Raw genomic sequence first — 57,671 nt, 5'->3', positions numbered from 1 at the left:
GGCATAGAGCCAATGTAGGTTCTTCTATGACCACGGATTTCCGCCTCATCTCTGACGCCGCCTAACGCTACACGCACATACTTACGGCCGGTCGCTTTAGCTATTGACTGACCTAGCGAGGTTTTACCAACGCCTGGCGGGCCAACTAGGCACAAAATCGGCCCTTTAAGTTGTTTGACTCGGCTTTGAACTGCAAGATATTCCAAAATACGCTCTTTGACTTTCTCAAGTCCAAAGTGGTCTGTATCTAGCACATCTTCTGCTTTGCTCAGATCACGTTTAATCTTTGAGCGCTGGCGCCAAGGGACTGAGATCATCCAATCAACATAGCTACGTACGACGGTAGCCTCTGCCGACATTGGTGACATCATTTTTAGCTTATTGAGCTCAGAAGTGGCTTTCTCTTGTGCCTCTTCAGGCATGCCGGCTTCGGCAATTTTTTTCGCTAACGACTCAAATTCATCATGGGACTCGTCAATGTCTCCCAGCTCTTTTTGAATCGCTTTCATCTGTTCGTTGAGATAATACTCACGCTGACTCTTTTCCATCTGCTTCTTAACGCGAGAACGGATACGTTTCTCAACTTGCAACAGATCGATTTCAGCTTCCATCATCGCCATCAAGTACTCAAGGCGCTCGGCAACATCAACCATCTCTAGCACTGACTGCTTGTCATCAAGTTTCAGCGGCATATGCGCAGCCATGGTGTCAGCTAAGCGTGCAGCTTCATCGATACCCGAGAGTGACGTGAGAACTTCTGGAGGGATTTTCTTATTAAGCTTTATGTAACCTTCAAACTGACCCACGGCTGAGCGAACAAGGACCTCTTCTTCTTTGTCAGCCATTTGCGCAGATTCAAGATACTGCGCGGTAGCAACAAAGAACTCTTCTTCTTGAGTATACTTTTCAATGCGCGCACGCTGGCCGCCTTCAACCAATACCTTAACGGTACCGTCGGGTAACTTAAGCAGTTGTAAAATCGATGCGACAGTGCCGACTTCGAAAATATCGTCACTGGTGGGCTCATCTAAATCTGCATCACGTTGAGCCACTAAAATAATTTGCTTATCTTGCTCCATTGCCGTTTCTAAACAACGGATAGATTTTTCCCGTCCAACAAATAACGGAATAACCATATGGGGATAAACCACCACATCTCTCAGTGGTAGTACGGGGAGTTCGATTCGCGCTTCACGCTCTAAGGTCATAGCTCGATTCCGTTTGATAACAATACTTAGAAGTATATTGGGATGATTTACGCTGTTTCAATGGTAAAAATGAAAAAAGGAGTCACTAGGACTCCTTTTTATCTATCTGCTAATCAATTGGCGAAAGTTTACTCAGCGCCAGCAGCTTGATTATCGTTTGTTTCGTAGATCAGTATTGGCGATGACTCACCGTTAACCACGGACTCATCGATAACCACTTTGGCCACGTTATCCGTTGACGGTAGGTCATACATGATATCGAGCAAGATACCCTCAACAATTGAACGTAAACCACGTGCACCTGTTTTACGGGTCATGGCTTTTTGAGCAATCGCTTTAAGCGCATCTTCTCTAAACTCTAGTTCAACGTCTTCCATCTCAAACAACGCCGCAAACTGTTTAGTCAGTGCATTTTTAGGTTGAGACAAAATTTGAATTAATGCATCGGCATCAAGTTCTGCTAAGGTGGCTAATACAGGTAGTCGGCCAATAAACTCTGGGATCAATCCATACTTAACCAAATCTTCAGGTTCAACCTGTAGCAAGGTATCTGAAATGGTCGCCTTGTCATCTTCGCCTTTCACTTCGGCACCAAATCCGATACCGGTACCAACATGAGAGCGTTGTTCAATCACTTTCTCTAAGCCCGCAAATGCGCCGCCACACACGAAAAGTATCTTAGAGGTATCAACCTGTAAAAACTCTTGCTGTGGATGCTTACGGCCACCCTGTGGTGGTACTGCAGCCACTGTGCCTTCAATAAGCTTAAGCAGTGCTTGTTGGACGCCTTCACCGGAAACATCGCGAGTGATCGAAGGATTGTCAGACTTACGGCTGATTTTATCAATCTCATCGATATAGACGATACCACGCTGTGCTTTCTCGACATCGTAGTCGCATTTTTGCAGCAGCTTTTGAATGATGTTTTCTACGTCTTCACCCACATAGCCTGCTTCGGTTAACGTCGTCGCATCAGCCATAGTAAAGGGAACATTCAAGAACCGGGCTAGCGTTTCAGCAAGCAGCGTTTTACCACTACCCGTTGGACCAATCAGCAAAATATTACTTTTACCGAGTTCTACCCCGTCTTTAGGTGAGGCATTCTTTAATCGCTTGTAGTGATTGTACACTGCAACCGATAACACCTTCTTGGCTTTCTCTTGACCTATGACGTAATCATCTAGGTGCGCTCTTAGCTCGTGTGGTGTTGGTAACTTATCTTGCTCTTGCTTAGGTGAGATCTCTTTAATCTCTTCCCTAATGATATCGTTACACAATTCGACACATTCATCACAAACGTACACTGAAGGACCAGCAATCAGCTTTCTTACTTCGTGTTGACTCTTTCCACAAAAAGAGCAATACAGCAGCTTCCCACCATCACCCGTACTTTTGTTGTCACCCATTACACTACCTCTTGCGCAGTCACCGAAACTGCTTAAATCATTTCTATTGCTTATTACTGAATCATAGCCCAGCTATAAACAAATATCAGCCTCGTTTGCTCAATACAGAGTCAACAAGACCATATTCAGCCGCTTCATCAGCACTCATAAAGTTATCGCGGTCGGTATCGCGCTCAATCACTTCTAGAGGTTGGCCTGTATGTTCAGCAAGCATTTTATTAAGCTTGTTCTTAATGCCCAAGATTTCTTGTGCATGGATAGCAATATCCGATGCCTGTCCTTGGAAACCACCTAGCGGTTGGTGAATCATCACTCGAGAGTTAGGTAAGCAATGACGCTTGCCCTCTGCACCACCCGCTAATAAGAATGCGCCCATACTTGCCGCTTGACCAATGCACACTGTGCTGACATTGGGTTTAATAAACTGCATGGTGTCGTAAATTGCCATACCTGCTGTCACAGAGCCGCCTGGCGAGTTGATATATAAATAAATATCTTTATCTGGGCTCTCTGATTCCAAAAACAGTAACTGAGCGACAATAAGGTTCGCCATATGCTCTTCAACTTGACCAACTAAAAAGATAACGCGCTCTTTTAATAGTCGTGAATAAATATCATATGAACGTTCACCTTTAGCTGTTTGTTCAACAACCATAGGAACAAGTGCATTTAGTACTGACTCTGGTGCATTTTGCATTATTGACTTCCCTAAATAAAAACGGCTCGCATGAGGAACCTCATACGAGCCATTATAAATGGCTAACTGCCATTTAAGTCAAGCGAAGCTTACGCGCTAGCGGTAGCCTTGTTCATAAATTCTTCGAAATTGACTTCTTTTTCGGTCAATTTAGCAGATTTTAGGATTTCTTCTACAGCTTGCTCTTCAAGCGCTACGTTACGCATGTTCTGCATTAGCTCTTGGTTGTTGTTGTAATACTCAACAACTTCACTTGGATCTTCGTAAGCAGAAGCCATAGAAGCGATCAATGCTTGAACACGCTCATCTTCAGCTTTTAGCTCGTTAGTCTTGATGACTTCGCCAAGAAGTAGACCGACTTTAACGCGACGCTCTGCTTGCTCAGTGAACAGGTCAGCTGGCAGCTCAGGCATGTTAGCAGCTTGGTCACCAAAACGTTGCATAGCTTGCTGACGAAGCACGTTCACTTCACCATCAATCAATGATTTTGGTAATTCAATTTCGTTGTTAGCAAGTAGACCATTTAGTACTTGCTCTTTCACGTTTGCTTTTAGTGCTTGCTCTAGTTCACGACCCATGTTCTTACGGATCTCAGCTTTAAGCGCCTCTAGGCCGCCTTCAGTCACACCAAATAGAGAAGCAAACTCATCGTTAACTTCTGGTAGGTTAGCAGCTTGAACTTCGTTTAGGGTAATAACGAACTTAGCCGCTTTACCTTTTAGGTTTTCTGCATGGTAATCTTCAGGGAAAGTTACGTCGATTTCGAACTCTTCACCTGCTTTGTGGCCTTCAACACCAGATTCGAAACCTGGGATCATACGACCGCTACCTAGCTCAAGTTCGAAGTCATCAGCTTTGCCGCCTTCAAACTCTTCACCGTCTACAGAACCAACGAAGTTGATTTTTGCTTTGTCGCCTTCTGCAGCTTCGCGCTCAACAGCTTCAAACGTTGCATGTTGCTTACGCAGTGTTTCGATCATCGCATCAACGTCAGCTTCAGTCACTTCAGCAGTTGGTTGCTCAACTTCAATAGTGTCTAGGCCACTTAGTTCTACTTCTGGGTAGATTTCAAAAGTCGCTACAAACTTAAAGTCTTCGCCTTCAGTTTCGCCTGGTGCGAAAGTTGGTGTACCAGCTGGGTTTAGTTTTTCAGCAATGATTGCTTCAACGAAATTACGCTGCATCACTTCACCAGTGATGTCTTGACGAATTGCCTTGCCATAACGCTTGTTGATAACGCTAACAGGTACCTTGCCTGGACGGAAACCAGGAAGACGCGCACGCTTTGCTTCGTTTTTAAGACTATCGCTTATAGCTTTTTCAATCTGCTCAGCAGGAACAGAAATGGTCAGACGGCGCTCTAGACCTTGGGTTGTTTCAACAGAAACTTGCATTGTTTTACCTCGAAATATGTCAAACGTCCTTTAGGAATAGTCGAATCATCAACTACTCAGGTATTCGTTTCTTGATCTTAAAAATCGACTAGAATGCCTATCAATACTGAATTTTGGCAGTCATCGCTCTGTGTTGTAATTTATCAAGACGCGACATTATAGCGATGCTTTTTGATGGAGTCGACCTCAAATGGCCAATAACAGGCGTAAAAAAAGCGACCAGAGGTCGCTTTTTTTATTTTCTTCAAAAGAAGTGGGGTGACTGATGGGACTTGAACCCACGACAACCGGAATCACAATCCGGGGCTCTACCAACTGAGCTACAATCACCACTGATATGGTACGCCCGGCAGGATTCGAACCTGCGGCCATCCGCTTAGAAGGCGGATGCTCTATCCAACTGAGCTACGGGCGCTTCGTTATGAACTAAGTTCATATCCTAACTGGGCGAGATAACGCATTGCATTATCTTAATAATTTGGTCGGTGATAGAGGATTCGAACCTCTGACCCTCTGGTCCCAAACCAGATGCGCTACCGGGCTGCGCTAATCACCGAGTCATTCTACTGTAACGATGCTACCATCGTTGAGAACGGAGCGCATCTTATCCCCTCACATAAAACCCGTCAATGACTTTTTTGATAAAGCTGACTCGCTTGCTCAATTTACCGACTAATCGCAATATAATTGCGCTGTAATCACCGAGCCACACTTATATTAGCCAATATGGCCCAAATATGTTCGCCTTTATCACCATCTATATTGCAGTCGGTCGCAAAATTGATTATCCGCATATGAAAACGGTTTGTTGCACAGGTAATTAAATGACAGTTGCTATGCGCCCTGTTAAAATAGCGCCGTTTTTATTATCGCGCCAGATAAAGGATAGCCTACCCCCATGACAGCCCAAATTATCGATGGAAAAGCAATAGCCCAATCCATTCGAAAACAGCTAACTGAGAAAGTCACTGCCCGCAAAGAGGCAGGACAACGCGTCCCCGGTTTAGCCGTAATTCTTGTCGGAGCTGATCCGGCTTCACAAGTTTATGTCGGTAGCAAAAGACGTGCCTGCGAAGAAGTGGGTTTTCTTTCTCAATCATTTGATCTACCCAGTGATACCACAGAAGCTGACCTATTAGCCTTAATTGATAAGTGCAACGAAGATAACGCTATCGACGGCATTTTGGTGCAACTACCACTGCCAGCGCATATTGAAGAGTCAAAAGTCATTGAGCGTATTCGTCCAGACAAAGATGTTGATGGGTTCCATCCCTACAATGTTGGTCGTCTTGCGCAACGTATTCCGGTATTACGCTCATGCACACCAATGGGCATTATTACGCTAATTAAATCGACCGGCGTGGATACTTATGGTCTAGATGCTGTAGTGGTTGGCGCGTCCAATATTGTTGGCCGCCCAATGACCCTAGAGCTATTACTTGCAGGTTGCACAACAACCACTTGCCATCGTTTTACCAAAAACCTTGAACAAAAAGTTCGCCAAGCTGATTTAGTCGTTGTGGCTGTCGGTAAACCCGGCTTCATTCCTGGCGAATGGATAAAACCCGGCGCCATCGTTATCGATGTGGGCATTAACCGTTTAGAAGACGGTAAGTTAGTTGGCGATGTGCAATATGATGTTGCAGCGCAAAACGCCAGTCACATTACACCTGTTCCAGGTGGGGTTGGGCCGATGACAATTGCCAGCCTACTTGAAAACACCTTATATGCGGCGGAGCAATATCACGACTAACGTGCAATGCATAATGTAGTCGCCATAAAAAATGCCTGCTAATTAGCAGGCATTTTTGTTTACATTTCGCGTCACTACTTCTTACGCCAAGTGGTGCCCTCTGGGCCATCTTCCAGTACCACACCCAATGCGTTAAGACCATCTCTAGCCACATCCGCGGCTGGCCAATCTTTCTCGGCGCGTGCTCGGTTACGTTCTGCAATCAGTGCTTCAATCTGAGCCACTTCATCGTCACTGCCCTCGCCTTTAAAGAACGCGTCAACTTCTTGGTCTAATATGCCTAACACGTCAGCAAGTTGTTTTAACGCAACGCCAAGAGCCGAAGCACTGGCTAAGTCATCCACTTTAAGGCGGTTAATTTCTCGTACCATATCAAATAGTACAGAATAGGCTTCTGGCGTGTTGAAATCATCATCCATGGCCTGAGTAAACTTAGACACAAAAGCTTCAGCAGGCGCAGCTGCAACAGAAAGGTCAAGCCCCTTCAGTGCCGTATATAAGCGCTCTAGTGCTGACTTGGCTTGTTTTAGGTTGTCTTCAGAATAGTTCAATTGGCTCCGATAGTGCCCAGACAACAAAAAGTAGCGTACAGTCGCGGCATCGTAATGACCTAACACGTCACGAATGGTGAAAAAGTTATTCAATGACTTGGACATTTTCTCTTTGTCGACCATCACCATGCCTGTATGCATCCAATAGTTAACATACGGCGTGTCATGGGCGCAGCAAGACTGGGCAATTTCATTTTCATGGTGCGGGAACTGCAGATCAGAGCCGCCACCATGAATATCAAAATGCTGGCCTAAGTGCTTTGAGTTCATTGCTGAACATTCAATATGCCAACCAGGGCGGCCCGGTCCCCAAGGCGAATCCCAGGTAGGCTCACCCGGCTTTGACATTTTCCAAAGCACAAAATCCATTGGGTCACGTTTATTTTCATCAACCTCAACGCGGGCACCCGCCTGAAGTTGATCAAGGTTTTGACCTGATAGCTGACCATATTCTGGGAATGAAGCCACGCTAAATAGTACATCACCATCGGCGGCAACATAGGCGTGATCACGTGCAATCAACAGCTCCACCATCTCGATGATTTCAGGAATATGTAGCGTTGCACGAGGTTCAAAATCAGGACGCTTCATGTTCAAGGCATCAAAATCTGCATGCATTTCACCAATAAGGCGCTCTGTTAATGCTTCACATGATTCATTATTTTCAGCAGCACGCTTGATAATTTTATCATCGACATCGGTGATATTGCGCTGAAAGTTAACTTCATAACCACGATAACGCAAATAACGAACTATCATGTCAAAAGATACAAAAGTGCGTCCATGACCGATATGACACAAGTCATATATGGTTACCCCGCACACATACATGCCAACTTTTCCTGGCTGTAATGGTTTAAATTGCTCTTTTTGGCGGGTAAGACTGTTGTATATCTTCAACATTGACGTTCTCTATTGTTTTGCATTGATAAAAAAGAACTTCAGTCTATCACCTGAAATCAGCCGCTTCCAGCGGATACAGCCAACATGTACGCGTTTTTTACCTTAGTTCACAGGCTTTATAAAAATATTCTTGCCGCTTCTAAAGCAACTGCGGCGACATGAATGCCAGTTAGCGCTTTATGCTACTAATCATTTAGGCTAAAATCGCCAGCTATCTTGAAAGACAAACTATGTTGAGAATTAAAAACATGATCACACTGCAAACTAACCACGGTAACATCGTTCTAGAACTTGATACTGAAAATGCGCCAGTCACCGCTGAAAACTTCCTAAGCTACGTTAAAGAAGGCTTTTATGATGGCACAATTTTTCACCGTGTAATCGATGGCTTTATGATTCAAGGTGGTGGATTCACTGAAGATATGGTGCAAAAAACCTCAAAGGAAACCATTAAGAACGAAGCAAACAATGGCCTTTCAAACGCAGTAGGCACTATTGCTATGGCACGCACTTCAGATCCACATTCAGCCACTGCTCAGTTCTTCATCAACATTAACGACAATACGTTCTTAGACTTTAAGTCAGAGACCAGCCAAGGTTGGGGTTACTGCGTATTTGGTAAGGTGACTGAGGGCATGGACATCGTCAATAAGATTAAAGCAGTCAGCACGGGTAACCGTGGCATGCATCAAGATGTCCCGCTTGAAGCTGTTGTTATTGAAAAAGCCATCATCGCTGAATAACCGCGAGTGGAACAAACCTTGTTTGTTGGCGATCTGCACTTAAGTGCTGATCGCCCTGATATCACCCAAGCTTTCTATCACTTTCTCGATACCCAATTGGGCGAGTGTGAAGCCCTGTATATTATTGGTGATCTGTTTGAGGTCTGGGTGGGTGACGATATCGCAGAACCTTTTGCTTTGGCCATTGCTGATAAAATTAGTCAAAGTTGTCAGCACATCCCGGTTTATTTTATCCACGGCAATCGCGATTTCCTATTGGGTAAAGCGTTCGCTGAACGCGCCAATATGACCCTACTCCCAGAAGTCAGTGTCATCAATCTCTATGGCACCCCCACCGTGATATTACATGGCGACAGTTTATGCACTTTAGATAAGAGCTATCAGCGCTTTAGACGTTTTAGAAATTGGCCCTGGGTTAAATTTCTTTATCGCCTACTGCCCAGTGCCACACGGCTTAACATTGCCGCTAAACTCAGACAAAAGAGTCAGCAAAGTAATCAGCATAAAAGTTACACCATTATGGATGTCGAAGCGGATGCGGTTGATCAATTACTCACCAGCACACACTGCATAAACATGATCCATGGCCATACCCATCGACCAGCTATTCACCAACTCACACAACACAAACAGCGTATTGTTGTTGGAGACTGGTATGAGCAAAGCAGCGTATTGAGCGTCTCAGCAACTGGAATCGCCTTAACTGCTGGGGCTTTGGACTGTGCAAGCAAATAGCGCACCGCGGCGCTAACTTGAACATACTTGCGATCTTATGCGATCGGCGCACCACTGTGGAATTGAAAATCACTGTCTTCACTGCTAATTAGCGCGGCTTCTGTCGCAGCAAAATCTGCCACTCGCGCACTAATATCATCCTGCGCAATATCGCTAGCTAAGGCTAAGTAGTCCTGATAATGGCGTGCTTCTGAGCGTAATAACGATACGTAAAACCGATTCAGTTCATCATCCAGATGTGGGGCGAGCTTAGCAAACCGTTCACAAGAGCGAGCTTCAATAAATGCCCCGACAATCAACTTATCAATTAACGCTGCGGGTTCGTATGTGCGCACTTGCTTCATCATCCCTTTAGCATAACGGCCTGCACGACGATTTTCATAATCAATACCCCGGCTATGCATAATCGCTAGGACTTGCTCAAAGTGGTGAAACTCCTCCTTGATTAAGCGCACCATCTTATTCACTAAGTCTTGCCCTTGGGCAAAATCAGTACGGCAGGTTAGCTCACCAATTAAATCGTTCTTTTTCACATCCCGGTTTAAAAAACGCTCAATATCACGTTCCTTTTTATACACAAAATCCTCATATGGCTTAGCCCATAACAACAACTGCTCAGCACTGGCTTTGTCGACAGCGTATTTACGCACCAAGAACATGGCCGTCTGGGCTGCCTTCAACTCACAATTACAGTGGTCGATCAGTAAGGTGGTGAGGTTTTGTGGTTGCTTGGCCTTTTCTATCCAAGAATCCGGGGTCGAACAGGCTAAAAACTGTTCGATAGGGGCTAAAAGTTGCTGCATCATAAACCCAAGGTATTAAGCTGATTTGGTAGAGTATTTTACCAGCATTTCTCGCTGTAAACCTATTATTCCGTGCTTAGGTGGCAAAGTTAGCTTGACTAGGGTGATTTTTTGTTCAATAAATAAACCATAGCAGTTAACAATTTTGTAACTGTATTGGAGCCTAACTGGTCTATTTGGGACATGACCAAAAGGCAAAAGAGGTTCGTCTGAAGTTTGGCGAGCACAAGATCAAGCTAAACAAGGATAACAATAATGATATTAAATCACTTAATGGGGTTATACACTCATCCAAAAGAAGAGTGGCAGACTATTGAGCAAAATCACGAAGCAGTAAAGAGCAGTCTCAGTCATATCCTGTTAATTGCGCTTATTCCTGCAATTTGTACTTATTTTGCTTCTACACAATTCGGCTGGGACTTAGGTGTTTCAGACCCACTGTTTTTAACTGGTAACAGCGCAGCAATGATGTCTGTTGGTATGTACTTCGGCTTAATCGCCGGTGTATTTGGCCTAGCTTATCTCGCCTTTTGGATGGCAAAAACCTTTGATGCAAATCCAAGCTTTACCCAAGCACTTGAACTAGCAGCTTATACAGCTACACCGCTATTTATGGTCGGCTTTGCCGCTTTGTACCCATCGCTTTGGTTTATTATGGTCGTTGGCCTAGCAGGCTTGGCGTACTCGGTTTACCTGCTTTATACGGGGGTGCCGATAATCATGAATATACCAGAGGAGAAAGGCTTCATTTACGCTAGCTCAGTTGTGACAGCCGGACTGGTATTACTGGTAGCCTTAATGGCATCAAGTGTGATCTTATGGAGCATGGGCTTTGGCCCAATGTATCAATAAGCTCTCCCAGCAACAAAAAAGGCGCTTATTTAGCGCCTTTTTTAGTACCACAGCATCAGGTTTAAATGCTATTTAGAGTCGCGTAACGCCACCGTTAAGTTAAACACTAAGTTATCAGCTGTAGAATCTACATTGTCGGCACAGAAATAGCCTTCACGCTCAAACTGATAAGCTTTCTCTGCTTCTGCATTAACCAGGTTAGCCTCTACAACACCGTGTTTGACCACCAATGATTCAGGGTTCAACACTTCATCAACAGTTTCAGCTGCAGCTGGATTAGTATCCATAAACAGTTTGTCATACAAACGGAACTCTGCGGCTTTGGCCGTACTCGCTTCAACCCAATGGATCACGCCTTTGACCTTACGACCATCGGCAGGGTTTTTGCCTAAGGTATCTTTGTCATAGGTGCAATAAATCGTGGTGACATTACCGTCCGCATCTTTATCACAACGCTCTGCTTTAATGACATAAGCATTACGCAGGCGAACTTCTTTACCTTGTACAAGACGCTTGTACTTCTTATTCGCCTCTTCGCGAAAATCAGCCGCATCGATATAGAGCTCTCGACCAAACGCTAATTCACGCTTGCCCATCTCTTCTACAGATGGGTGCACAGGGGCGTAGATGGTTTCGACCTCGCCTTCGGCATAGTTTTCAATGATAACCTTAACCGGATCAATTACTGCCATTGCGCGCGGTGCATTATCATTAAGCTCTTCACGGATACAAGCATCAAGCATAGCCACTTCAACCATGTTCTCTTGCTTGGTGACACCAATACGCAAACAGAACTCTCTGATAGATGCAGGTGTATAGCCGCGGCGACGTAAGCCGGCAATCGTTGGCATACGAGGGTCGTTCCAACCTGCAACTAAACCTCGCACTACTAAATCATTAAGCTTACGCTTAGACATCAAGGTGTATTCAAGATTTAAGCGCGAAAACTCATACTGACGCGTGCGGTTTGGTGCTTGAAAATCATCAAGATGATCAAGGATCCAATCATAAATGCGACGGTTATCTTGGAACTCTAATGTACACAGAGAGTGGCTGATATTCTCAATCGCATCTGAGATGCAATGAGTAAAATCATACATTGGGTAAATGCACCACTTATCACCAGTTTGGTGATGGTGAGCAAAGCGAATGCGATAGATAATTGGATCGCGCATGCACATAAATGGCGATGCCATATCTACTTTTGCACGTAGCGAGCATTCGCCCTCTTTGAACTCGCCTTTACGCATTTTGTCAAACAGCGCCAAGTTCTCCTCAACGCTAGTGTCGCGATAAGGACTGTCTTTTCCTGGCTCTTTTAATGTTCCGCGGTATTCACGGGTTTGCTCACCATTAAGGAAGCAAACATACGCTAAGCCTTTTTCAATCAACTCCACAGCATAGCCGTGCAAGCGATCAAAATAATTCGATGAATAGCAAATATCGCCATCCCAGTTGAACCCAAGCCATTTCACATCTTCTTGAATCGAGTTGACGTAGTCGATATCTTCCTTTTCAGGATTGGTATCGTCAAAACGAAGGTTACATAAACCTTTATAGTCTTGCGCCAATCCAAAGTTCAAGCAGATCGATTTAGCATGTCCTATGTGCAGATAGCCATTAGGCTCAGGTGGAAAACGCGTATGCACGGTCGCGTGCTTACCCGCTGCGATGTCTTCATCGATAATGTTACGAATGAAGTTGCTAGGACGTACTTCAGTGTCCATATGACTCATGGAATTCCTCTTTGCCAACTTTGCTAAATCCCCAATAGCGGGAGGGCTATCAGGGTGAAAATAGAGTAAACCTGCATATTCCTACAGATCGCCATCCGATACAATGTCTATGACGCAAAATTTCATGACAAAATGATAAAAAAACTAAGCAGCGACGAATCGCTGCTTAGTTTGAGGCTATTTAACTACTGCTGTTGAGCTAACTAATGACCCGCACATTAGGAATAATCAACTCATCGCGCTTAGCTTTGCGTTTCAACCATAGGTAGAAGGCAATCAATGCCCCGCTAAAGAAGCCAATCCACATACTGGACTGAACCGGATGAGCCGCAAAGGTGGCTACTTGATAAAATACCGTCGCTGTACCGTATGCAAGCGCAAAGGTCCACACTCCAGCAAATGCCGCCCAGCGAGAACCAAACTCGCCGACTAAAGCCCCCATTGCTGCAACACATGGTGTATAAAGCAAGACAAATAACAGGTAAGCAAACGCTGCTGCAATCCCGCCAAATCCGGCTTGCAATGCACCAAATGTAGAGGTATCAACTTCTAGCTCTTCAGAGGCTGCTGCCACATCTTCAATATCACCCACATCTAATGACAGCGGATCTTCGGGTGCAATTCCTAGTAGGTTTTCAGGAATTGTCGCCCAAGCTTCAGCAAAGGTCTCGCTTAATGGCGCTAACTCTTCATCGTCACCAGCTGCAGATGAGTACAAGCTATTTAAGGTACCCACAACGGCTTCTTTAGCAAAAATCCCGGTAATAATACCCACAGTGGCGGGCCAGTTCTCTTGCTCAACCCCCATAGGTGCAAACAGCGGAGTCACTTTTTGACTGGCTACACTTAATACCGACTCTGAACTGTCTTCATGACCAAAGCTGCCGTCAACACCAATCGCATTTACAAAGTTAAGCAGCGTGACCACAATAACAATCGTTTTACCTGCGCCCATAATGAAGCTCTTAGTGCGCTTGCCAGTGCGACCCATAACCGCTTTAAATTTTGGTTTTTCGTAGCTAGGTAGCTCCATCACTACAGCACTACTGGTGCCCGGTAGGATTGTGCTACGAAGCAACAAACCGGTTCCAATCGCGGCAAATACGCCGATGATATAAAGCAGGAAGACTAAGTTTTGCCCTGACTCTGGGAAAAAGGCTGCCGCAAATAATGCATAAACTGGTAAACGTGCGCCACAAGACATGAAAGGCGCCATCATACCAGTCACGATACGCTCACGCTCGCTGCCTAGGGTACGGGTTGCCATAATAGCTGGAACTGAACAGCCAAAACCCACAATCATCGGCACAAAAGACTTGCCCGGTAGGCCAATACGGCGCATCAAGCCATCAACCACAAAGGCCGCGCGAGCCATATAACCCGAGCTTTCAAGTACAGAAAGTGCCAAAAATAGTGCGGCAATAACGGGAATAAATGTCGCAACGGTTTGGATACCTTGGCCAATACCACCAGCAACAATAGTCACCAGCCAATCAGGCGAGCCCATACTCGACATCAGTGCGCCAAAGTGATCAACAAAAATGGCCCCGGCTGCAATGTCAAAGAAGTCAATAAATGCACTACCAACATTAATACTGAACATGAACATTAAGTACATGACAAATAAGAAAATAGGCACACCAGCTACGGGGTGAAGAATCACTTTATCCAATCGGTCGCTGACAGTTTCAACGTCGCCATTTACCACCGCACCGTTATACACTTTTTGCACGAAATCAAATCGGGTAGTGGCGACCATAATTTCAATATCTTTGCCTTGGGCAGAGAGGTGTTCGGTGCACTGTTTAACTTCGTTAAGCAATTGACCATTCTGGCACTGGCCGCAGCCAAGACCGTTGCCTAACATCGCCAATGCGCGGCCACGGCTGAGGCCGCTATCTCTTTCAAACAAAGCACGAATACTTTGCTCAATTTCAGCGTCATAATTTAGCACTAAGGCTTCTTCTGAAACTTTACCTGCTAATAAGTCCACAAATTGCGACTTAATTTTCTCAATATCATCAGCTACATGTGAACATACTGCAATCACTGGGCAACCAAGTTGCTCAGCCATTTTTTGCGTATCAATTTCGATACCGTGTTCTTTCGCGGCATCAATTTTATTGACCACCACAACCATTGGGATACCCAGCTCTCGAAGCTGCACAGTTAGGTATAAATGGCGTTCAATATTGGTAGCATCAATTAGGTTGATGATGCCATCAATTTTCTGCTCTGCGAGATACTGCTGCGCAATTTGCTCATCTAATGAACAATCGCAACTATTCCCAGCGGGCAGTAAATCATAAATCCCCGGTAAATCAGTAAGCTGAACATCAGTATTATTGAGAGTAAATTGGCCAGTTTTCTTTTCTACGGTCACACCTGACCAGTTACCGACTTGCTGGTTAGCCCCGGTAAGCGCGTTAAATAAGGTTGATTTCCCCGCATTAGGATTACCAACGGTTACGCAATGAAATTGTTTAGACATGAGCGACCTCTACCTCTATGACTTCAGCGAGTTCTTGACGCATACATAATTTACTTCCCCGAATGGCTAGCTCCATTCCTGAGCCCATCGGCGCTCTGCGTATCATAGTAAAGGAAGTGTTTGGGGTGATGCCCATCGATAAGAGTTTACGTTTTACAACTGCCGGTAATTCGATATGACCGACTTGGGAAATTTTCGCACTATCACCCGGTTTCAGTTCACTTAATTTCATGGTTCCCTTTTACCTTTATAAAGGCATACTAAGTTCAGCTTTAAGCCGATTTTAACTAAGCTTCTGTCTGAATAACTTTACCTAGATCAACTTTTACAACTGCAAATAATAATAGTTTTCAATTGTGTTCTGTATTGTGTGACATAACTCCCAAACAGTAAAACATTTATTGCAAATGATTTCGATTATCATTTGAAATCACTAAGCTTATTTCCCTAGCGTGATCAATGTCACACTTTTAAAAATACATTTTATAAGTCACGAATTTAGCAACATAAATGACACATTTTTTGTACGCCTATATCACAAAAGTCATCTATTATTAGAGATTAGTAATTCATGTAATTACTAACATAACTATTAATAGCTGTATTAGAGCGCTCAGGATGTGTGACGATGAAAATGGAATCTACTTGGAATAGAGGAGCGGCATACGCTTGCCTCCTTGTTATCATTTCGATATTTAGCTTAAACCTTTCCGCCGCCCCGTGGGATGACCAAGACCCTAAAGAGGTCGAAGCCATTCTCGACCAGAAGTTCGCTGAAGGAAATTACTCACCGAAAGGGGCTGACTCCTGTCTGATGTGCCACCGTCGCAGTGAAACTGTCATGGCACTTTTTGATGGCGTCCACGGTAATCCGAATGTGCCCGGCTCCCCCATGACCGACCTTCAATGTGAAGCCTGCCATGGACCACAAGGTAAACATAACCGTGGTGGTAAAGAGCCCATGATCACCTTTGGCGCTAACTCCCCAGTTCCAGCACAAAAGCTGAATAGCGTATGCATGAGCTGTCATAACGATGATGAGCGCATGGCATGGAGCGGAAATCACCATGACAACGCTGACGTTGCCTGTAGCGATTGCCACTCGGTACATACTGGACACGACCCCATCGCCGATAGAGCGCAAGAAGTTAAAGTTTGTACCACTTGCCATACTCAGCAAAAAGCCGACATGCACAAACGCTCATCACACCCGCTTAAGTGGCAACAAATGGTGTGTAGCGACTGCCATAATCCACACGGTTCAATGAGCGATGCCAATCTTAAGCAAATGAGCGTGAATGAAAACTGCTATAGCTGCCATGCAGAAAAACGCGGACCAAAACTTTGGGAACACTCTCCGGTCACTGATAACTGCGCCACTTGTCACAATCCACACGGCAGCGTGAATGAAGGCATGCTTATTAGTAAACCACCGCAATTATGCCAGCAATGCCACGCCTCTGATGGCCACGCATCTAACGCCGTATTTGGTAACTCGCCTAATGCATTTAATGCCGGACAAAGCTGTATGAACTGCCATGGTCAAATTCATGGTTCTAATCATCCATCGGGCAAGCTGTTTCAGCGATAAAAGGGAGTGTCTAAGATGAAAAGGATTAATTTACCCATGTCGCTTAGCTTAATCGCCATGGCAATCTCTGCAAGCATGTCGCCTGCCTTTGCTGAAGGTTATGGTTTGGCCAATGCTAAGCGAGATAAAGTCAAGCTAGACAAATGGGAGTGTAAGCGCTGTGTTGTTGAACCGGGTCTTACCGGCAGTGTTGGGGCAGGCATTGCATCCAATGACGGCTCTGATCCACACTTTGCTAATACCACCGGAACAGATCAAGATGGCGTAACCGGCTTTGTACAAGCCGACGGCAGCTATATCAGCGAAAGCGGCTACCGAACTGACTTTGAAGCAGATAAGTTGGGCTACGATACCGGTTCCGCATCAGTCTCAACCGGCCGCCCAGGTCAATATAACATCGCGTTGGGTTATCGTGGGTTAGCCAACTACGACACCAACCGTGCGCTAACACCGTATTCTGGGTCGCTCAATTTGCCCGATAATTGGCAAACGGGCGCGACAACCGGACAAATGACTGAGCTCGATGCCAGCTTAAAACCGGTCGAACTGGGCACTAAACGCGATCGGTTTAACTTAGCTGCAAATTATCAGGGTAGCTTTTATAAAGCCGACATCGATTACCAATACGAGCAACGCTCAGGAAAGCGCAAGTTTAGCGGCAACATGTTGACCAACAGTGCCATGCTGGCACAACCAATAGACGATAGCAGCGATACCTTAGGTGCTAAGCTCTATTTTAATGGTGATGGATGGCTTGCAGGCATAAACACCCAAATCAGCCAATATAAAAATGATCACCAAGCTTTAAGCTGGCAAAATGCCTTTTCTCCCACATTTGGTGCGGCATATAGCGGCCAAAGTGCGGTTGCACCTGACAATAAAGCTTATCGAATCGCGGGGAATACCCAATTTAGATCCGGCAGCAATCAAATGCTTATGCATGTTGGCTTTAGCCGTTTTACTCAAGATCAACAGTTTTTACCCGCTACCATCAATGGCCCGACTCCCGATCTGCCACAAGCATCACTCGATGGTCAGGTCGACATGATTGAGATGAAGCTCAAATATACTGGGCGCATTACCAACGAGTTTAATATTCGTGCAAGTTACGACTACCGGGACCGTGATAATAAAACTCAAACAGCTAGCTACCCGCAGGTGGTGACCGATAGCTACTTCAGCGGCTATGCAACCAACTTGGACTATGATCGAACTCGCCAGCAAGCGAATTTAGGCGCCAAGTATCGCTTTAGTCGTGCCGTCTATTTAGATGTTGACTACCGCTATGACCACAATACTTATAGCGACTTAGACCGTAACAAGCTCAACGAATCAATCATTGACGCTAAGCTCAACTACAACATTAATCCGCAATGGAAGTTATGGTTGAAAGCCAAAGCAGCGGATAGAAGTGGCGGCGCCTATGTGCCGGTAGACACCACAGATAACCCTAGCCACCCATTAGCTAGAAAAACCTACTTAGCTGATCGCCAGCATGCCTACTATGCACTGTTTGCCAGTTTTGCCTCTGAAAGTGCATTTTCAGCAAGCGCCAACATTCATGGCGCGCAAGACGACTATGACGACACGTTAATTGGTTTAACGAAAGTGGATAGCTTAGGTTATGACGTATCAATGCACTACCAAGCCAATGATGATCTCACTTTTAATGCGTTTGTTAACCAAGATTGGCGTGACAGTGATCAAGCGGGTACCAGCAACTTTGTTTCTCCAAATTGGTTCGCCACCATTTCGGATGAATCAACAGTGCTAGGGGCTGGTATGGCCTATAGCAACTTACTCGATAAGCAACTCGCCTTAGGTTTGGATTACAGCTTTAGTGACGGTAAAAGCGATACTGAAGTCACGCAAGGAATTTCAACACCTTATCAAGATCATTACGCTAAACGTCATAACGTAAACGCTTACGCAGACTATCAATTTTCAGACAAGTTTGGTCTAAGGTTTGACTGGATTTTCGAGCAATATCAAGACGCTGACTGGCAAAACGCTAACTTAGCGCCAGATGCCATCCCCAATGTACTGACATTTGGCGACCTAGGTCATGACTATAGTGCTCACTATTTCGGGTTAACCCTGAGCTATCAGCTGTAGAGCGAGGTATAACAGATGAATTCCAAGGAAGACAACATGAAATCAACCACGAGTCATACTCTACGACGTTATCTGCCATGGTGTGTTGCAGCATTGCTCAGTGCATGTGGCGGTGATGATGGCGAACCCGGTAATCCGGGCGAACCTGGTGGGCCGCCAGCGAGCGAAATCGAGCAGCTAGTTGTTGAAGTTAACGAAGTACAACTCAATGCCGGTGTCGCAACGGTCAATTACCGTGTGAGTAACCAAGACGATGAACCTGTAGTGGGCATTGCCAGTAGTACATATATCGCCACTCAACTGCTACCACAGGGTTACACCAATGCCGGTAATAGCAGCCAATGGCAGTACTTTACCTCTGAATCATGCTCACCGGACTGCCCAGGTGAATTTACCGACCATAGAAATGGTCGTTATAGCTACACTTTCAGCGCCGCTTTTGATGGTATGAATGAGGTGAGTTACATGGCTGGTGCCACGCAACGTGTGGTGATAAAAATCGGCGGTGATAGTTTACCGGACGGTACGCCGTTACCGACCACCAATCAGCATTACGATTGGCAAGATAGTGGCGAAGTGGCTTATACCCGAAATATCGTGACCATAGAGACCTGTAATACCTGTCATAACGACTTGGCTTTCCACGGCAGCAAGTACAATGAAATTGAAACTTGTGTTACATGCCATACCGAAGGCCGCGTGAGTAATAATGACAATATTTTCCCGCAAATGGTCCACAGCAAACATTTGGTGGGATATCCGGGCTCACTGGCTGACTGTCAAACCTGTCATGCGGAAGATGAAACACTGACAGAGCACCTCAACTGGGCGCGAGTGCCTACCATGGAAGCGTGTGGTTCTTGTCATACCGACATTAACTTCCCTGCCGGTGAAGGCCACCCAGCCCAAGCCGACAACAGCAACTGTGTGGCATGTCATAATTCAGATTGGACGATGAGCGCCCACAATGATGGCGGTAATGACGAGGCATTAGCACAGTTTAGCGCAACCATCACTCAGGCAGCCCTTGCCAATGATACAGTCAACTTCACTATTAGGCTAAGCAACCCTATTACTGGTGAAAACTATAGCGCAAGCGCTGATGAACTAGCATTTGTCAATGATTTGCGAGTTTATGCTAACTGGGGTAACAGCTTTGACTATGCAACCCGCTCTGCCCCTTCTATCAAGTTGACCGAAATAACGCCAAACGGTGGCAGTAATGGCGACTACAGCTACTCTATCGCAGGGTTAACTGTTCCCGCTGGTACTGAAACCGATACCGGTACACTGGCGATACAAGGTAAAGTCTGTGCCGCCGATGGTCAGCTAGGAGATTGCGACGATGACAGTTATGCCCAAGTCAATATCAAGTCATCAACCCAATTCTTTGCAAGCGACGCAATAGCAGACATGGGCCGCCGTAGCGTGGTCACAAATGAAACCTGTGGCAGTTGTCATGGTGACCAAGCGCTAAATTACCACGGCTCTCGCAACGATTTAGCTCAGCAATGTCAGCTATGTCACAACCCTAACATGACCGCCGATGCGCAAGCGGCTAACCCGTCGATTGCTACCGCAGACTATAAGCATATGATTCATAGCATTCATAACGGTCAGCGCGAAGGGTACGAGTCCATCAACTACCCCGGCAATATCGCCAACTGCGCCCAATGTCATACAGAAGATGCAGCCGGTGACTTAACCGTTGCACTGCCCTTATACAGTGGTGTTCCACCGCTGTCTCTGGACGATGGCACCTATACCAGCGCGACTACCGCTATCTGTAGCGACTGTCACAATAGTGATAGCGCTAAAGGGCATATGACCCAACAAGGCGGCGTGTTTATGGGCACTTATGAAGATGCCACAGCAGGTACCGAATCCTGTGCAACCTGTCACGGCAAAGGGGCAAGTATTGATGTGCTAGAGGTGCATGCCATCAACTAACCGTCAAAGGCCTCGAGATGAGCAACTCGGGGCCAACTAATAGCAATAATGAAAACATGGAACGCAAATTATGGAACTACAAAGAAAAGGTTTAACACATAGCCTCTTGGCCTTGACCTGCTCTGCACTGCTATTTGGTTGTGGCAGTGACGGTAAGGACGGCGAAGATGGTGAAGATGGTGTAGTGGGCTTTTCTGTCTCCCAAGCCAATGAATTAAGATCTACCATTACCGCAGTCGATATTAGCGACGGCGTCATTACCGTTGACTTTAACGTTGAAAACGCCAATGGCGTCGCGATAACGGATTTCGATACTTACGCAGGTGTCGACACTTTAGGTCTGGGCATTGCGAAGCTACTTCCCCAAGAAGGTAAAGGGTATAAAACCCCGCAGTGGGTGAGCTATATTAATAGTATGGTAGAACCTGTTACAGAAGATATTCCTGCTGGCTATGAAGATATGGCCGGGCCACAAATTCAGCCTTCAATAGAAACCTCTTGCAAACAAGAATGTGTTGAAAAAATTGATGCTGGCAGCTACCGCTATACCTTCCTGCTAAACCTCACCGAAATCGAGGCCGTAGGTGATTTAGATTTAACCTATGACGAAACCTTAACCCACAGGGTGTCGATGGAGCTACGTGCCGACGGTGATATTAATAAGTTAGTTAATGCTCACTATGATTTCCTACCGTCATCTGGCGAAATGGTTTCGGGTACTGACACTCGCACCGTGGAGTTTTTAGAAGATTCGTGTCTGCGCTGCCACAGTGATGACTATGGTCATGCATGGGCGCCCAAGCTAATTCTTCATGGTTCAAAACGCTTTGCATTAGAGAACTGTCAGGTTTGTCACACAAGCTATGCTGGCGATCCAGAAACTGGCGCGCCAATTGATATGGGTTACATGGTGCATAAAATCCATAAAGCCGATTATCTAATGGTAGGCTATGGCGGCAGTGTTCACGACTATAGCGCCGTCACCTTCCCTGCTGATATGTATGATTGTCGAACTTGTCATATGGAGGGGGAAACCTCACCCGCTGATGCATTTAACTTTAAGCATCACCGAGCGCTAGCATGTGGATCGTGTCATTCAGATTCAACCGATGCGGGCCAAATTAAAGATGACATGCACGATAAATATATCGATGCGGGTGTTTCTTGCGGCACATGTCATGCCGAACAAGGTGAAGCCGGTGCTGCACATCATATGACAGACGCCGTAGCCAAAGACAATGTCAAAGCGCAGTATGCTGCAAGCTTGGTACCGGGCTCTGTGTCTTTGTCTTCTGGAATGCTTAACTTTAGCGTGCAGTTTAGTGACTCAAGTGTGACTGGCGCAGTGATGAGCCCCGACGCTGACGCGCGTATCGCCTACAGCAATATTTACTTCGGATTTGGCAACGATATTGACTTTACCGCCGGTAAGCAGAACTACAAGTTAAATGAAATCACCCCAGTATCGGGCAGTGATGGCACTTACAACTACAGTGAAGCAACCACATTAACTCCTGACACAATGCAATCAGCAACAGGGGTAGTGACAACTCATATCTGTGTAGACCGAGACACGTTAGCTGCAGTGGCTTGTGGTACCGGTAGTGATGAGTCAATCAACCCGTCAGTAATTACTGGTGAATTGGTTGCCTTTAACCTAAACGGTGATGAGGATGTGGTGGCGCGGCGTCAGCCTGTTAGCAACGAAACCTGTGCTAACTGCCATGATGATAAATTTATCGGCAAATTTGGCATCGATTTCAAACACAGCGGCAGTTACACCAACTTTGAAGGCGAGTGTCAAATGTGTCACAACCCGACTTATAAGGATAACCAAACTGCGTTAGATCATATTGATTTTAAAGTGCGTATTCACGCGCACCATGCCAATAAACGTTCTAAGCAAAATGGTGAATCACCTTCTAAGGTCGTCACTTTCCCTGAACACTATGGTAATTGCGCCGTTTGTCACGACAAAGGTCAGCTCACGATGGCTGGTTTAGAGATGATGCCTGCCACATTGACCATAGACGACGCTGGCAATGAAACGGAAATCTCACCAATCGCCTCAACGTGTGTCAGTTGTCACGGTGAGCAAGACTCACTAATCTCACACATTCGAGCTAATGGCGGCGCGGCCAGCGACACTCGCGGGACCTATGTACCGGGTAGTGAGAGCTGTGCAACATGTCATGCAGAGGGTAAAACCAATGGTGTCGATGCTGTTCATCCAGTTGACTGGTAAATAAGAAGTCAACACGACTAGCTAGATAAAAGGGAGACGATGTCTCCCTTTTTTATATCTCCTAGATTGTAACTCGCCGGTAAATAGCCAGCCCATGTAAATCCATTTGAGATCACAAGGGCTTAACGCGGTCTAGATAATGGTGTAACCCAGCCCAGATGTTTGTTAACCAGTTGTAATCAGAGACTTTTAAAGATAGAGATATAAATTGATCTACATCAGAAATGTCATCAATCTAATCCACCAAATTAAGGCTCAATTAAGACTTGAGCCTTTCCCAGCCAAAATGAAGCATAACAAATCAACTAACCATTGTTTTCTATGTACTTTTACATATGTTAACAAGACCAATTTATGTCATTTTAACTAGTTCACACAATTCCAGCCCCGCAGTTAGAAACTTGAATAAATTCAGTAAAATCGCGTTGGAAAGCAGTAGGAAGTCAGCACCATGGTGATTTAGCACTGCTGAAAAACATAACTCTTAAAAGTTCTCATGCAGGGGAAAAAAGATGAAACGGTATCCAATTAATACCGCAATGAAAGCCATTATTGGTGCAGGTGCACTGGCACTTGTCGGGTGTAATGGCAGCGATGGGCAAGACGGCGAAGATGGCGAAAATGGCCCAGTCGGCGTTGATATTCAACAAGCCACAAGTATCAATGCCACTATTGAGCATGCGACAATTACCGACGGTATTGTCACAGTCGATTTTCAACTTGAAAATGCCAATGGCGTTGCCATTTATGGCCTTGAAGAGTTTAGCGACATTAATGCGCTAGGTTTCGGAATAGCTAAGCTAGACGCACTGCAAAAGCGCGAACGCCCACTGCCAGGTCACGATGCAACTGACCCAGAAGCAGAAATTTTTAAAGGTGTAAAATCATCACAGTGGACCAGTTACATCAACACTGTAAAAGACCCTGCACCTGTAGCAGATGGACAGGAACTCCCTGAAGACTGGGATAAACACCAAGGTCCACAAATCCAGGCTAACATCGAAACTAACTGTAAAACAGACTGTATCGAAGTGCTTGATCACGGTTTATATCGCTACACTTTCTCAAAAGCACTCACCGAATATGAGCAAATTGAAGGCCTAAATACTGAATTTGACGGTCATTTAACTCACCGTGTCACACTGGAGCTAAAACCAACTAGCACAGTCAGCAATGCCACTCTCGTTAATACACACTACGATTTTGTTCCAGCACTTGATCGCGCAGCAACGGCCGACGAAACACGCAGCCTTGTTGATTTGCAAGAAAGCTGCATCCGTTGTCACAATGACAACTACGAACATGCATGGGCACCTAAGCTATCGCTTCACGGCGGCAAGCGTATCGAAATCGAAAACTGTGTTGTGTGCCACACTACTTACTCAGGCGATCCTGAAACCGGCGCGACAATTGACTTTGGCTCTATGCTGCACCAAATCCATAAAGGCGATTACTTTATGATTGGTTATGGTGGAACAGCCCATGATTATAGCGATGCGACTTTCCCGGCAGATGCGAAAGCCTGTCAGTCTTGTCACATTGAAGGCGAAAGCGCGCCTACACAAGCCGATAGCTTCTATTTCCATAGACAAGAAGCTTGTTTAAGCTGTCACGAAAAGTTTGCCGCTCCTGAATGGGATGGCACTGCACGTGGCCTGTTCCACTCTGAGCAGTTCCCGCAATATGCTCAAGGCGATTGTGCAGCATGTCACGCTGATGATAGCAACCCTATGGGTGCAGCCAAGTTCCACCTTAATAAAGAACTGACAATTACCGCAGCTAAAGATGCGTACAGCTTCAGCGTACAAGATGGCATCTATAATGCGGACAACGATAGCTTGTCAGTATTCGTTGAGTTTGAAAGTGATTCTGGTGCTGCGCCACATGAAGATAGCGCAATCAGCGCCTTGAATGTGCAAGTGGTAGAGAACCATCACAATGACTTTGCGGACGTTTGGAAAATGACCCGCGGCGATCTAACGGCTACTCACAAAATGATCAACTTAGCAGACGCTGAAGCGATTGCGACGGGTGACATAATGGTAGAGGCGGTAAATGGTGGATTCCAATACACCATCAATAACCTCGGTGTTGGGATGAGCAGCGGTGCAATGATGAGCCACTTAAATGTGTGCGCATCACGTGAAACTGAAGCTAAAGTTGCTTGTGATCAAGAGCATATTCTAGCCACTGTCACCACCGACGCAGCAGCATTTGCAAGTAACGGTGATGTACCACAAACTCGCTTCAATAGTGCGTCAGAAAAAGCCTGTCAAAGCTGTCATGATGATAGCATTGACCTGTCTTTCCACACGAGAACATCTTGTGGTTCTTGCCACGCACCAGACAGCAAAGAACAGCCATTATCACTTACTGATGGTAGCTGTGTAAGTTGTCACAAAGGCCAAGCATTGCACGCTGTCGCTGATGGCGCGTTTAAAGGCAGTCGAGTAGGGCTGACTAACTCACTTGATTATAAAGTGATGATCCACACCTTACACGCCAACAAGCGCACTACCGTAAACAGTAACCGTAATGAAACCATTACCTTTACTAAACACTACGGTGATTGCGCATCGTGTCACGAGAAAGGTCAGCTCATGATGACAGACACTGCCAGCCTACCTGCGGTACTTAACCAAGGTGAAGGCGGTAGCAGTGATATTCTTGAGTACTCGCCAATAGCCGCAGCCTGTGGCTCTTGCCACACCAGCAGCAGCTTCGGACCACACGTTGAAGCCAATGGCGGTGTATTTGGCGCACCACTAGGTTCTTACACTGGTGCAGAAAGTTGTGCGACCTGTCACGCTGAAGGCCGCTCAATGGGTGTAGATAAGGTTCATCCTACCAACTACTAATCCTGATTGAGTAACAGATTAAAAGCGGGGAATGCTCCCCGCTTTTTTATTGCCAAATTGCAGCCACAACCACATAGATTTCACACCCACCTTAGCCAACAACACGCCTTGCCAATATGGATAGGTGTTCATCGATTGCCCCTATAAATCACAGCTTCAATGTAGCGCGACTGTGCAATCCAATTTACTCCATCTTGTTAAGGTAAGATGCGGGCTTAATGACTATTTCCAGCTGCTAACCCAACAACTCTTGTCGATATACAACCAGCAAAGGTCGGCACAAATTAGCCACAAATTACAACCTTAAAGGCTACGCGCGAGCAACCACATAAACACAGAAAAAACACCACACAGAAACCTTCGTAACACAATGACAACTTAAGCCAGCTTCGGCGCCACTCAAGCTTAATATTGCCTGAAAACGACCTGAAAATGAGACCTAGTTTATACCCCTAAAGAAATAGTCAGATCGAGGTCACATATCCACATCAAAACACCTGCTAAAAAGTTGTTGCTTAGATAGCCTTGAACATGGAAATCAATTCCACACACTAACTTGTTGTTTTATAAGCTTACAAATGAGAATTAGTCGCATATGCAACAATCCTTAATTAAAGCGGCGGTCAGTGATGATTAAAACTATTGCAGGGAATAATCATGATGAAATTTTTTAACTTAAGCGCAGCTTCAAAAGCGCTACTCACAGCTGGAGTGCTTTCATTAGCGGTCTCCGGTTGTAGTGGTGATGATGGCAAAGACGGCGAAGATGGCAAGCCGGGCCCAGTAGGCTCGCCTATTGGAGAAGTGTCACATATTCAAGCTGACGTCACCTCAGCCAGTGTTAGCGAAGACGGTTTTCTTACCGTTAACTTTAACCTAAGCGATGCAAATGGTGCCGCAGTATTTGGCCTACAACAGGCTGATATTGGCGCAGTATCATTCGGTCGCATCGGCTCTGAAGATGAAGTTGGCACCACAGATTTAGAAGGTTCACCACGTGAAGTGTGGTTGAGCTACTTCAATAAAGACAAAGGCGATGGCCATTATACGGGTTCGTCTTACTTCCAAGGTAAAAACTGTGAAGATTGTCTAACTGACAACGCTGATGGTAGCTATACGCTTGTGCTTAATCAGGCCATCGACACCTTAGGCAAATACGACTACGCCGCTGATGCGACTAATGGTATCTACTTAGGTGTGAAAGCGGCCAACGATGCTGGTGCAACCTTAGTCAATAACAGCTTCTACTATTGGCAACCTAGTTCAGATACAATGCAAGACAAGCCTAAAGCGTTGATTGCCAATGAAACTTGCCAATCATGTCACCGCCCAGGTCAAGATGGCGCGTTATCAATGCACGGTGGTAAGCATGTGACCTTAGAGTCTTGTACTTTCTGTCACACTGACTACAACACTTATATGAAAGATGTTGAAGATGCCGACGGTAACGTAACCGGCCAAATCGAATATGATGGCTCTATCAAAGCGATGGCGCATGATATCCACAGCCACTCTTTCTACGCAGAAAACGGCGTATACCCTCAAATTGCGTCTAATTGCCAAACTTGTCACCAAGCCGATGAAACTATCGCGATGGCTGATGCATGGAAAGCGGACTTAGATACAGCCACATGTATGAGCTGTCACAACAGTCCTTATGCTGTACCAAGCTGGCACTGGGACAGTGAAAATGGTCAAATTGCCGAAGGCAAAGAAAACTGTGTCTCTTGTCATAACGACCCTAATGGTGGTCAACGTGGTGCTGAATCAGGTCACTACTTACAAAATGACAATGCCCAAGCTGCCGCTTCTAAGTTGACCTTTAACAGCATGTCATACAACCCTGACACTAAAACTGTTACGGCGAATATGACTGTCACCAATGGCGATACAGTTGTCACGCTGGCACAAATTGATCCTAGTCCATACAAATATGGCGGATACACCAGTGCTATCGTATTCAACGGTGTTGTTGCTGACGACTTCTTAGTTAACTATCAAAAAGTTGGCTATGATAAGTTTACTGAGGGCGCAGATGGTTCTATCGACGTTACCTTCAGCGATGGCGAGTTTAAAGTTGCCGAAGTGATGGAAACTGCAGATGTCACAGTTGCACTTAGCAGCCAAATCCATATCTGTTTCGATGGCCGCGGTACCGTCGCTGATTGTGAAGTTGACGGCGAAGGTGCAGTAAGCAACTCAGGCCCTTACGTCAGTTCAGACACTGCATACTTTGCCGCTGACGGTACGGTTGTTGACAGCTCACCACGCGTACAGCACGCAGAAATGGAAGCGTGTCAGCAATGCCACACGACAGCGATTAAACACCGTTACAGCAATGATTTAGACGGTTGTGCTAGCTGTCATAACGGCACCCGCGATAAGAAAGGCGAAGGTTCATCTAACCTAGCCTACATCGCGCACAGCCCGCACTATGTGTATGACAGCTCAGGCGACCTATTCTTTAAGAAAACCGAGTGTCAGTCTTGTCACGGCGATGAGGGTTTCTCACTTAGCAAGATTAAAGCTGATGCGGCGCCAGTAGCATTCGGTGCCAATGATACCGAGCAACTTGTTGTGTCACCGCAAACCGCTGCTTGTATTAGTTGTCACCTACCTCCTTACGGCTTAAGTGACGCAACGGCTGGTCACATCGAATCTATGGGTGGTATTTTGCTGCAAGAAGGCGCAGATCTGAGCACCTTAGGTGTCCCTGCATCTTTCTATGAGACACTCAATGTACAAGAAACTTGTTCAACGTGTCACAGTGATTCCTCAATTCTTGAAGCACACTCAAATTGGGGTAGCAGTCACTAGTTTAGCCCACTAGCTACCACTAAAAAGGGAGGCATTTGCCTCCCTTTTTGTCTACTCAAATGACGGCGAATCAACCTCGAACAGCCTTAGGCTAACCTAACCCGGTACCTTTGCGACATTGATAAGTAAATTACACATCGAATTTGCATAGTTACAACATTATCCGCCCCACAACTGCAGTAGGGTAAACGGCCAAAAAGCCTTCATTTTCTTGATCTAGATTGTTGTTTTTTATCACCGGCTTATACCTCTTTATAAATAGGCAGATCTGAGTCACACATTAGAAGGCGGCTTGCAGATTTCTTGCCCTCATTGCGTTAGCCTTTCCTTGGGGAATTAGTTTTCCAGCATTGACTTAAGTTGCACACTAATAATGAAAATCATGTAAATGATAATCGGTCAGGATTCTGCCCAGGCGCTTAAGAACATGCCAAACCTATGCAGGGAAAAAATGATGAACGTAGAAAACAAAAAATTTAAGCTGCTTCTAGCAGCAGGTGCTGTTTCAATGGCACTGACCGGTTGTGGTGGCAGTGACGGTAGCGATGGCGAAGATGGTAACCCAGGTGGTCCGGCTGCTGACGCAATCCAAATATTAAACCTAGAAGTCACCAAAGTTACCTATGACAATGGCTCGCCAATTGTCACAGTAATGGCAACTAACGAAGAAGACCTACCGATTGTTGGCCTACAAGATTTAGGCATTACCGGTGCCCAGTTAACGCCACAAGGCGCGACAGGTGCAGGTAACAGTGCACAATGGACCCGTAACGCTCGTGCTTCAGGTCTAGAAAACTATACCGACAACAAAAACGGTACCTACACGTTTGAGCTTCAGCCAGAGCCGTTTGATGCTGAGCTTACCCAACGTTATAACGTTTATGCTGGTGGTGAGGGTTCAACCCTAGCCGACGGTACAACCAGTGTGCCACGTCGTGAAATCGTCGCTGATTTCGACGGTAACGGATACGAAGCGCTTTACACCAAAAATATCGTATCACACCAAACTTGTACTAACTGCCACGCCGAAGGCGAGCCACTGACTACGCGTCACAGCGGTTACTACACCCACGAGACTTGTGCGACTTGCCACAGCAGCTCACTTTCAGAAGAGTCTCAGTGGAACCACTTAATCCACAATATCCATAACTCAGCCAAATCTTTCGAAGATAAATATGGTAAAGAGTACAATGGTGAAGCGGCTGAACTACTGATTCAAAACAATTGTCAGTCTTGCCACGTTGAGCCAGAAGAAGGCGATGATAGCCTAACTGAATGGGGCAACTGGTCACGCGTTCCTACCATGGAAACTTGTACTAGCTGTCACACGGGTATCGACTTTAAAGCAGGTCAAGGCCACTCACAGCAAAACGACAATTCAAACTGTGTCGCATGCCACAACGCAAGCTGGACTGAAGAAATTCATTTAGGTGGTTTCAATTCAACTAAAGCCTTGATTGATACCTACGGCATCAACACAACTTCAACTATTGATGCCGCTTCTCAAGCAGCAACGATTAGCATCCAAGTTGTTGATTCAAGTGGTGCTGAAGTTGACATTAATTCAATCTTACCCATGGTTCAACGTTTTGAAATCATCACTAACGTTGGTCCAAACCACGTCACCCTTGGTTACTATGGTAAAGATTCTATCAACGCAATTGAAAACGGCATTGTCGACACCGCTAATGGCGCTGCAATTGAAGATGGAAAGTTGGTTTACACCACTTCTAAAGACCTTAAACTTAACCCAGAAGTTGGTGCTGATAACGAAACAGCATTCACCTTCGTAGGTTGGGCAATGTGCTCTGCAAATGGTGAGTTTGTTAAATGTGATGACCCTGAGTTTGATGGTGCAGACACTGACAAATACACTGCCATGAAAGCTGACCTAGCTTTTGCAACATTGTCTGGTGAAGCGCCTAGCATGCGTCACGTAAATTCAGTGAATTTCGATTCATGTGCTAGCTGTCACAGCGATGAATTCGAAGTGCATAAAGGTAGCCACCATGCTGGCTTTGTGATGTCAGATCAGGTTGCTCATACTAATGATGAAAATGGTCTACCTATCATTGGTGTTGACGCTTGTGCATCTTGCCACACCCCAGATGGCACTTATGCTGCGGGTAAAAACCTAGGCGCGATTGAGATGAAGCTGCATAAGGTTCATAGCCACGGTGATTACGGTGCGATTGTTAACCTAAACTGTAGCCAGTGTCACTCTCAGTTCAATACTGATGCGTTTGCAGCAAAAGGTGCATTAGCTACTGATGAAGGTTACACCACACCAATCGCAGCAACTTGTTACTCTTGCCACAGCTACAGCGGCGACAAGTTCAAGTTACACGTCGAAAACCAAGGTGCGAAAGTGAACGCTAGCTTTGAAGAAGCAAACGATGCAGCTCAACTAGAGACCTGTTTCTACTGCCACAACCCAGCTATCAGCGATCACACTCAGGTGAAGATGTAATTTGCATTTCAAATAGGATTCAGGGGGAGTGACCTCCCCCTTTCAATTTTGATGATGTGAATTAGGATGCCGAATATGAAAATCATAAAAAAAATAACCTCTCTGCTGCCTGCCCTAATGGCTACTGCAGTGCTTTCACTTGGCTTTGCGCACACCGCAACTGCGGCTAAGTGGGACGACAAAATGACCCCAGACGAGGTCGAAGCCACCTTAGATAAAAAGTTTGCCGAAGGTAAATACTCGCCTCAAGGTGCTGACTCTTGCCTAATGTGCCACCGCCGCTCTGAAAAAGTGATGGACCTTTTCAAAGGGGTTCACGGCTCAATGGACTCAAGCAAAAGCCCAATGGCCGGCCTGCAATGCGAAGCCTGTCACGGCCCAATGGGCAGTCACAACCGTGGTGGTAATGAACCTGTTATCGCCTTCGGTCCAGACTCTAGCCTTTCAGCTGAAAAACAAAACAGTGTTTGTATGAGCTGTCACCAAGATGACAAACGTATGTCTTGGAATGGCGGTCACCATGACAATGCCGATGTTGCTTGTGCTTCGTGTCACTCAATCCATACCGAAAAAGATCAAGTGTTATCAAAGAACACTGAAATGGAAGTATGTACTAGTTGTCACACCAAGCAAAAAGCGGATATGAACAAGCGCTCTAGCCACCCAATGAAATGGGCACAAATGGTCTGTAGTGATTGTCACAATCCACACGGAACCATGAGTGACTCTGACTTGGTAAAGCCAAGCGTGAATGAGACCTGCTACTCTTGCCATGCCGAGAAACGCGGTCCTAAATTGTGGGAACATGCGCCAGTAACTGAAAACTGTGTCACATGTCATAACCCACACGGTAGCGTTCACGAAGGCATGCTCAATACCCGTGCACCACAATTGTGTCAGCAATGTCATGCTAGTGATGGCCATGCTAGCAACGCTTACCTAGGCAATACCGAACACGGCTCAAGTGTCGGTGGTAATGCCTTCACTGGTGGACGTAGTTGCTTGAACTGTCACAACCAGATCCATGGTTCTAACCACCCATCTGGCAAGCTATTTCAGCGCTAAGGAGAGAGCAAAATGAAATTTAAACTCAATTTGGTTACCCTTGCGCTACTTGCAAATGCCGGTGTCGTACTGCCTAACATTGCAATGGCTGAAGGTTATGGACTGCAAAATGCCAACACCGAGAAAGTCAAATTTGACAAGTGGGCCTGTAAGCGCTGCGAAGTTGAAACTGGCGTATCTGGTAGTGTAGGCGTAGGTGTGGGCTACAACGACAGTAACGATATTCGCTCAGCGAATGCCTTTGCTGCCGAAGACGAGTTTGCAGGTAAGCTAGATGCTGACGTTAAGTATGTTAGCGAGAGCGGCTACCAAGCTAGCATCGAAGCTGACAACTTAGGCATGGAAAATGGCCGCTTAGATGTCAATGCTGGTAAGGCTGGACAGTACAACCTAAACCTTAACTATCGTCAAATAGCGACCTATAAAACTGACCAAGCGATGTCACCTTATCAAGGTGCAGGCAGTGACCACCTCACCTTGCCAGATAACTGGCAAACCGCAGGTTCGAGTCAAGATATGACTCAGCTTTATAGCAGCTTAAACCCACTAGAACTATCGCTAAAGCGTAAACGTGCAGGCTTAGGGTTTGAATACCAAGGTGAAGAGCTTTGGAGCACCTACGTTAATTACCAGCGCGAAGATAAAACCGGCCTTAAGCAGGCTTCAGGAAGCTTCTTCAATCAGTCAATGATGTTGGCTGAACCTGTTGATTACACGACCGATACCATTGAAGCTGGTATCAAATTACGCGGCGACAACTGGTTTACTGCTTTGAACTACTCAGGCTCAAGCTTTAAAAACCAATACAGCCAGTTAACCTTTGATAATGCATTCAATCCGACTTTTGGTGCGCAAACTCAAGGGACAATGGCACTGGATCCTGACAACGAAGCCCATACCGTTTCATTAATGGGTCAAGTGACTGCAGGTAAAACTATCATGAGTGGCCGCGTCCACTATGGCCAGATGACACAAGACCAAGCATTTGTGACCTCTGGATATGGCTATGACATGCCGGCTGACTCGCTTGATGGCCGTGTTGATATGCAAGGCGTTAACTTAAAGCTGGTTTCTCGTATCAGCTCAAGCGTGCGTCTTAATGCCAGCTACGACTATAGCGACCGTGATAACAAGACCAACGTGGAAGAATGGACGCAAATCAGCATCGACTCTACCACAGGTCAAGTGGCCTACAACACGCCATACGACATCACGACCCAACGCGCTAAGTTGGGGGCTGACTATCGTATCGCACGCGGTATGCGCCTAGAAGCCGGTTACGACTACCGTCAAGATGAGCGTAGCTACCAAGACCGTGAAACCACTGATGAGCATACGCTATGGACTAAGTTCCGGTTAAACTCTTTCGACAAGTGGGACATGTGGATCAAAGGTAGCTATGGCGAACGTGATGGCTCTGAATATCAAGCCTCTGAGTGGACGTCGAGCGAATCAAATGATCTGCTACGCAAATACAATCTAGCAGACCGAAAACGCTCTATGGTTGAAGCCCGCGTGACTCATACCCCTATCGATGCACTGACTATTGATTTTGGTACACGCTACGCGCTAGATGACTACAACGACACACAAATCGGTCTAACTGAGTCAAAGGACTTAAGCTACGATATCAACGCCAGCTACTTGATCAACGATGACATGATGGTTAATGCGTTTTATAGCCGTCAAAACATTGAATCAGAGCAAGCAGGCAGCACTAACTTCAGCACGCCAAACTGGTATGGTGTAGTTGAAGATCAAGTGGATGTGATTGGCGCTGGCTTTAGCTATAACAATCTGATGGAGAAGAAGTTACGCCTAGGCATTGACTACACTTACTCAGATTCAAACAGTAACACTCAAGTCACTCAAGGTATCACTGGTGACTATGGCGATTACTACGCTAAAGCGCATAATGTTAACGTCTATGGTCAATACCAAGCCACCGAAAAAATGGCATTGCGTCTTGACTACAAGATGGAAAAATACCGCGACAATGACGCCGGTAATGATATCGCGCCAGATGGCATTTGGAACGTAGTAGGATTTGGCAGCAACAGCCATGACTACACAGCCCACCTAATCATGTTAAGTATGAGCTACAAGCTGTAACTGGTTAGTGTGTTAGAAAAACCCGCTTCGGCGGGTTTTTTATTGGCTGGAATACAAGCCTATAGGACATAAGACGCTGGCGACAGTATATCGCAACGAAAAAACCCTTAAGCCAAAATCAACGACTTAAGGGTGCATGAAAAATGGTAGGTCGGGAGATCAAACCAATCACGTGCTAAATCAGTCGATGGTCACCGTCAGCGTTCCTGCGGTAACCCCGTTATTTCGCCCTCGAATAGCGATATACCAGTTGCCACTTTGCGGCATATTAACTTCAACAAGCTCACCGTTGTTGTCTCTCACATCGTAAGTTCTGGCACTTGCTTGACTGCCGTAATTAGCCATAAGCATCGCAGCGCCATTGTTCTCATCAAGCGCAATGGTTAAACGCGATGTCCCTTCTGGCACTGATACACTTATATGTTGATACTCGCCATTGGCCACATTCACTGCAAACTGGCTTTCGTTGCCCTCGTCTACTGGTGGCTCACCGTCTTGGCTATAGCTAGCAACCAAACTGACCTGACTAAATGCCTGACCGTTGTAGCCTTTAACCACAAAATAGTAGCGCCCAGCTTGGGTCGTACCCAATTGGGTTTCGCTACATAGCTCTACTCGGCTAGCGGTATTAAGGAAACAGTCGGCGGTCGAAGTGTCATTAAGGGTGTCAAAGTTAACATACAAATCAGCATCTCCGCCATCTAGGTGGGTCAATAGCAAACTTAGTTCACTGGCACCCGCTGGCACTTCGATATAACCGCTGATCTGCTGATTCTGTTGTGCACTCAGCACGACCTCAACGCCATTGGTTAACACAATTTCGTCATCGGTTTGCTCTGAGGGTGTCGCTACATCAAAACTCATTTGATCGGCTTTAACTGAGATATTGGTAATATTTAAGCCACTTTCAGTATCATCCCACCAATGGTTATTGGGTAAGCTACGATCAGAAAACTCAGTGTCCCAGTCTTGATCGGTACTGTATTCATCTGCGCCACCATCGCCATCTTCACCAAACAGATCATGTTGGTCGCCATCATTAAAATCATGCTCCAAATCAAAATAGTGATCAGCACTCACCAATTGCACACCGTTGTGTAATGTTGAACAGTCCTGATAGCCCAAATCACAGGGGTAAGCATTAACATCACTTTGTGTTTCGCCATTACTGCCAGGGGCAGCCAGGGCATCATCAATGTGCCATATCGCTAAACCCGTACCCGGAGAGTACGCATCAAAGCCGCGTTGTTGACGGTTTTCTATTAAGAAGTACTCTTGCGGATTATCAGGGTTTTCGTACAGGTAGGCCTGTGAGTGATTGACCGACTCACCAATCGTCACCTGCTGTTGATTCATGCCATTTAGGCGTGTCGGCGTGATCCAGCCTAAGGTATATTTGCCCCATGCCGAGAGATGCGCAGGTGATTCACCATCGCGCTCAGGGCCGGTCTTGCTGCCTGAAGCCATTAAGCTCCAATCGCCCGCACCAGCAGTTTGGCCTGAATTGGTACCACCCGTGTCATAAAGATCAGGTAGACCAAACACATGGCCAAATTCATGGGCGAAGGTGCCTACATTGGCCCGTTGTCCAGCATTACTTAACTCCGGCGCCACAAAATAGTCGTTAACGGTTACTCGTTTAGACGGATCAGCTAGACACGTATCATTGGTGGTATAAACACCGTCGCCATCACCCTCAGATTGCAGCCAATATAGGCTGTATTTGTGTGCCCAGATATCATTAGCTGCCCCAACCGCTTGGTGCTCACCATTGCCCTGATAGATAATGGAAATCAGGTCAACCTGACAATCTTGATTAATATCAGCAAACTGCGAAAAGTCCACATTTTGGTCAACACCATCTAAGGCTTGGGTTATCATTACGCCAATATTGCTATCATAACCAGCGCTGTTGTTTCGCCCATAAAAAGCGTGATCATTAGGCAGCTTGACCCAATCAATCACACCGCTGTTGCCGCCAGCCAAATTCAAATGGCCATATGACACCTCTTGATAATAGGCGGTGAGTCCTTGGGAGTCCTGAAAAAGGAAATGATCAAACTCGTCTCGTGTCGCAGTTGTTTGAGTATCAGCAAAATTGACCATCACTACCGGCACATCAATCGTGCCAGTTATCGGCATGATGGCCGTCTGGCTAACACCACTATTTTGGGCACTAGGACCATTAGCTGATGCCCGGGCAAATACGTTTGTCTGATGAGCTTGTTTACGCCTTTTTTGCGCATGCCATTGGGCATCACGCTTTAGGTTGCGGCCACCTAATTTATGCTGTGCGCTAGGTTGTAGTACCTGGCGTAAATCAAGTCGTTGCGCTGATTGAGTTTGTCTGCCAGCGTCATCCAGTTCAGCGACATACCAGTAACCACTGGCGTCATCTTTTACCACAGGTACACCTTGGGCTGTCTCCCAGCCATGGGCAAATTCGTCACCCCACTTGCGCAGCCACACTCGGCTTCCGTCTGGCTGCGTCACTTCAACAAGCTGCGTGGCCGCCGGCGCACTGATAGCATGGGGGCTAGGTAGTGCGAGTATGGTGCTGACCATGCTGGTCAACAGTGCTAGCTTAAGTTTGTTATTCATTATTTTTCCTTAAGTTATCTCGGCAACATACGACGATTTATCAGTAGATAAAAAACGTCACCTTAGTAAGTTATTGGCATTAAAAGTTGCGGCCTGTGCAGCTAAGCTGCTAAGCCTGAATCAATGTCTAAAAGGAGGAGCGAATGTGGGACAGGCGCGGTCACCACACTCGCTCAAGGGGCTAGAACTGTGCGTTCAGACCAGCATTGTAACTACGGCCGCGAATGGGGTAAGTTGTCCCGCCACTGCTGGCACTAGCAATACCAAGCCAATCTTGGTCGAACACGTTGGTCACACCGATGTACGCACTGACGCTATCGGTAAAGTCGAAACCTAAGCGAGCGTTATGCAGGATTGATGATGGTAATTCAGGTCGGTCATACTTCTCAGCTGTTGCTGTGCGTGACACTTTGGTTCCTGAAACATAGTTAATCTGCCAAGACGCCGTGAAGTCAGCTAAGCTGTAGCGGGTATTCAAGCTAGTTTTCCACTCTGGTACACCAACAACACCCACATAATCATATTCTTCAGTATCGACGGTATCTTGCCAAGTACTCTTAGTCAGGTAGGTTCCATATAACGCGAAATCTAAGCCGCTACCTTGCCCGAGTTCAATGTCGTAGTTAACCTGGAAATCCACACCTTCACGAATCATCTGTGCCGAGTTCACATAAGTGTCATTCACGTAGCTAATATTACCATCAGCTTCACGGGTGATTTGGCCGCAAAATGGGTTATTGACTGAATCAGCATCAACACAACGCTCGGCAAACTCTTCTGCGCCAAAGCGGCCAATAACATCTTCAATCTTGATGTTGAAATAGTCCAGTGAGATAACTAAGTTGTCTACACTTGAAGGCTGTAACACTAAACCCGCAGTCAGTGTGTGTGCCACTTCAGGGTCGAGCTCCTCATTGCCTTTGGTTGAACCATAGCTGCCACCGGTAATACGCATTTCAGACTCAAAGTTTTCTGGTACACCTAACGCCGCGCAGTTTGCAGCGCGCAGGTCTGGATCGTCGGCAAATGGAATTTCATCGATGTCACAAGGATCTGACATGCGGAAGAAATCAGTCTCTTCTGGTGAAAACAGCTCGGTCAACTGGGGAGCACGAACCGCTTTTGCGTAAACACTACGTAGACGAATATCATCATTCAGCGCCCAGTTAATACCCAGCTTCCAGCTATCGTTAGTACCTGCATAGGTATAGTTTGCCACACGATAAGCCGCTTCAACATCTAAGCTGTCTACGAGCGTCATATCGGCGAGCACAGGTACTACAACCTCAACGTATGCCTCGGCAATATCACGATCGACATCTTGCGCTGACTTTGTATTACCGCGGTTAATTCCCGATAGCATCACATCAGAAGGCTCGACTTTTAGCCCTTCTTGACGATACTCAAGACCCGCGCCTAGCATCAGTTCACCCGCAGGCATATCCATTACTGCGCCGTTTATATTGGCCGCAAGCGTGTGTTGGAATGTCGTTGTTTGATCGGTAAACGGGTCAATGCGTACATAATCTTTAAGCTCATCGGTCAATGGCATAAAGGGATTGAATTCAGGACAACTGTTATCAGCTTCACACTCGCCAAACGTTTCAAAAGCGTAGAACCTTTCGGTGTTAACACGATTATAGGCGGTGGTCTCTTTCGAGGTTTGACCGCTGGCTAGATAGACATCCCAATACCAATCGTTGAACACCTCACCTTCTAGCGTCACCGAAGCCGAGATAAACTCTCTGCCAACTTCTGTGGTGCGATTACCTAGATCGTTAAAGGTGTATGGTACGGCAAACCAGCTACTGCCATTGTTGTGATCGGCAACCGTATCTTTCACAGCCTGCGGTACATCAAATGGCGCGTCATTGACATTAATCCAACCGTTCCAAGAAAACACGAACTCTGGATCTAGGTTTTGTTTAGATTTACTGCGGCTGTATTGCACATCGCCCGATAACAGCAGACCATTGTCAAAGTCATAGCTGCCATTTGCATAGACACTGTACTTTTCTTTTGGCACCACAGCTTGAATTGGGCCAACACTGGAGTACATATAAGGGTTAACATCACTAGACTGCTTATAGTAGTCATACAGCTCAGCATCAGTGATTGCGAGGAAACCGCGGTTGAGCTCGCCACTGCTATCGCGACCAAACTGAAAATAATCATAATTATCCATCATGATAGTCGGACGCTCGGCCAACACGTTGTAATCTGCCCAGCCAATATTGTTTAAGGTGATTTGATCGGGAATACCGGCAATGTCACCTCTTGGGTCCAGTTTGTTGGCTACAAAATTGGTTTGCCCATACGAACCAGGTCGATCTGCATAGCGCAGCTCGTTCTCTTTAAAGTAATCTAGGCTAACGGCAAAGTTGCCCTTATTGTCATCAAAGCTATTACCAGCGGTAATCGTGACGCCCGTTTGCTCGCCATCACCGCGTTCCGTTGTTGAACCATAAAGATCCACTTCAACGCCATTGAACTCTTTCTTAAGAATAATATTGACTACGCCAGCAACGGCATCTGAGCCATAAACCGCAGATGACCCGCCGGTGAGGATTTCAACTCTATCAACTAAGCTAGCCGGGATATTTCCTACGTCGGTAACTAAAAGATCTGAAGAGTTAGCGGTTTGGGTTGGGCGATGACCGTTAACTAGAACCAAGGTACGTACAGCACCTAAGTCACGTAAATCAACTGTGTATAGACCCGCATTTTCTGGGTTATAGGCATTGGTTGAGGCATTGATACCTTGAAACTGTGGCAACGTCGCCAGCATTTCATTGAGATTCATACTGCCAGAAATCGCCAGTTCTTCAGCGGTGACCACGGTAACGGGTGCCGTGGTATCGGCACCCGCTCTAGCAATCCGAGAACCGGTGACTAAGATTTTTTCATACACTTCCTCAGTCGCCACTTCCTCACTGTTCACTGCTTGTGCTACAGCACCTTGACTCACTAAGCCAGACATAATCGCCACAAATAGTGGCTTTAATTTAACGTGCTTCATAATTTTCCTTGTTTATTGCTATTTTCAATTTTTGTTATTGTTAGAGCGGTTTTAAATAAATCGTCAGGCCACCAGCTGATCCCATGCAGGCATATCAGTTGGACTTATCAGCGCAACACCACTTCATCTCACAACCAATTTTATACAATATAAAAAAACAGCTTTAAAGCTATCGCAACAGATCTGTAACAAGGTCATATATGATAATAAAAGACCATAAAACTTACTTATAAAGCACTGAAAATAAAAGATAACCTAAACTTACACACCAAAAGGAACTAACAGCTATTGCGACCAGATTTGCACCGAGATGATGTTAAATGATGAGTTATGATTAAAGATGACTGCCAAAAGTACACAATGGGCCATACCTGATCGGTGCAACACCACATAAAAGGCATTTGACTGTGTTAACCCCGTCGTTGCCAGTCGTAAAACACAGGCCTGCTTCTAGGCAATATATCTGACAAACACCGTTGCAGTTAGCGCAAGGTGCGCTTGAGAAATGCGGCTAATGACAGCCAACTTGTGGCTAACTAGCATCGTTCAACTCAGCTTGGTTTAACCGGCGATTTTGATAAGTGCTGATTCAACATTGCAGTCAATTAAGCTGATGCTGATTTACGCTTTAAGGCATGTGGTGACGTAAACGCTGATAAAAACCAAGCAAAAACTGGCAGTAAACATAGACCTGTCAGCTATATGGAAAGCCATTAGTTAAATAGAAAGCCATTAGCTATATGGAAAGCCATTAGTTAAATAGAAAGCCATTAGCTACGTATAAAGCCATTAGCTACGCAGAAAGCCATTAGCTATATGGAAAGCCATTAGCTATAACTCGGTGCAACTAGCGTGATAAGTGCCAAACACGCCAACCCCAATAAACGCCTAAACTGAACCACCAGTATTAATACAGCAGTGATCCAGGTGGGCGACTAGCTCGTGATGCTTCAATGGCGGCATGGCACCATGCAGAAAATAAAAAGGCTTGGTATTCAAAGTTTGAATACCAAGCCTGATGTTATCTGTCACGCCCCATAGCGCTATAAGCCAGTGATTTGGGGCCACACTATCGAACGGCGTGAACAAGTTCACGCCGCCAAGTTCATATACGAATTAATGTAACTCGACCTCCAAATCAATCCAAGCCGAAGCGGTACCGACTACCCCACCTTTATTCACCGGGGTAATGGTAAACGCGCCCCATTTATCGGTATAGCTTTTACCAATCACTAGCGCGCCATCCATAAAGTCGTCAAAGTCGTCATAGTCGTCGTTGAGATCATCAGGGAAAGTGTTCGGTGTCATATCTAATAAAAATGAAGTGCCGTAGTAATATGATCTGGCATCTTCATCCGCAAAGTAGCCTTCAGTGTTTATTTGCACCCCATTAGTGTCAGCACCATCTTTAGTTCGGTATTCAACCCAGTAGGTGACTTGATCGTTACCTGATTTAAGACGAATACCGATATCACCATTAATCTGACCATGATCTAAGGCATAAATTCGGTAGGTACCCGACTCAATAACTTGTGGTACTTCGTCGGTAATATTCCAGCTTTTGAAAAAGTTTTTGTAATAAAGGTTTAAGCCACCAAAATCCCAAGCATTGTTACCCATTAGACTAAACGCATTACCATAGCCGATCATTTCACTGTCATAGTCGCCCGTGCCAAATACGCTAGCGTGACCGTCTAGCCCTTGGGCATGATGTAACCCCATGGCATGACCCATTTCATGGGCAAGGCCACCAGCTTGTGAGCGTGTATCACCTGTATCATACATCCTAATGGCACCAGGGTTGACTCCAGCTTTAATGCCCCAATCAGAGATTTGTGGTGCTAAAATCAAATAGATGGTGTCATCATCAATATTCCAGTACTCGGTTTCACCCAGTGCGACTAACTTATCTGCGAAGTAGGCTTTCCAGTCATTGGGGTCACGATTGTCCCATTGCGAAACACTCTCTCCAACCTGTACTTCTGAGTCGTAAATATCATAGTTCACGGCAAAACGCCCATAGGATTGCTCATCAAAGTAGTCGATGATTTCCTGCATTTCGGACTCGATGCGATTAACAGTCCAAGACAGTTTTGCATCAGTAAATTCAAATCTGAACACTTTGACTTTCACCGAGTCGTGCAGCCATTGTACGTGGGAGCCATAGAGTTTATCGCCGGGATCCACCGGTGGCTCATTGCTATCATCATTGCCACTACCATCGCCAACATTGACGCTATAATCTTCAATTTCACCATAGCGGAAACCACTGGCTAAGGCGGTACCGTCACCGTTCATCGCCACTCTCATCCGTGCCCTACCGGTTGCGATGGTGGACAAGTCGAGCGAACCTTGCACCGTCGCATCTCGGCGTCCTTGGCCACTAAATACCAATTCATCAACATCAAAGCTGCCACTCGCGTCACTATCAATCCATACGGCCCAGTCGGTACTCCAACTCGTAACGGGCTGCAAAGCAATTTGGTCGCCATCGGCAATATTAAGCACTGTACTGCTAGTAAAATCCGCATAACCACTGTTATCGCCTGAGACACGTTGCTCCTGCCCTAACGTAATGCTGGCAATGTGCTCATTGGACCCACCTCTGGGTGTGATCTCAAGTTGGTAATTGCTATCACCACCACCGGGCGCTGTATGTGAATTAATGCTTACTGTCACCGTTTGCTCGTCGCCATAACCATCGTAGTTACACGAATCGCTGGCAACGGCATCGGAATGCAACAAGACTCGCATTTGGGTTTGGTCAACTGTCATCTGCTCAGTGATAGGTAATTGCACGGTAACCGACTCATTGCTGGCGGTTTGGCTTTGATACAGCAACTCGCCACTGTCGGAAAAGTCACCGTCTTTATTCAAGTCAATCCAAATACTCCAATACTCTCTATATCGATAGCTGCTATATCCAGGCTGTAAAATTAATGTCGGATAGCTACTGAGTTCAGCGTTATCGGTCAATTCACTACCATCGAGACTGATACTCTCGATAAATTCGTAGCGATTGTCGGGTGATATATCACATAGCGCATTGGCATGACTCGCCCAAAAACACGCCAGTAAAGCGGTACTCGCTATATGAGTTTTAGTTGTCACTCTCATAAGCTTGTTGGCCGCACGGTTAGATTTATTATTGTTGTTCATATGTCGCTTTCCATGTTGAAAGACAAAGCGGTTCACTATTTTCTTAACTGCAGAATATGGTAATCCAATGATTTAAATTGCAATGCTTAACTCCGGCGCAGTGGTGACTGATGCCACCTAAAACCTGAGATATAAAACTTAAGCCTTTTGCTGTGCACAAAAGATAAGCACTTGGATTCTAGTCACGCATTAAATCAGCCAACAAGGGAGGCTAAAACGCCAACTTGAGCAAAGTGACGCTAAAAACAACACAAACAAATCTTTTAAAACATAAACTTAGCTGATTTATTTCATTTCTATGACCCTAACCAAGAAATGATCAATAAAGATTCAGATGATAAATCGTGACTCATCGAGATGACTGACATGACAAGATTCAGCCTTGAAGGTGTGGCTAAGTAACCCGCTTAGCTAACACTATTAGGTAACGCAGCAAGGGGGCTTTTGAAAAAGATGCTGAACGCCTTATCGCTATCGAGGTTTTGATGATTGGCAGTATGACATTGAGCAATCCATTAATAGCAGCTATTGACTGCTATTAATGGATCAATATGACTTAAGCGCTATTTGACCAACAGTAAGCCAGTATCGTTATGGGCCGATTGAATCAAATAAATATGGCGCTGGTCATCGCTAAGCACAATATTAGGATAAAGGTTGGGGGTATCAAATAGGTGAGTGGTCACCTGTGTGGCCAAATCATAATAATAAACGGCATTTCGACCACCTTTAGGCCTATCCATAAAATAGATACCGGATTGCGTAACAACAAAATCATTGGTGGTATAACCGTTGGCAATGTAGTGTCTTGATATCAATTTTTGGGTTTGATGAGTGCTGGCGTCATACTGGTAAATATCGGTACCAGGCTCAACCCGATAGTACAATAAGCCATTGCCACTATCTTGTACCATATTGGCACGCTCCATCTGTGGTACATCAACCAGAGGGTAGCCACTCATGCCCATATTGACGGCCTTAGAGTACTTATCATCAAAGGCTGCAAAGTAAATAGACTGCGCATCGGCAGAGTAGGTACCAGCGTAGACCAGCTCGCCTTTAGGACACAAAGGTGTGTCTTTGCCAGTATTAATATCAATCACTCTGCAGGTCCCATTAACACTTAATAGCGCTTGATCCGTGCCAGCAAGCCAACTTAAGCTCAACGGATACCGATAGGAAGCTTGCTGCTGAAATTCCTCAAGCTTGTAGGCCTTGCCAGCTTGATACCGCCACAGTTCAATCTGATGATTCGGCTTGACAGACACAAAAATAAAGCCGTTATCGGCCACCCCAGTTATTGCCCGTATTGATAAGCCATTATTGACCACAACCTGCGGGCGACTTGTCTCGCCCAGCAGCGGATTAGCATAGCGAACAATTTCAGTGGTCAGAGAGGACAAGCCCCAATCTTGTTGCAATATAAACTGCGACTTACCCGGAACTTTTAGTGGCCAATAACCATTGACGACGGCGCTAGAAATTCGCGTGACTTGCGCTTGTGCCAAATCAAACTGAGCTAAATATCCCGCATCGTCAATAAAGTACACCAACTCGCTGTCATCACTAAAACTGACATTCAGCCGCGTATGGGTGAGTTTAACTTCAGTATTTATAAAGCTTTTTGCATCAATATCATACAAAACCAACTCGACGCCGTCATAACCCTCAGAGGCACGCATTATTGCCAACCATCGCTTATTAGGGGATACGACATTAGCAAAATCACCATTGGACTGGATGGCTGGCGAGCTAATTTGCTCACTCTTAGCCGTATTAATGTCATATAGGTAGATTTTCTTTGGCGCCCAAGAAGCCTCTTGTGCATTGTAGAAAAAACGCTGTTCGTCCAACCAACTGATCGCTGGCGATAAATTATCTCGAGTTAAGCTAACTAGCTTACGGGCATTGGTTGCAGTTAGCGTATCGCGGTCGAAGTCTGCAACATAAATGCCCTCCTCGCCAAAACGTAAACGATGGAACGCAAGCTTATTTCCACTGGGTGATAGGCTAGCAAAGTTGTCATAGTTATCATTGCCGGCAAAGACCTTTACCCCACTAAAGGAGGAATCTAACTTTGAGGCATACAGCTCCCAAACATCATCCTGAGTGTGTTTACTCGCATAAACCACAATCTGACCATCAGCTGAAATACTGGGCGATTGCTCACGCCCTGGTTGAGCAGATAGTAAACTGACATTGTCATAGCGGATGGGGTCAGAAGACAGATACAGCCCAATGGCGGCTAGCAGCGCCCCCAATCCTATCAATGCTAAACCTAACTTGAACCAATGCCGCTGCCCCTGTTTGCTATCAACTTGGGTCACTGAGTTATCAGCTGTATGCTTGGTTGTTGCGTCGACATTATCTGTATTTGCTGTACTGCTATCGGCTGCAATATCGGCAGTGTTTTGGTTAACATCACCTTCATCGCTCATCTGGTCGCAGTAGATCATAGGCTCTGATAGCCGATAACCATTTGCCCCGCCACCAGTGACGGTATGAATATATTTAACACTTGGATCAAGCTTAGCGATATGGCGACGTAAACTGTAAATATGATTATTGATGGTGTGGTTGGAGGTCGCGGTGTTTTGCCATACCTCTTGCCTTAAGTCGTCACGGGTTATCAAACGGTCACTGTGATGACAAAAATACCCCAGTACCTTCATCACCATAGATTGAATTTCAATAAGCTGATCACCGCAGCGCAACTGATCTGACTTGGGATCTACCTCGATTTTACCGACTTTATATACTGCAGAAAATTTAGCCATAAACAGAAGGTCGTTATTATTCTTTTTTTAGAACAATAACATATCCCACATCCGGCTTAAAAACAAGCAAAGCAAGTTAAGCTGGTGCGACATTACCAAGCTATTTATAAAATTAAAAACAATAACTTACAAATTACCACCACGTTATTGACTCATCAGTTTCTTCAATGAAATTGTTTCAAGATACGCCGCCAACATCGCTAACCAAGCCAGCAATCACTAACTTTAAGAACAATGTCGCAACGATATTGGCTCTGTCATTGACCAAGCCATATTGACCTTTATCCGCCGCCTAGGCGCTACTACTCCCCTATTTTGCCAAGGCTGCTGGGCGGTGAAACTGGTCAAGCTTGCAATTTTAAACATTGGGCGGCAATTTAAGTTGAACTCTCCCCAAGTTTAAGCGATCTTAACCACAAATTTATTTATCAAGACACCCGATGCAAAGCCAATCTCCTTTAATACGACGCTTGTCCCTCGCCGCCCTACTTTTTCCATTACCGGCATTCGCCTTTCAGTCAGACACCACCAATACCCTGTTGTTGGCCATTGGCTTAGGTGGCTTTTGTATTTTTAACCTATTGTTAATTGGCTTGTTTCATTTCACCGGACAGTATAGCAGTCGCGGTTTTGCCAAGGCTCACATGGCTATCAGTTTGTTTGTTGCCGCAGCCGCGCTGGCTATTGCCTTGATATACTTACAAGGTGTTGGCGCCATTATGCTTAATCTGGGCGTCGTCATTGTGGCGGTATCTCTGGCACTGCTGCCAATGCATCTAGTCAATGTCGACAAAAGTAAACCGAGTTGGGCAACCACAGCCTTGCTGATGGCTGCCGTGTTACTCATGCTGGCAGCATACACCCTCACCCCTATCGCCCTATTTGCTATTGCCTGCGCCCATGTCGCCGCCCTCAATGCCAAACACATCGCCATCAAAATTGCCGCACATGGCGTTGCACTTTGGGGCTATGGCTACATAGGGTATTGGCTGTACCAATTTAGCCAACATATATAGTGCCAACCCCATCACAACTGAGCCTGACACAGCTGATAGCGCAGATAAACCGCTGTCAGTTGTGTCACGAGCAACTGCCGCTAGCACCTAAGCCCATTGTGCAACTGCATAGCCATGCCAAAATACTCATTGCAGGCCAAGCACCGGGACGTAAAACCCACGATATTGGCCGGCCTTTTGATGATGCCAGTGGTAAACGGCTTAGAGATTGGCTTGGCGTGACCGAGGAGCAGTTTTACAACCCGCAACTATTTGCCATATTACCGATGGGATTTTGCTATCCAGGTACCTACAGTGGAGAACAAAATAAACGCGGCGACAAACCGCCATTAAAACAGTGTGCCGACCACTGGCGACAAGCCGTATTGGCGCAACTAACCCAAGTAGAACTGACACTTTTAGTGGGCAAGTATGCTATCGACTGGCATTTACAACAACCGACGACAGTGACAGAATCAGTACAGCAATGGCAACAATTTTGGCCAGACACTTTAGTATTGCCACACCCGAGTCCACGCAATAATATTTGGCTAAAACGCCACCCTGAGTTTGCACTGCAGGTATTACCGCAATTGAAAACTCGCGTAAAAGATTTGCTTAGCTAAACTAATAAAGACAGTTGAAAAAAGGTGCAGCGATGAAAGAAGACTCTAATCCAGCATTTGGTCCTTATCCATACAATTCTATACTCGATATGGAAATTGAAGAAATAGACTGGCTTCGCTGGCAACGTCTAGTTAATACTGTCGCTGATATGTTTGATGCCCCCTCAACTTTTATCACCCAAGCCAATGTAAAAGGCATTGAAGTGCTCATCGCCTCACAGACACCTGATACCCACTACAAGCCTGGCGGCTATGCCGACTTCAATACCAATGTGTATTGCCATCAGGTGGTAAAAAATTCCCAAGAGTTATACGTAAAAGATGCCAGTGGTGAACAGCGCTGGGCCGATAATCCTGAGTATACCGAAGATAACTATGTCTCATACTTAGGCTTGCCGATTTGCTGGCCCGATGGTTCTGTATTTGGCACCTTGTGTGTACTCGATACTGAGACCACCAACTATCCACAAAAATACATAGACACACTCGATCTAATCAAAGAGATCATTAACAGCGATCTCAAACATCTGTATCGAGAAAACCAGCTGCTGACACTCAGTTACACCGACCCGTTAACCCAGATCTATAATCGACGTGGTTTTAGTGAACTCATGACCCCCACCCAAGATTTGGCCCACCGTCTGAACAAACAGTTGATCTTGCTATATTTTGATTTAGATGGCTTTAAGCAGATCAATGACGGCTATGGCCACGATGTTGGCGACCGCCTGTTACAACACTTTGCTAAGAGCTTGAAAGATAACAGTCGGAGCTGTGATTTAGTCGCCCGTTGGGGGGGCGATGAGTTTTTGGTGTTACTGCATGCCGAAAATGAGCACTGTATTACCCTTTACACCGACAGGCTCAATCAAGCACTTGCTGCCAGTGATGTTGGCGTTCCACAATTTGAATACTCAGTGGGTTACACCACCATCAAGCCCGGGGCAAAATCGTCACTAGACAACCTTATTGTGACTGCCGACCAAAGGTTATTTGAAAACAAACAGCAAAAAACCGCATCGCAGTTGAGGCAGTGATCTCGGTTGCGAAGTTTGCATCAACATTAGGCTATTTGCCGGCAAGCGCATAAGCTAAGCCAAGTCAGTCAATAACCATGAGCAGTCCATGTACTTTCTAGACGCCAACATCGCCCAACAAATTGTCGATCGCACCATTAAAATCATTGGTCACAATATCAACGTCATGAATAATCAGGGGGTGATCTTAGGATCCGGCGAGCCTGCGCGTATTGGTTCTACCCATGAAGGTGCATTGCTGGCAATCAGTCAAAATCGAACGGTAGAAATAGACAGTGGCAGCGCACGCAGTCTGCAAGGCGTGAAGCCCGGCATGAACTTACCACTGCATTATAAAGGCGAGATTATCGGTGTCATTGGTATTACTGGCGAACCCGATAGCCTACGTGCCTATGGCGAACTGCTGAAAATGACCGCAGAGATGATTGTTGAACAGTCCAACTCTATTGAGCTCGCCCAGTGGCAAAATCGCCAAAAAGAAGAGTTCATCCTGCAACTTATTCGGCAAAAACGGCCCGATTTTGAACGCTTACAGGACTGGGCGGCCAGACTAGATATTGACCTAAACCTGCCTCGGGTAGCGGCGGTGATCGCCATTGAGGAGGACACCCAACAAGATTTTGCTGACTCATTGTTAAAACACTTGGTCAATTTATTGGAAAATCCACCTCGGGGGAATCTGGTGGCGATGACCTCAATGACCGAGCTGGTGATCCTAAAACCGGCCTTTTTGGATGGCAAGCAGTGGGACGCAGAAGCGGAAAGCCAGCGCATTGATCAATTGTTAAAACGCCTACCTGCAGAGATGTCGACCAAATGCAAAATCGCGCTGGGTCATTACTTTACAGCCAGTAAAGATATCAACCGCTCCTATCAAACGGCAAAAGAAACCCTGCGCATTGGCAGCCAAATTGAACCCAGCCAAAGCAAGCATTTATATGAAGATTACTCTTTTTTAGTGTTGCTAGCCGGGTTAAAGGACAGTTGGCGAGCCGATCAGCTATTGGCTCCCTATCAACGTTTACTGCACGCAGACAAAAACCAGCAGCTAGATAAAACGCTGCGGGCGTATTTGCAGCACTTTGGCGATTTACAAACCTGCGCCCAGAGCTTATACATTCACCGTAATACCCTTAGGTATCGACTAGAGCGAATTGAGCAACTCACCGGAATAAACCTACAATCTTTAGATGGGTTACTGCGCCTATACGTCGGCCAAAACTTATCTCAAAATGGCACTTAGCGAGCAAAAACCCGCTGGCCAGCTATGTACTAAAGCACAATAAACCGATGAATATCTGCCCCAGCCTAGTCAATTTTGTGCATACGCACAAAGATACCTAGGATATTTTAGTCATATCTGTTCTATAACACGAAGCCAAGCTTGTCGATTGTGTTGATAATAGCCCAAGCCTGAAATACCAATGTGCTCAGCATCGAGGACTTTTGTCCCTCATGATTTGGGTCCACTGTTCAGCAAACAGAACAATTTAACTAAAAATACCCATACAGGGACACCCTATGAGCTTAGTACTGATCCTACTAGCGGTCATTGCATTTATTGTAATCGCTACCTCAAAATTCAAGTTGCACCCCTTCTTAACGCTAATTTTTGCCTCGTTCATTGCCGCATTTGCCTATGGCTTGCCGAGTGCTGAAATTGCCAAAACTATCGCCACCGGTTTTGGTGGGATTCTAGGCTATATTGGTCTAGTTATCGTCCTGGGTACCATTATCGGAACCATTCTTGAAAAAAGTGGTGCCGCCATTACCATGGCTGACTTTGTCATCAAGGTCCTCGGTAAACGCTTCCCGACACTCACCATGTCAATCATTGGTTATATTGTATCGATTCCCGTTTTTTGTGACTCAGGCTTTGTGATTCTCAACTCACTAAAACAATCAATGGCGAACCGCATGCAAGTTTCTAGCGTCGCCATGAGTGTGGCACTGGCAACCGGTCTGTATGCGACCCATACGTTTGTACCGCCAACACCAGGCCCTATTGCTGCTGCAGGTAATCTAGGTTTAGAGTCGAACTTGGGCCTAGTGATCTTCATTGGTGTGTTTGTTGCCGCAACCGCTGCTTTGGCCGGTACCTTATGGGCCAACCGTTTTAAAAATGTTGAACCTGACGGTGAAGGCGCAGAAGAGCTTAAGTCAAAAGTAGAAGATTTTGAAAAGCTAAAAGCCACCTATGGCAAGTTGCCATCACCAACACGGGCTTTTGCCCCTATTTTCATTCCAATTTTGCTGATCTGTTTTGGCTCTATCGCCAACTTCCCTACCGCGCCTATCGGTGAAGGCTTTGCCTTTGAGCTGTTTGCGTTCTTCGGTCAGCCAGTTAATGCCTTATTGGTCGGCCTACTGCTGTCATTGTCTTTACTTAAAGCGGATGACAAGAGCAAAGAGTTTAGCGAGCGCATTACTCAGGCGTTAACCGTTGCAGCCCCTATTTTGTTGATCACCGGTGCCGGCGGTGCATTTGGTGCAGTACTAAAAGCGGCCGATATCGGTACCGTGATTGGCACATCACTGTCAGCATTAGGCATTGGCATCTTCATGCCATTTATTGTCGCGGCGGCGCTTAAGTCAGCCCAAGGCTCATCAACCGTTGCTTTAGTGGCCACCTCTGCGCTAGTCGCGCCAATGTTAGGTGATATTGGATTAGCCAGCGATATGGGCCGCGTGTTAACGGTAATGGCCATTGGTGCCGGTGCAATGACAGTGTCTCACGCCAATGACAGCTTCTTCTGGGTTGTAACTCAATTTAGCCGCATGAGCGTTAAACAAGCCTATAAAGCCCAAACCATGGCGACCTTAATCCAAGGTCTAACTGCCATGACGTTAGTGTACATTCTAAGCCTTATCTTACTTTAGAGCGTTGACCCTCGCCGATAATATCGGCGGGGGTTTTTCTCGACATTATTAATTAGCTCTGTTAGGAACATCCAATGAAAATCGTCATTGCTCCAGACTCATACAAAGAAAGCCTTAGCGCCATGGATGTCGCCAACGAGATAGAACGCGGATTTAGGCAGATAATTCCCCAGGCTGATTACCTGAAAGTCCCCGTCGCAGATGGCGGTGAAGGCACGGTACAGTCAATGGTCGATGCCACCGATGGCCAACTAATTGATGTGACCGTTATCGGCCCCCTTGGCGAGCCAGTGGCGGCGCAATATGGTTTGCTCGGTGACGGTATCACTGCAGTGATTGAAATGGCTTCCGCATCGGGATTGCACCATGTCAGTGACACGCAGCGCAACCCATTAATCACCACCAGTTATGGTACTGGTGAGCTGATCTGTCATGCCCTCAATCGCGGTATTCGTCATATCATTATTGGTCTAGGCGGCAGTGCCACAAACGATGCCGGCGCTGGTATGCTGCAAGCCTTAGGTGTCCATCTCACCGACCAAAACGGTACACCGCTTGCCCCAGGCGGCGCAGCGTTAATTGATTTACATCGCATTGATAGCCGTAATATTCACCCTGCTATTGCGGACTGCCACTTTGAAATCGCTTGTGATGTCGACAATCCGTTATGCGGCGAAAAAGGCGCATCTGCGATATTTGGCCCGCAAAAAGGGGCCAGTCCAGCCATGGTCAGTCAGCTCGATGCTGCATTAGGCCATTTTGCCGATATCATTGCTCAAGCTGATATGATCGACCATCGACAGGTTGCAGGCGCCGGAGCAGCAGGCGGCATGGGACTAGCCACTATGGCCTTTTTAGATGCCGAGCTTAAACCTGGCATCGACATTGTGATGCACGCCGTTGAGCTAGCAGACAAACTAAACGGCGCTGATTTAGTCATCACTGGAGAAGGTCGATTAGATAGCCAAACACTGCACGGTAAAACCCCCATGGGCGTGTTACGTGAAGCCAGTCAGCAACAGATCCCCGTGATCGCTATCGCAGGTTGCGTCAGTGAAGATGCCAACATTTTACTTGAACATGGTTTTAAAGCGATATTTTCAGTGACGCCACGTAGCTTGCCACTTGCCGAGGTATTAGCGGGGGCAAAACACAACTTATACTCTACGGCTGTGAATGTCGCCGCCATGTATCAGCTCGGTCAAAAATAGGCGCGTCAGCTCACTCGCACCGCCTAGAGCTGTGCATTAAACCCCAGAGATTGAGCCAATCATGTGGCTGACCTCTGGGGTTATTTATTACAAAGCCATTTCACTTTTCCCCTTGATGCGATATAAAGCATAAAGTAAAGTTAGCTCCTTTTTTTAGACTACATGCTCAGAATAAGGGCGTGAGCGGATTGTGTGAGAGAATAAGTCTTGATGGCTGCCAAACAACAACGACAAGCAACAGCTTCTGAAGAAGCGCTAATGCGGATATTTACCCTGCCGGAAGCGCCCGATTCAACCCTTGGAAAAATTGAGAAAAATATTTCCGAAAACTTGATGGGTTTTCTTAAAGAAAGCATTGTTGCCGTTGAAAAGCCGCTATCGGAAGTTGAAAAAGACTTTCAAGCGCACCAAATTCCACAATCTCCAAGCTTTGTCTCTGATTACGCCGATGACATGATGCAAACCTTAGTGGCCCACAGCGTCCATACGTCGTCACCAAGCTTCATTGGCCACATGACCTCAGCATTACCCTATTTTGTACTGCCATTATCGAAAATGATGGTGGGGCTCAATCAAAACCTAGTCAAAATAGAAACCTCTAAAGCATTCACGCCACTTGAACGCCAAGTGCTCGGCATGATGCACCATATGATTTATGGCCAAAGTGACGACTTCTATCAAAACTGGATGCACAGTGCCAGCCACTCTCTTGGGGCATTTTGCTCCGGCGGTACTATCGCTAATATCACCGCATTATGGATTGCGCGTAACCGCTTATTAGCCGCCGATGGCGACTTTAACGGCGTGGCCCAAGATGGCTTAGTGCGTGGTTTACGGCATTATGGCTATGATGATTTAGCAATATTGGTCTCTGAGCGCGGTCACTATTCGCTGGGTAAGACCGCAGATCTATTAGGCATTGGTCGCAGCAATATCATTCAAGTTGCCACCGACAATAACAATAAAGTTGATGTCGAACTAATGCGCCAAACCGCCGCAAAACTGGCTCAAGACAACATCAAAGTGATGGCCATTGTGGGTGTTGCTGGCACCACTGAAACCGGCAGTATTGACCCGCTGCAACAGCTTGCCACGCTGGCTAAAGAACTCGACTGCCATTTCCATGTCGACGCAGCATGGGGCGGCGCGAGCTTATTGTCGAGCAAATACCGCCACCTACTCAGCGGTATTGAACACGCCGACTCGATTACCATCGATGCTCACAAGCAGATGTATGTGCCAATGGGCGCCGGTATGGTGTTATTTAAAGACCCCGAGTTTGCTAACGCCATTAAGCATCACGCAGAATATATTTTGCGTAAAGGTTCAAAAGATTTAGGTAGCCAGACCTTAGAAGGTTCGCGATCAGGCATGGCAATGCTGGTACACGCTTGCTTAAATGTAGTCGGGCGAGACGGCTATGAGATTTTAATCAACAACAGCCTTGAAAAAGCTCGACGATTTGCCGATATGATCCACGCCCAAGCGGATTTTGAGGTAATCACCGAACCAGAGCTGTGTTTGTTAACCTATCGCTATGTACCGCATGTCGTGCAGCAAGCAATGGCACAGGCGCGGCAACAACAAGATCACGATTTGCTTAAGCAATATCATCAACTGCTTGATGGCCTGACCAAGTTCATCCAAAAGCGTCAACGTGAACAAGGCACCTCGTTTGTATCGCGTACTCGTATCAACCCAGAACCACAACGTATCATTCAAGATTTAAAGTCAGTCGTATTTAGAGTGGTATTGGCGAATCCTTTGACCACAGATGAGATATTGCAGCAAGTCTTGATTGAGCAAGCCCAAATTGCCAAGCAAGCTAATCCTTACTTACCGGCATTGCTTGAGCTGGCCAATAGTTAACTGAACTCGGTTAATGATGACTATCTTGTAAACTGGCAAGGTAGTCTGACAATTCCTGCCCCGGTGTTGGCGTAAAATGGGTCTGCGTGGTTGTTACTGAGACAATACGATCTACTCTAAAGTTACGAAAATCATCACGCAACAGACACCAAGCAAGTAGCGTCCACGTCCCTTTCCAGAAATAGATTGCCAATGGATTCAGGCGACGGCTGCTGTTAGCTTGCTGCGCATCTTGATACTCGATTTCAATACATTGACGCTGATTCGCTGACGTTCGTAAGATATCGAGATATTTAAAATCACTGTCATCCACAAAATAGTCTACGGCGAACATCAATGATTGATATGCCTGCAAACGATCAGGTAATACAGCTTCAACCTTAATCATGGCCTGCTTAGCGGCCTGGCCCAACTCTTTACCGCCCCAGGTTTGCACCATGCGCATCCCCACCTGAATGGCTTCTAGCTCATGTTCATTGAACATCAGTGGCGGCACATTGACCTCTTGACGCAACAAATAGCCTACACCGGCCTCACCCTCAATAGGAATGCCCGACAAGGATAAGTCTTGAATGTCACGATATATGGTGCGTACAGAGACATCTAATCGCTGCGCCAATTGCTGCGCTGTCATCATCCGCCGATGTCGCAGTAATTGCACAATTTGAAACAGGCGGTCTGCTCGACGCATGCTCACCTCAATAAATGGTGTAATGGCAAGATGATAACGAGCGTTCGCCCATTACCTACCTGCCTTAAACGAATTAATGCCGCCAACCTTATTCGTTAGCGGCATACGTACTAGTGGATCCCAATGTAAATATCGACACTATCGGCGCTGGTATAGCATTCAAAATCGGTATCAAATGCTCGTTGATACTGACACTCTGCGTCGGCAAAATACTGCCAAACATCTTGCCATAAATTGACCACAACATCAGGCATCTTACCTTGGGCGGTAAACTTAAGGTACTGGCCTGGGGCTATTGCACAAGGATGCAGCTCGCTGCCTTCAATCACACCGCTCGCGGCACCAGCCAATGCACTGTAGCTGCCTGTATGGTCTGACTCATAATCAAAATACACGCCATAAACCTCATGTTTCTGATACAAGCTTTGGCCATACTGACTCATAAAACCTTGCCACATTGGTGCGATTTTTTGGCTGGGTTGCTGACTCTCTAACTGATTGTCAGTACGAACCACATGGCCAACAATTTGCTTGGCTGTCAAAGTAATAGGTTGCATATCGACTCCTTTCCTTGTGCTATAGATAATCGGCGGTTGCAATAACTGCCGGCAGTTTACTATTGCTGTGCTGACCACAGGCCTACTTTGTTACCTTCGCTATCGACAAACAGCGCAATGTAGCCACATTCACCGTCATTGATCGGCATCACTGGCAATACAATATTGACCTTTGCTTGGGTTAACTTAGCCACTAATGGTGATAATTGCTCGCTTAAATGTAGATACACGACACTGCCATCACCGCTGGGTTGCATCATTGGGTGTTTCACCAAGCCAACACTGGCGGCTTGCGGGTCTTGTGTCGCAATAATGGCCATTTGCATATCATCACTGTCTTGATGCTTAAACTCCACATCAAAGTGTTGCTGGTAAAAAGCGGTTGCGCGGGCCATATCTGCTACTGGGATTTCACCCCAAACCAAAGGTGTGTGGGTTAACATACTCTGCTCCTTATAGAAATTTAACTTTAGTTCCTTACGTCATCGCTGTTTAAGATGACAAAACAGAGTATAAATGGCCCCTACTGACAGCATAGTGTCAGTAGACATTCAGTGGCCGAAAAAAATTAACTGAGCCTGTTCAAAAGTTTTTAAACAGCACCTCTAGCCTTAACGTTAAGATAACCTGTTCAACCCGATCTTCATCGACTTCTTTATGCCAGTTATATTCTGGTGTGATCTCAAAAAATAACCATTCACGTAAAAATTGCTGTCGATAGGTCACCGCTATACGCGCGTTTTCGACATAATGATAGGGAGTATCTACCCCGTAAATACTGGCGATATAATTCAAGGCGCGCACTGGGCTTATGTAGTGATAGAGGCGTAAACTACTGCCAAACTCCCAACCATTATCGCGGGTTTCATATTGCGCCACGCTGCTCCAACGCAGTAAATAGTAGTCATTAAACACGTGCTCAATATCGAATTCTGTTGACTCGCCGGTCACTTTTTTCTTTTGATACAATTTTTGCGTCAGTCGAGTCGTGGTCGCCTCTGATAGCGGGTAGGTATATCCCCAACGGGCTTCAATTTTGGGTTGTAGGTTTGCCTTAATATTAAAACTCACCCGCTCGCTAGAGTACCAGTCATAGCGCAAACCAATGTCGCGTTCGCCGTCATCATCGGGGCTTCTTAGAAAAGCAAACGGATCGTCATCACCTTGAGAGTCGATAATGAGTTTGAGTTTTTTACTGGCACCGGGAAGATGAAATCGGGCATTGAGTTGCGCACGGTACTTAAAGCCATCGACCCCATAGTAAGAAAAATCATTGCCCCAGCGCACTTGGGTACCGGCGCGCGAATCTTCTTCAACGCGATCATCAAGAAAAAAGCTGTCGAACCATAAAGCCGGCTGGCAAAACTTGGTGTTGAGATATTGATAGGCAATATCAATCATTTCGTCTGGGTTAATACCGGCATCACAAGGGTCTAACGCTTGGGTTGCAGTTTCACCCACCTCGGCCTCGTCCGGCTTTTGCTGTTCCTTTTCGCCTGCTGTAGCCTCTGTCGCCAGCGAAAGGCAAACAGTCAGCAGTGCGGTGGTCAACGTAACACTTAGTTTATCGGCAATCACTTCTATCCCTATTGCAATTGGTTAACCACCTGAGCTTTTAACACTTAGCCGCAAAAATGAGCCGCGGCTAACAATTGTATCATTCTTACCACGTTTTTAAGCAAATTAACCTCAGCCCACGTTGCATTTATCCATCGGTTTGCATTGGCTGATTAAATTACAGCCATTAGCATGAT

37 protein-coding genes and 3 tRNA genes (1 of these 40 cut by a window edge) are annotated in these 57,671 nt (G+C 46.0%); 20 read left to right on the top strand and 20 right to left on the bottom strand.

Features of this window, described 5'->3' with window-relative positions:
• From lon to FLM48_RS07600, 7 genes are all read right to left on the bottom strand, one after another.
• Window positions 1-1,208, bottom strand: partial view of an endopeptidase La gene (lon, locus tag FLM48_RS07630; RefSeq protein ID WP_028772355.1) — the 5' portion only. It extends 1,150 nt beyond the left edge of the window; 1,208 of the gene's 2,358 nt are visible here — the first part of the coding sequence; the start codon lies at window positions 1,206-1,208; the stop codon falls past the left edge of the window.
• A gap of 128 nt (window positions 1,209-1,336) precedes the next feature.
• A complete protein-coding gene (clpX, locus tag FLM48_RS07625) occupies window positions 1,337-2,614 on the bottom strand; it encodes an ATP-dependent protease ATP-binding subunit ClpX (RefSeq protein WP_028772354.1) in 1,278 nt (425 codons plus the stop codon).
• 85 nt (window positions 2,615-2,699) lie between these two features.
• On the bottom strand, window positions 2,700-3,311 hold the full coding sequence (gene clpP / locus FLM48_RS07620; protein ID WP_028772353.1) for an ATP-dependent Clp endopeptidase proteolytic subunit ClpP: 612 nt from the start codon (window positions 3,309-3,311) through the stop codon (window positions 2,700-2,702).
• A gap of 89 nt (window positions 3,312-3,400) precedes the next feature.
• The gene (gene tig, locus FLM48_RS07615) at window positions 3,401-4,705 is read right to left on the bottom strand and encodes a trigger factor (RefSeq protein ID WP_179024239.1); all 1,305 of its coding nucleotides are present in this window, start codon (window positions 4,703-4,705) and stop codon (window positions 3,401-3,403) included.
• Window positions 4,706-4,959: 254 nt separating this feature from the next.
• A tRNA-His gene (locus FLM48_RS07610) sits at window positions 4,960-5,035 on the bottom strand.
• Window positions 5,036-5,043: 8 nt separating this feature from the next.
• Window positions 5,044-5,120, bottom strand: a tRNA-Arg gene (locus FLM48_RS07605).
• 64 nt (window positions 5,121-5,184) lie between these two features.
• Window positions 5,185-5,261: transfer RNA gene (locus tag FLM48_RS07600), tRNA-Pro, on the bottom strand.
• 342 nt (window positions 5,262-5,603) lie between these two features.
• On the opposite strand from FLM48_RS07600, the gene folD reads away from it, so the two are divergent.
• Window positions 5,604-6,458 (top strand): bifunctional methylenetetrahydrofolate dehydrogenase/methenyltetrahydrofolate cyclohydrolase FolD, encoded by an 855-nt coding sequence (gene folD, locus FLM48_RS07595; protein WP_028772351.1) that lies wholly within the window; start codon window positions 5,604-5,606, stop codon window positions 6,456-6,458.
• Between the two features lie 74 nt (window positions 6,459-6,532).
• Here the strand turns inward: folD and cysS are convergent, their stop codons facing one another.
• The gene (gene cysS, locus FLM48_RS07590) at window positions 6,533-7,912 is read right to left on the bottom strand and encodes a cysteine--tRNA ligase (protein WP_179024238.1); all 1,380 of its coding nucleotides are present in this window, start codon (window positions 7,910-7,912) and stop codon (window positions 6,533-6,535) included.
• A gap of 248 nt (window positions 7,913-8,160) precedes the next feature.
• On the opposite strand from cysS, the gene FLM48_RS07585 reads away from it, so the two are divergent.
• Window positions 8,161-8,655, top strand: a complete 495-nt coding sequence (locus FLM48_RS07585) for a peptidylprolyl isomerase (protein WP_179026308.1) — start codon at window positions 8,161-8,163, stop codon at window positions 8,653-8,655.
• A gap of 6 nt (window positions 8,656-8,661) precedes the next feature.
• Window positions 8,662-9,390 carry a UDP-2,3-diacylglucosamine diphosphatase gene (locus FLM48_RS07580; RefSeq protein ID WP_028772348.1) on the top strand — a complete coding sequence of 243 codons (729 nt, stop codon included), beginning with the start codon at window positions 8,662-8,664 and terminating at the stop codon, window positions 9,388-9,390.
• Window positions 9,391-9,425: 35 nt separating this feature from the next.
• On the opposite strand, the gene miaE is transcribed toward FLM48_RS07580, so the two are convergent.
• Complete coding sequence (gene miaE / locus FLM48_RS07575) at window positions 9,426-10,193, bottom strand: tRNA isopentenyl-2-thiomethyl-A-37 hydroxylase MiaE (RefSeq protein ID WP_179026307.1); 768 nt, start codon at window positions 10,191-10,193, stop codon at window positions 9,426-9,428.
• 255 nt (window positions 10,194-10,448) lie between these two features.
• Here miaE and FLM48_RS07570 point away from each other — a divergent pair, with 255 nt between their 5' ends.
• A complete protein-coding gene (locus FLM48_RS07570) occupies window positions 10,449-11,045 on the top strand; it encodes a Yip1 family protein (protein WP_028772346.1) in 597 nt (198 codons plus the stop codon).
• A gap of 68 nt (window positions 11,046-11,113) precedes the next feature.
• Here FLM48_RS07570 and glnS read toward each other — a convergent pair whose 3' ends face one another.
• From glnS to FLM48_RS07555, 3 genes are all read right to left on the bottom strand, one after another.
• Window positions 11,114-12,781: a glutamine--tRNA ligase gene (gene glnS / locus FLM48_RS07565; RefSeq protein WP_179024237.1), complete on the bottom strand. Its 1,668-nt coding sequence runs from the start codon at window positions 12,779-12,781 to the stop codon at window positions 11,114-11,116.
• Between the two features lie 199 nt (window positions 12,782-12,980).
• On the bottom strand, window positions 12,981-15,272 hold the full coding sequence (feoB, locus tag FLM48_RS07560; protein WP_179024236.1) for a Fe(2+) transporter permease subunit FeoB: 2,292 nt from the start codon (window positions 15,270-15,272) through the stop codon (window positions 12,981-12,983).
• On the bottom strand, window positions 15,265-15,504 hold the full coding sequence (locus tag FLM48_RS07555) for a FeoA family protein (RefSeq protein WP_028772343.1): 240 nt from the start codon (window positions 15,502-15,504) through the stop codon (window positions 15,265-15,267). Before FLM48_RS07555 ends, feoB begins: the two co-directional genes overlap by 8 nt.
• Before the next feature lie 402 nt (window positions 15,505-15,906).
• On the opposite strand from FLM48_RS07555, the gene FLM48_RS07550 reads away from it, so the two are divergent.
• From FLM48_RS07550 to FLM48_RS07510, 9 genes are all read left to right on the top strand, one after another.
• On the top strand, window positions 15,907-16,863 hold the full coding sequence (locus FLM48_RS07550) for a DmsE family decaheme c-type cytochrome (protein ID WP_372847473.1): 957 nt from the start codon (window positions 15,907-15,909) through the stop codon (window positions 16,861-16,863).
• 15 nt (window positions 16,864-16,878) lie between these two features.
• A complete protein-coding gene (locus tag FLM48_RS07545; RefSeq protein ID WP_179024234.1) occupies window positions 16,879-18,978 on the top strand; it encodes an MtrB/PioB family decaheme-associated outer membrane protein in 2,100 nt (699 codons plus the stop codon).
• 36 nt (window positions 18,979-19,014) lie between these two features.
• Window positions 19,015-20,928, top strand: coding sequence for an OmcA/MtrC family decaheme c-type cytochrome (locus FLM48_RS07540; protein ID WP_179024233.1), 1,914 nt, complete (start codon window positions 19,015-19,017; stop codon window positions 20,926-20,928).
• A gap of 70 nt (window positions 20,929-20,998) precedes the next feature.
• Entirely contained in the window at window positions 20,999-23,173 is a 2,175-nt protein-coding gene (locus FLM48_RS07535) for an OmcA/MtrC family decaheme c-type cytochrome (protein WP_179024232.1), read from the top strand.
• A gap of 512 nt (window positions 23,174-23,685) precedes the next feature.
• A complete protein-coding gene (locus tag FLM48_RS07530) occupies window positions 23,686-26,031 on the top strand; it encodes an OmcA/MtrC family decaheme c-type cytochrome (RefSeq protein WP_179024231.1) in 2,346 nt (781 codons plus the stop codon).
• A gap of 657 nt (window positions 26,032-26,688) precedes the next feature.
• Complete coding sequence (locus FLM48_RS07525) at window positions 26,689-28,848, top strand: OmcA/MtrC family decaheme c-type cytochrome (protein ID WP_179024230.1); 2,160 nt, start codon at window positions 26,689-26,691, stop codon at window positions 28,846-28,848.
• A gap of 451 nt (window positions 28,849-29,299) precedes the next feature.
• Complete coding sequence (locus tag FLM48_RS07520) at window positions 29,300-31,318, top strand: OmcA/MtrC family decaheme c-type cytochrome (protein ID WP_179024229.1); 2,019 nt, start codon at window positions 29,300-29,302, stop codon at window positions 31,316-31,318.
• A 75-nt stretch (window positions 31,319-31,393) separates the two neighbouring features.
• Window positions 31,394-32,383 (top strand): DmsE family decaheme c-type cytochrome, encoded by a 990-nt coding sequence (locus FLM48_RS07515; protein ID WP_179024228.1) that lies wholly within the window; start codon window positions 31,394-31,396, stop codon window positions 32,381-32,383.
• A gap of 12 nt (window positions 32,384-32,395) precedes the next feature.
• Entirely contained in the window at window positions 32,396-34,495 is a 2,100-nt protein-coding gene (locus tag FLM48_RS07510) for an MtrB/PioB family decaheme-associated outer membrane protein (protein WP_179024227.1), read from the top strand.
• A 180-nt stretch (window positions 34,496-34,675) separates the two neighbouring features.
• Here FLM48_RS07510 and FLM48_RS07505 read toward each other — a convergent pair whose 3' ends face one another.
• From FLM48_RS07505 to FLM48_RS07490, 4 genes are all read right to left on the bottom strand, one after another.
• Window positions 34,676-37,096, bottom strand: coding sequence for a M6 family metalloprotease domain-containing protein (locus FLM48_RS07505; RefSeq protein WP_179024226.1), 2,421 nt, complete (start codon window positions 37,094-37,096; stop codon window positions 34,676-34,678).
• A 181-nt stretch (window positions 37,097-37,277) separates the two neighbouring features.
• The gene (locus FLM48_RS07500; protein WP_179024225.1) at window positions 37,278-40,115 is read right to left on the bottom strand and encodes a TonB-dependent siderophore receptor; all 2,838 of its coding nucleotides are present in this window, start codon (window positions 40,113-40,115) and stop codon (window positions 37,278-37,280) included.
• Between the two features lie 1,116 nt (window positions 40,116-41,231).
• Window positions 41,232-43,274 (bottom strand): GEVED domain-containing protein, encoded by a 2,043-nt coding sequence (locus tag FLM48_RS07495; RefSeq protein WP_179024224.1) that lies wholly within the window; start codon window positions 43,272-43,274, stop codon window positions 41,232-41,234.
• A 563-nt stretch (window positions 43,275-43,837) separates the two neighbouring features.
• Window positions 43,838-46,051, bottom strand: a complete 2,214-nt coding sequence (locus FLM48_RS07490) for a winged helix-turn-helix domain-containing protein (protein WP_179024223.1) — start codon at window positions 46,049-46,051, stop codon at window positions 43,838-43,840.
• Between the two features lie 440 nt (window positions 46,052-46,491).
• Here FLM48_RS07490 and FLM48_RS07485 point away from each other — a divergent pair, with 440 nt between their 5' ends.
• The 7 genes from FLM48_RS07485 (at window position 46,492) to panP (ending at window position 54,669) form a co-directional block, all read left to right on the top strand.
• Complete coding sequence (locus tag FLM48_RS07485; protein WP_179024222.1) at window positions 46,492-47,067, top strand: hypothetical protein; 576 nt, start codon at window positions 46,492-46,494, stop codon at window positions 47,065-47,067.
• 23 nt (window positions 47,068-47,090) lie between these two features.
• A complete protein-coding gene (locus FLM48_RS07480) occupies window positions 47,091-47,672 on the top strand; it encodes a uracil-DNA glycosylase family protein (RefSeq protein WP_218645345.1) in 582 nt (193 codons plus the stop codon).
• Window positions 47,673-47,704: 32 nt separating this feature from the next.
• Window positions 47,705-48,709 carry a GGDEF domain-containing protein gene (locus FLM48_RS07475; RefSeq protein WP_028772327.1) on the top strand — a complete coding sequence of 335 codons (1,005 nt, stop codon included), beginning with the start codon at window positions 47,705-47,707 and terminating at the stop codon, window positions 48,707-48,709.
• Between the two features lie 88 nt (window positions 48,710-48,797).
• On the top strand, window positions 48,798-49,952 hold the full coding sequence (locus FLM48_RS07470; RefSeq protein WP_179024220.1) for a sugar diacid recognition domain-containing protein: 1,155 nt from the start codon (window positions 48,798-48,800) through the stop codon (window positions 49,950-49,952).
• 278 nt (window positions 49,953-50,230) lie between these two features.
• On the top strand, window positions 50,231-51,589 hold the full coding sequence (locus FLM48_RS07465) for a GntP family permease (RefSeq protein WP_179024219.1): 1,359 nt from the start codon (window positions 50,231-50,233) through the stop codon (window positions 51,587-51,589).
• Window positions 51,590-51,663: 74 nt separating this feature from the next.
• On the top strand, window positions 51,664-52,800 hold the full coding sequence (locus tag FLM48_RS07460) for a glycerate kinase (protein ID WP_179024218.1): 1,137 nt from the start codon (window positions 51,664-51,666) through the stop codon (window positions 52,798-52,800).
• 210 nt (window positions 52,801-53,010) lie between these two features.
• Window positions 53,011-54,669 carry a pyridoxal-dependent aspartate 1-decarboxylase PanP gene (panP, locus tag FLM48_RS07455; protein WP_179024217.1) on the top strand — a complete coding sequence of 553 codons (1,659 nt, stop codon included), beginning with the start codon at window positions 53,011-53,013 and terminating at the stop codon, window positions 54,667-54,669.
• A gap of 10 nt (window positions 54,670-54,679) precedes the next feature.
• On the opposite strand, the gene FLM48_RS07450 is transcribed toward panP, so the two are convergent.
• From FLM48_RS07450 to FLM48_RS07435, 4 genes are all read right to left on the bottom strand, one after another.
• The gene (locus FLM48_RS07450; RefSeq protein WP_179024216.1) at window positions 54,680-55,360 is read right to left on the bottom strand and encodes a YafY family protein; all 681 of its coding nucleotides are present in this window, start codon (window positions 55,358-55,360) and stop codon (window positions 54,680-54,682) included.
• 110 nt (window positions 55,361-55,470) lie between these two features.
• The gene (locus tag FLM48_RS07445) at window positions 55,471-55,917 is read right to left on the bottom strand and encodes a GyrI-like domain-containing protein (protein ID WP_179024215.1); all 447 of its coding nucleotides are present in this window, start codon (window positions 55,915-55,917) and stop codon (window positions 55,471-55,473) included.
• Window positions 55,918-55,976: 59 nt separating this feature from the next.
• Window positions 55,977-56,360: a VOC family protein gene (locus FLM48_RS07440; protein ID WP_179024214.1), complete on the bottom strand. Its 384-nt coding sequence runs from the start codon at window positions 56,358-56,360 to the stop codon at window positions 55,977-55,979.
• A 139-nt stretch (window positions 56,361-56,499) separates the two neighbouring features.
• On the bottom strand, window positions 56,500-57,495 hold the full coding sequence (locus tag FLM48_RS07435) for a hypothetical protein (RefSeq protein ID WP_256871085.1): 996 nt from the start codon (window positions 57,493-57,495) through the stop codon (window positions 56,500-56,502).
• Window positions 57,496-57,671: the final 176 nt, after the last annotated feature.

Origin of the sequence: Shewanella sp. Scap07 (assembly GCF_013394145.1) — a bacterium.
GTDB classification, from domain to species: Bacteria; Pseudomonadota; Gammaproteobacteria; order Enterobacterales; family Shewanellaceae; genus Shewanella; species Shewanella waksmanii.
This window is presented reverse-complemented; position numbering and strand designations above follow the sequence as displayed.

Coding starts and splice junctions, on each gene's coding strand:
- clpX (WP_028772354.1), bottom strand. CDS start 2,614: ATGGGTGACAACAAAAGTACGGGTGATGGTGGGAAGCTGCTGTATTGC.
- clpP (WP_028772353.1), bottom strand. CDS start 3,311: ATGCAAAATGCACCAGAGTCAGTACTAAATGCACTTGTTCCTATGGTT.
- tig (WP_179024239.1), bottom strand. CDS start 4,705: ATGCAAGTTTCTGTTGAAACAACCCAAGGTCTAGAGCGCCGTCTGACC.
- folD (WP_028772351.1), top strand. CDS start 5,604: ATGACAGCCCAAATTATCGATGGAAAAGCAATAGCCCAATCCATTCGA.
- cysS (WP_179024238.1), bottom strand. CDS start 7,912: ATGTTGAAGATATACAACAGTCTTACCCGCCAAAAAGAGCAATTTAAA.
- FLM48_RS07585 (WP_179026308.1), top strand. CDS start 8,161: ATGATCACACTGCAAACTAACCACGGTAACATCGTTCTAGAACTTGAT.
- miaE (WP_179026307.1), bottom strand. CDS start 10,193: ATGCAGCAACTTTTAGCCCCTATCGAACAGTTTTTAGCCTGTTCGACC.
- FLM48_RS07570 (WP_028772346.1), top strand. CDS start 10,449: ATGATATTAAATCACTTAATGGGGTTATACACTCATCCAAAAGAAGAG.
- glnS (WP_179024237.1), bottom strand. CDS start 12,781: ATGAGTCATATGGACACTGAAGTACGTCCTAGCAACTTCATTCGTAAC.
- feoB (WP_179024236.1), bottom strand. CDS start 15,272: ATGTCTAAACAATTTCATTGCGTAACCGTTGGTAATCCTAATGCGGGG.
- FLM48_RS07555 (WP_028772343.1), bottom strand. CDS start 15,504: ATGAAATTAAGTGAACTGAAACCGGGTGATAGTGCGAAAATTTCCCAA.
- FLM48_RS07550 (WP_372847473.1), top strand. CDS start 15,907: ATGGAATCTACTTGGAATAGAGGAGCGGCATACGCTTGCCTCCTTGTT.
- FLM48_RS07545 (WP_179024234.1), top strand. CDS start 16,879: ATGAAAAGGATTAATTTACCCATGTCGCTTAGCTTAATCGCCATGGCA.
- FLM48_RS07540 (WP_179024233.1), top strand. CDS start 19,015: ATGAAATCAACCACGAGTCATACTCTACGACGTTATCTGCCATGGTGT.
- FLM48_RS07535 (WP_179024232.1), top strand. CDS start 20,999: ATGGAACTACAAAGAAAAGGTTTAACACATAGCCTCTTGGCCTTGACC.
- FLM48_RS07530 (WP_179024231.1), top strand. CDS start 23,686: ATGAAACGGTATCCAATTAATACCGCAATGAAAGCCATTATTGGTGCA.
- FLM48_RS07525 (WP_179024230.1), top strand. CDS start 26,689: ATGATGAAATTTTTTAACTTAAGCGCAGCTTCAAAAGCGCTACTCACA.
- FLM48_RS07520 (WP_179024229.1), top strand. CDS start 29,300: ATGATGAACGTAGAAAACAAAAAATTTAAGCTGCTTCTAGCAGCAGGT.
- FLM48_RS07515 (WP_179024228.1), top strand. CDS start 31,394: ATGAAAATCATAAAAAAAATAACCTCTCTGCTGCCTGCCCTAATGGCT.
- FLM48_RS07510 (WP_179024227.1), top strand. CDS start 32,396: ATGAAATTTAAACTCAATTTGGTTACCCTTGCGCTACTTGCAAATGCC.
- FLM48_RS07505 (WP_179024226.1), bottom strand. CDS start 37,096: ATGAATAACAAACTTAAGCTAGCACTGTTGACCAGCATGGTCAGCACC.
- FLM48_RS07500 (WP_179024225.1), bottom strand. CDS start 40,115: ATGAAGCACGTTAAATTAAAGCCACTATTTGTGGCGATTATGTCTGGC.
- FLM48_RS07495 (WP_179024224.1), bottom strand. CDS start 43,274: ATGAACAACAATAATAAATCTAACCGTGCGGCCAACAAGCTTATGAGA.
- FLM48_RS07490 (WP_179024223.1), bottom strand. CDS start 46,051: ATGGCTAAATTTTCTGCAGTATATAAAGTCGGTAAAATCGAGGTAGAT.
- FLM48_RS07485 (WP_179024222.1), top strand. CDS start 46,492: ATGCAAAGCCAATCTCCTTTAATACGACGCTTGTCCCTCGCCGCCCTA.
- FLM48_RS07475 (WP_028772327.1), top strand. CDS start 47,705: ATGAAAGAAGACTCTAATCCAGCATTTGGTCCTTATCCATACAATTCT.
- FLM48_RS07470 (WP_179024220.1), top strand. CDS start 48,798: ATGTACTTTCTAGACGCCAACATCGCCCAACAAATTGTCGATCGCACC.
- FLM48_RS07465 (WP_179024219.1), top strand. CDS start 50,231: ATGAGCTTAGTACTGATCCTACTAGCGGTCATTGCATTTATTGTAATC.
- FLM48_RS07460 (WP_179024218.1), top strand. CDS start 51,664: ATGAAAATCGTCATTGCTCCAGACTCATACAAAGAAAGCCTTAGCGCC.
- panP (WP_179024217.1), top strand. CDS start 53,011: ATGGCTGCCAAACAACAACGACAAGCAACAGCTTCTGAAGAAGCGCTA.
- FLM48_RS07450 (WP_179024216.1), bottom strand. CDS start 55,360: ATGCGTCGAGCAGACCGCCTGTTTCAAATTGTGCAATTACTGCGACAT.
- FLM48_RS07445 (WP_179024215.1), bottom strand. CDS start 55,917: ATGCAACCTATTACTTTGACAGCCAAGCAAATTGTTGGCCATGTGGTT.
- FLM48_RS07440 (WP_179024214.1), bottom strand. CDS start 56,360: ATGTTAACCCACACACCTTTGGTTTGGGGTGAAATCCCAGTAGCAGAT.